This is a genomic window from Allobosea sp. P4_C6 (assembly GCF_056402015.1).
Window position 1 is genome coordinate 1 of record NZ_JBFUIF010000007.1, and the last position, 55621, is coordinate 55621.

56 protein-coding genes and 1 pseudogene (1 of these 57 cut by a window edge) are annotated in these 55621 nt (G+C 65.4%); 18 read left to right on the top strand and 39 right to left on the bottom strand.

All coding sequences use genetic code 11. The features are described 5' to 3' along the window. Positions 1-216 precede the first annotated feature (216 nt). The 3 genes from AC1DVA_RS06695 to AC1DVA_RS06705 form a co-directional block, all read right to left on the bottom strand. Positions 217-1308 (bottom strand): ABC transporter ATP-binding protein, encoded by a 1092-nt coding sequence (locus AC1DVA_RS06695; protein WP_476805447.1) that lies wholly within the window; start codon positions 1306-1308, stop codon positions 217-219. A 2-nt stretch (positions 1309-1310) separates the two neighbouring features. Continuing rightward, positions 1311-3026, bottom strand: coding sequence for an ABC transporter permease (locus tag AC1DVA_RS06700; RefSeq protein ID WP_476805448.1), 1716 nt, complete (start codon positions 3024-3026; stop codon positions 1311-1313). Positions 3027-3186: 160 nt separating this feature from the next. Continuing rightward, positions 3187-4515, bottom strand: coding sequence for an ABC transporter substrate-binding protein (locus AC1DVA_RS06705; protein ID WP_476805449.1), 1329 nt, complete (start codon positions 4513-4515; stop codon positions 3187-3189). A gap of 183 nt (positions 4516-4698) precedes the next feature. Here AC1DVA_RS06705 and AC1DVA_RS06710 point away from each other — a divergent pair. Further along, positions 4699-4959 (top strand): annotated as a pseudogene (locus AC1DVA_RS06710) (ATP-binding cassette domain-containing protein); the annotation flags it as partial. Positions 4960-5086: 127 nt separating this feature from the next. Here the strand turns inward: AC1DVA_RS06710 and AC1DVA_RS06715 are convergent. The 3 genes from AC1DVA_RS06715 to AC1DVA_RS06725 all read right to left on the bottom strand — a co-directional run bounded on the left by AC1DVA_RS06715 (position 5087) and on the right by AC1DVA_RS06725 (position 8717). Then, positions 5087-6469: a mannitol dehydrogenase family protein gene (locus AC1DVA_RS06715; protein WP_476805450.1), complete on the bottom strand. Its 1383-nt coding sequence runs from the start codon at positions 6467-6469 to the stop codon at positions 5087-5089. A 163-nt stretch (positions 6470-6632) separates the two neighbouring features. Then, positions 6633-7619 (bottom strand): carbohydrate kinase family protein, encoded by a 987-nt coding sequence (locus AC1DVA_RS06720; protein ID WP_265050829.1) that lies wholly within the window; start codon positions 7617-7619, stop codon positions 6633-6635. 117 nt (positions 7620-7736) lie between these two features. After that, entirely contained in the window at positions 7737-8717 is a 981-nt protein-coding gene (locus AC1DVA_RS06725) for a sugar-binding transcriptional regulator (protein WP_476805451.1), read from the bottom strand. Between the two features lie 255 nt (positions 8718-8972). On the opposite strand from AC1DVA_RS06725, the gene AC1DVA_RS06730 reads away from it, so the two are divergent. Genes AC1DVA_RS06730 through AC1DVA_RS06745 form a run of 4 tightly spaced genes read left to right on the top strand, consistent with a single transcriptional unit; the run spans position 8973 to position 12784 of the window. Further along, positions 8973-10295, top strand: coding sequence for an ABC transporter substrate-binding protein (locus AC1DVA_RS06730; protein ID WP_476805452.1), 1323 nt, complete (start codon positions 8973-8975; stop codon positions 10293-10295). A gap of 19 nt (positions 10296-10314) precedes the next feature. Then, a complete protein-coding gene (locus tag AC1DVA_RS06735; RefSeq protein WP_476805453.1) occupies positions 10315-11202 on the top strand; it encodes a carbohydrate ABC transporter permease in 888 nt (295 codons plus the stop codon). Continuing rightward, a complete protein-coding gene (locus AC1DVA_RS06740) occupies positions 11199-11993 on the top strand; it encodes a carbohydrate ABC transporter permease (RefSeq protein ID WP_265050828.1) in 795 nt (264 codons plus the stop codon). The genes AC1DVA_RS06735 and AC1DVA_RS06740 overlap by 4 nt, the downstream gene beginning before the upstream one ends. Beyond that, on the top strand, positions 11990-12784 hold the full coding sequence (locus tag AC1DVA_RS06745; protein WP_265050827.1) for an inositol monophosphatase family protein: 795 nt from the start codon (positions 11990-11992) through the stop codon (positions 12782-12784). Before AC1DVA_RS06740 ends, AC1DVA_RS06745 begins: the two co-directional genes overlap by 4 nt. Positions 12785-13389: 605 nt before the next feature. Here AC1DVA_RS06745 and AC1DVA_RS06750 read toward each other — a convergent pair. Beyond that, positions 13390-13617 (bottom strand): DUF6894 family protein, encoded by a 228-nt coding sequence (locus AC1DVA_RS06750; RefSeq protein ID WP_265050825.1) that lies wholly within the window; start codon positions 13615-13617, stop codon positions 13390-13392. 170 nt (positions 13618-13787) lie between these two features. On the opposite strand from AC1DVA_RS06750, the gene AC1DVA_RS06755 reads away from it, so the two are divergent. Then, a complete protein-coding gene (locus AC1DVA_RS06755) occupies positions 13788-14078 on the top strand; it encodes a hypothetical protein (protein WP_476805454.1) in 291 nt (96 codons plus the stop codon). Positions 14079-14267: 189 nt separating this feature from the next. Here AC1DVA_RS06755 and AC1DVA_RS06760 read toward each other — a convergent pair whose 3' ends face one another. From AC1DVA_RS06760 to AC1DVA_RS06810, 11 genes are all read right to left on the bottom strand, one after another. Continuing rightward, positions 14268-14564 (bottom strand): SemiSWEET family sugar transporter, encoded by a 297-nt coding sequence (locus AC1DVA_RS06760; protein WP_265050823.1) that lies wholly within the window; start codon positions 14562-14564, stop codon positions 14268-14270. A gap of 222 nt (positions 14565-14786) precedes the next feature. Continuing rightward, positions 14787-15353, bottom strand: coding sequence for a hypothetical protein (locus AC1DVA_RS06765; RefSeq protein ID WP_265050822.1), 567 nt, complete (start codon positions 15351-15353; stop codon positions 14787-14789). After that, positions 15350-15682: a PepSY domain-containing protein gene (locus AC1DVA_RS06770; protein WP_476805455.1), complete on the bottom strand. Its 333-nt coding sequence runs from the start codon at positions 15680-15682 to the stop codon at positions 15350-15352. Before AC1DVA_RS06770 ends, AC1DVA_RS06765 begins: the two co-directional genes overlap by 4 nt. Before the next feature lie 532 nt (positions 15683-16214). Next, positions 16215-16955 (bottom strand): glycerophosphodiester phosphodiesterase family protein, encoded by a 741-nt coding sequence (locus tag AC1DVA_RS06775; protein WP_476805456.1) that lies wholly within the window; start codon positions 16953-16955, stop codon positions 16215-16217. Positions 16956-16985: 30 nt separating this feature from the next. Then, on the bottom strand, positions 16986-17876 hold the full coding sequence (locus tag AC1DVA_RS06780) for an ABC transporter permease subunit (RefSeq protein ID WP_476805457.1): 891 nt from the start codon (positions 17874-17876) through the stop codon (positions 16986-16988). Positions 17877-17886: 10 nt separating this feature from the next. Further along, the gene (locus AC1DVA_RS06785) at positions 17887-18840 is read right to left on the bottom strand and encodes an ABC transporter permease subunit (protein WP_476805547.1); all 954 of its coding nucleotides are present in this window, start codon (positions 18838-18840) and stop codon (positions 17887-17889) included. 37 nt (positions 18841-18877) lie between these two features. After that, positions 18878-20191 carry an extracellular solute-binding protein gene (locus AC1DVA_RS06790; protein ID WP_476805458.1) on the bottom strand — a complete coding sequence of 438 codons (1314 nt, stop codon included), beginning with the start codon at positions 20189-20191 and terminating at the stop codon, positions 18878-18880. 155 nt (positions 20192-20346) lie between these two features. After that, positions 20347-21294, bottom strand: a complete 948-nt coding sequence (locus AC1DVA_RS06795; protein ID WP_476805459.1) for a sugar-binding transcriptional regulator — start codon at positions 21292-21294, stop codon at positions 20347-20349. Between the two features lie 4 nt (positions 21295-21298). Then, entirely contained in the window at positions 21299-21973 is a 675-nt protein-coding gene (locus AC1DVA_RS06800; RefSeq protein WP_265050816.1) for an HAD-IA family hydrolase, read from the bottom strand. A 77-nt stretch (positions 21974-22050) separates the two neighbouring features. Beyond that, positions 22051-23535 (bottom strand): xylulokinase, encoded by a 1485-nt coding sequence (gene xylB, locus AC1DVA_RS06805; protein WP_476805460.1) that lies wholly within the window; start codon positions 23533-23535, stop codon positions 22051-22053. After that, positions 23535-24572 (bottom strand): zinc-dependent alcohol dehydrogenase, encoded by a 1038-nt coding sequence (locus AC1DVA_RS06810; protein WP_265050814.1) that lies wholly within the window; start codon positions 24570-24572, stop codon positions 23535-23537. Before AC1DVA_RS06810 ends, xylB begins: the two co-directional genes overlap by 1 nt. Positions 24573-25214: 642 nt before the next feature. Here AC1DVA_RS06810 and AC1DVA_RS06815 point away from each other — a divergent pair. From AC1DVA_RS06815 to AC1DVA_RS06835, 5 genes are all read left to right on the top strand, one after another. After that, a complete protein-coding gene (locus AC1DVA_RS06815; RefSeq protein WP_476805461.1) occupies positions 25215-26123 on the top strand; it encodes a metal ABC transporter substrate-binding protein in 909 nt (302 codons plus the stop codon). Then, positions 26120-27037, top strand: a complete 918-nt coding sequence (locus tag AC1DVA_RS06820) for a manganese/iron ABC transporter ATP-binding protein (protein ID WP_320109517.1) — start codon at positions 26120-26122, stop codon at positions 27035-27037. Before AC1DVA_RS06815 ends, AC1DVA_RS06820 begins: the two co-directional genes overlap by 4 nt. Next, a complete protein-coding gene (locus AC1DVA_RS06825) occupies positions 27025-27882 on the top strand; it encodes a metal ABC transporter permease (RefSeq protein ID WP_476805462.1) in 858 nt (285 codons plus the stop codon). Before AC1DVA_RS06820 ends, AC1DVA_RS06825 begins: the two co-directional genes overlap by 13 nt. Next, the gene (locus AC1DVA_RS06830; protein ID WP_265050812.1) at positions 27879-28712 is read left to right on the top strand and encodes a metal ABC transporter permease; all 834 of its coding nucleotides are present in this window, start codon (positions 27879-27881) and stop codon (positions 28710-28712) included. The genes AC1DVA_RS06825 and AC1DVA_RS06830 overlap by 4 nt, the downstream gene beginning before the upstream one ends. 290 nt (positions 28713-29002) lie before the next feature. Continuing rightward, positions 29003-29395, top strand: a complete 393-nt coding sequence (locus AC1DVA_RS06835; RefSeq protein ID WP_265050811.1) for a CopG family transcriptional regulator — start codon at positions 29003-29005, stop codon at positions 29393-29395. Between the two features lie 11 nt (positions 29396-29406). Here the strand turns inward: AC1DVA_RS06835 and AC1DVA_RS06840 are convergent, their stop codons facing one another. After that, positions 29407-29799, bottom strand: coding sequence for a hypothetical protein (locus tag AC1DVA_RS06840; RefSeq protein ID WP_476805551.1), 393 nt, complete (start codon positions 29797-29799; stop codon positions 29407-29409). On the opposite strand from AC1DVA_RS06840, the gene AC1DVA_RS06845 reads away from it, so the two are divergent. Next, positions 29749-30516 carry an extracellular catalytic domain type 1 short-chain-length polyhydroxyalkanoate depolymerase gene (locus AC1DVA_RS06845; RefSeq protein WP_476805548.1) on the top strand — a complete coding sequence of 256 codons (768 nt, stop codon included), beginning with the start codon at positions 29749-29751 and terminating at the stop codon, positions 30514-30516. The two genes, AC1DVA_RS06840 and AC1DVA_RS06845, sit on opposite strands and share 51 nt — an antisense overlap. A gap of 216 nt (positions 30517-30732) precedes the next feature. After that, a complete protein-coding gene (locus tag AC1DVA_RS06850) occupies positions 30733-30939 on the top strand; it encodes a hypothetical protein (RefSeq protein ID WP_265050808.1) in 207 nt (68 codons plus the stop codon). A 44-nt stretch (positions 30940-30983) separates the two neighbouring features. On the opposite strand, the gene AC1DVA_RS06855 is transcribed toward AC1DVA_RS06850, so the two are convergent. From AC1DVA_RS06855 to AC1DVA_RS06940, 18 genes are all read right to left on the bottom strand, one after another. Then, positions 30984-31247, bottom strand: a complete 264-nt coding sequence (locus AC1DVA_RS06855) for a hypothetical protein (RefSeq protein WP_265050807.1) — start codon at positions 31245-31247, stop codon at positions 30984-30986. A 47-nt stretch (positions 31248-31294) separates the two neighbouring features. Continuing rightward, entirely contained in the window at positions 31295-31513 is a 219-nt protein-coding gene (locus AC1DVA_RS06860) for a hypothetical protein (RefSeq protein WP_265050806.1), read from the bottom strand. Between the two features lie 33 nt (positions 31514-31546). Further along, entirely contained in the window at positions 31547-31780 is a 234-nt protein-coding gene (locus AC1DVA_RS06865) for a hypothetical protein (RefSeq protein ID WP_265050805.1), read from the bottom strand. Then, the gene (locus AC1DVA_RS06870; protein ID WP_476805463.1) at positions 31777-33153 is read right to left on the bottom strand and encodes a glycoside hydrolase family 130 protein; all 1377 of its coding nucleotides are present in this window, start codon (positions 33151-33153) and stop codon (positions 31777-31779) included. The genes AC1DVA_RS06865 and AC1DVA_RS06870 overlap by 4 nt, the downstream gene beginning before the upstream one ends. Positions 33154-33191: 38 nt before the next feature. Then, on the bottom strand, positions 33192-35474 hold the full coding sequence (locus tag AC1DVA_RS06875; RefSeq protein WP_265050803.1) for a glycosyltransferase family 4 protein: 2283 nt from the start codon (positions 35472-35474) through the stop codon (positions 33192-33194). Beyond that, positions 35471-36430, bottom strand: coding sequence for a class I mannose-6-phosphate isomerase (locus tag AC1DVA_RS06880; protein ID WP_265050802.1), 960 nt, complete (start codon positions 36428-36430; stop codon positions 35471-35473). The genes AC1DVA_RS06875 and AC1DVA_RS06880 overlap by 4 nt, the downstream gene beginning before the upstream one ends. 321 nt (positions 36431-36751) lie before the next feature. Then, on the bottom strand, positions 36752-37009 hold the full coding sequence (locus AC1DVA_RS06885) for a hypothetical protein (protein ID WP_265050801.1): 258 nt from the start codon (positions 37007-37009) through the stop codon (positions 36752-36754). Position 37010: 1 nt separating this feature from the next. Beyond that, the gene (locus tag AC1DVA_RS06890; RefSeq protein WP_265050800.1) at positions 37011-37148 is read right to left on the bottom strand and encodes a hypothetical protein; all 138 of its coding nucleotides are present in this window, start codon (positions 37146-37148) and stop codon (positions 37011-37013) included. Between the two features lie 124 nt (positions 37149-37272). Next, positions 37273-37626, bottom strand: a complete 354-nt coding sequence (locus AC1DVA_RS06895; RefSeq protein ID WP_265050799.1) for a hypothetical protein — start codon at positions 37624-37626, stop codon at positions 37273-37275. Positions 37627-38121: 495 nt separating this feature from the next. Continuing rightward, a complete protein-coding gene (gene surE / locus AC1DVA_RS06900) occupies positions 38122-38895 on the bottom strand; it encodes a 5'/3'-nucleotidase SurE (RefSeq protein ID WP_265050798.1) in 774 nt (257 codons plus the stop codon). 3 nt (positions 38896-38898) lie between these two features. After that, a complete protein-coding gene (locus AC1DVA_RS06905) occupies positions 38899-40047 on the bottom strand; it encodes an MBL fold metallo-hydrolase (protein ID WP_476805464.1) in 1149 nt (382 codons plus the stop codon). Positions 40048-40057: 10 nt separating this feature from the next. Further along, positions 40058-41149: an ABC transporter ATP-binding protein gene (locus AC1DVA_RS06910; protein WP_476805465.1), complete on the bottom strand. Its 1092-nt coding sequence runs from the start codon at positions 41147-41149 to the stop codon at positions 40058-40060. Beyond that, the gene (locus tag AC1DVA_RS06915; RefSeq protein WP_265050795.1) at positions 41137-42849 is read right to left on the bottom strand and encodes an ABC transporter permease; all 1713 of its coding nucleotides are present in this window, start codon (positions 42847-42849) and stop codon (positions 41137-41139) included. Before AC1DVA_RS06915 ends, AC1DVA_RS06910 begins: the two co-directional genes overlap by 13 nt. A 17-nt stretch (positions 42850-42866) precedes the next feature. Next, positions 42867-43865, bottom strand: a complete 999-nt coding sequence (locus AC1DVA_RS06920) for an ABC transporter substrate-binding protein (protein ID WP_442864846.1) — start codon at positions 43863-43865, stop codon at positions 42867-42869. Positions 43866-43981: 116 nt separating this feature from the next. Then, positions 43982-45211 (bottom strand): dihydrolipoamide acetyltransferase family protein, encoded by a 1230-nt coding sequence (locus AC1DVA_RS06925; RefSeq protein WP_476805466.1) that lies wholly within the window; start codon positions 45209-45211, stop codon positions 43982-43984. Continuing rightward, on the bottom strand, positions 45211-46233 hold the full coding sequence (locus tag AC1DVA_RS06930; RefSeq protein WP_265050792.1) for an alpha-ketoacid dehydrogenase subunit beta: 1023 nt from the start codon (positions 46231-46233) through the stop codon (positions 45211-45213). Before AC1DVA_RS06930 ends, AC1DVA_RS06925 begins: the two co-directional genes overlap by 1 nt. Continuing rightward, positions 46223-47251, bottom strand: coding sequence for a thiamine pyrophosphate-dependent dehydrogenase E1 component subunit alpha (locus AC1DVA_RS06935; protein WP_476805467.1), 1029 nt, complete (start codon positions 47249-47251; stop codon positions 46223-46225). Before AC1DVA_RS06935 ends, AC1DVA_RS06930 begins: the two co-directional genes overlap by 11 nt. Further along, positions 47248-48609, bottom strand: a complete 1362-nt coding sequence (locus AC1DVA_RS06940; RefSeq protein ID WP_265050790.1) for an NAD(P)H-dependent oxidoreductase — start codon at positions 48607-48609, stop codon at positions 47248-47250. Before AC1DVA_RS06940 ends, AC1DVA_RS06935 begins: the two co-directional genes overlap by 4 nt. Positions 48610-48766: 157 nt before the next feature. Between AC1DVA_RS06940 and AC1DVA_RS06945 the strand changes: the two genes are divergently transcribed. Both AC1DVA_RS06945 and AC1DVA_RS06950 read left to right on the top strand, forming a co-directional pair. Next, complete coding sequence (locus AC1DVA_RS06945; protein ID WP_476805468.1) at positions 48767-49774, top strand: sugar-binding transcriptional regulator; 1008 nt, start codon at positions 48767-48769, stop codon at positions 49772-49774. A gap of 12 nt (positions 49775-49786) precedes the next feature. Further along, positions 49787-50143: a hypothetical protein gene (locus tag AC1DVA_RS06950; protein WP_265050788.1), complete on the top strand. Its 357-nt coding sequence runs from the start codon at positions 49787-49789 to the stop codon at positions 50141-50143. 152 nt (positions 50144-50295) lie between these two features. On the opposite strand, the gene AC1DVA_RS06955 is transcribed toward AC1DVA_RS06950, so the two are convergent. Then, positions 50296-51522 carry an MFS transporter gene (locus AC1DVA_RS06955; RefSeq protein WP_476805469.1) on the bottom strand — a complete coding sequence of 409 codons (1227 nt, stop codon included), beginning with the start codon at positions 51520-51522 and terminating at the stop codon, positions 50296-50298. Positions 51523-51643: 121 nt separating this feature from the next. On the opposite strand from AC1DVA_RS06955, the gene AC1DVA_RS06960 reads away from it, so the two are divergent. Then, positions 51644-53101: an MFS transporter gene (locus tag AC1DVA_RS06960; RefSeq protein WP_265050786.1), complete on the top strand. Its 1458-nt coding sequence runs from the start codon at positions 51644-51646 to the stop codon at positions 53099-53101. Positions 53102-53230: 129 nt separating this feature from the next. Next, positions 53231-54589: an amidase gene (locus tag AC1DVA_RS06965; protein WP_265050785.1), complete on the top strand. Its 1359-nt coding sequence runs from the start codon at positions 53231-53233 to the stop codon at positions 54587-54589. A gap of 105 nt (positions 54590-54694) precedes the next feature. On the opposite strand, the gene AC1DVA_RS06970 is transcribed toward AC1DVA_RS06965, so the two are convergent. After that, the gene (locus tag AC1DVA_RS06970) at positions 54695-55111 is read right to left on the bottom strand and encodes an organic hydroperoxide resistance protein (RefSeq protein ID WP_265050784.1); all 417 of its coding nucleotides are present in this window, start codon (positions 55109-55111) and stop codon (positions 54695-54697) included. 317 nt (positions 55112-55428) lie between these two features. Between AC1DVA_RS06970 and AC1DVA_RS06975 the strand changes: the two genes are divergently transcribed. After that, positions 55429-55621, top strand: partial view of an alpha/beta fold hydrolase gene (locus AC1DVA_RS06975; RefSeq protein WP_476805470.1) — the 5' portion only. The gene runs 860 nt beyond the window's last position; the window shows 193 of its 1053 coding nt (coding positions 1-193); the start codon lies at positions 55429-55431; the stop codon falls past the right edge of the window.

Here is a 55621-nt window from a genome sequence, read left to right on the forward strand (position 1 = left end):
GTATGGGCTCTGAAAACAGCGTCGGCGCGTATCAGGGACGCGCCTGACTTCGCCTCTCGCCTGAATTGCGCGGGAGCTACCCGGAGGTTGATGTCGCGGCGAATGCCGTTGCTCCGGCTTTATCGTTCGCGGTGCCATGCCCCGCTGCCCAGAGCCCCGACAGCCCCCCACTCAAAGTAACTGTTTTACGGGATTCCGTTGGCCGGAATCGAACCGCTAATCGGCCAGCCAGAGGAGGGAGTCCTGCGRCAAACTCAGCACGACCTTCGCATCGGTTTCGAAAAGCTCGCGCCCTGATCTGAAGGGCATGTCGACGGCTACTTCCGTTTCGTTGACGCACACGAAATAGCGAACCGTCGAGCCGAGGAATTCGCGGGCGTTGACCACGGACGGCAGCGATACTCCGCTGTCCTGAAGGCCGTGAAGCGACAGTCTTGCGTGCTGCGGACGAAAGACCAGTTTCGCTCCGATGGGAACATGCGCATCGCCGATCGGAATTCCAATCCCGCCATCGAGCACGAATTGCCGCCCTGCGCCGGCCTCGACAACGCGGCCATCTAAAATGTTCGCCGTGCCCAGAAAGTTCGCAACGAAGAGATTCGCCGGCCGCTCGTAGAGCTCCATCGGGGTTCCGACCTGCTGGACGATGCCGTCGTTCATCACCGCGATCCGGTCGCAGATCGTGTTCGCTTCCTCCTGGTCGTGGGTGACGAAGATCGTGGTCAGCCCGAGGCGCTGCTGCATATCGCGCAGTTCGCGCCGAACCTGGACGCGCATCTTGGCGTCGAGGTTGGAGAGAGGCTCGTCGAGCAGCAGGACCTTCGGCTCGACGGCGACCGTACGGGCTACCGCGACGCGCTGCTGCTGGCCGCCGGAAAGCTGCGAAGGGCGCCTCTCGGCAAGGTGGGCCAGGCCGACGAGGCCAAGCGCCGCCTCTACGCGCCGGTCGATCTCGGTGCGCTTGATGCCGCGCTCCTCCAGCCCGAAGGCGACGTTGCGGCGCACCGTCATGTGGGGCCAGAGCGCGTAGGACTGAAAGACCATGCCGACATCGCGCTTCCAGGGCGGCAACCCGGTGATCGCCTTGCCGCCGATCCGGACCTGCCCGGTATCGGCCTGGTTGAAACCCGCTATCAGCCGCAGCAGCGTGGTCTTGCCGCAGCCGGAGGGGCCAAGGAAGGCGAAGAACTCGCCCGGTTCGATGGCGAGATTGATGCCCTTGAGGACGTGATTGGCGCCGTAGGAGAGGTTGACGTCTTCGATGTCGACGGCGACGGCGGGCGTGGTCAGGGGGGCGGTCGCGTTCATGGTCAATGGCCCATTCCCTTGGCCTTCTGGCTGCGTTCGATAATGAAATGGGAGAGAAAGGTGCAGGCGGCGACGAGAATGACGGCGATGACGCCGAGCGCCGCGCCGGGACCGCGCCCTGCGGCCGACTGCATGAAGACGTAGAGCCCGTAGGCGAGGGGCGCATCGGAGTTCGACTGCACCAGCATCAGCGTCGCCGAAAGCTCGACCGCGGCCGTCGAGAACGAGGTGACGAAGCCTGCAAGGATGCCGCCGGCCATCAGCGGCACGACGATGCGGCGCACCGTCCGGGCCTTGGTGGCGCCGAGGTTCTCCGCCGCCTCCTCGAGCGAGACCGAGATCTGCTGGAGCGCCGCATAGCAGGCCCGCAGCGCATAGGGCAGGCGCCGGATCGCCAGCGCCAGCACGATCGTGATCCAGAGCGAGGCCAATGGCGTCCCGTCCGGCAAGCTCACCCCGTAGAAGGTCCTGAGATAGCCGATGCCCAGCACGACTCCGGGAATGGCGAGCGCGGCCGTCGCCATCCAGTCGAGCCATTCACGGCCGATCAGCCTGGTGCGCAGGACGAGATAGGCGATGGCGACGCCGAGCACGATGTCGATGGCGCCGGCGAGACTGGCGTAGATCAGCGTGTTCTTGATGTAGATCGAGCTTTCACCGAAGACGCGGGCGTAATGCGCCAGCGTGAAGGCGTCGGGCAGCGGCGAGAACGACCAGATCGTCGCAAAGGAAAGCAGCAACAGGGCGAGATGCGGCGCCAGCACCAGCGCCAGGATCAGAATGACAACGCCATAGCCGAAGAACGCCTCCCAGGGCGTCATGACCCGCTTGGCGAGGCCGCCGCCGCCGCGTTGCGTGGTGGCATAGTCGCGTCCCTTGAGCGCCGCGGCCGAGAGCCACATCGCCATCACCGAGGCGATGATCAACACGACCGATATGACGTAACCCATTGGGTCGGCGATGCCGATCGAGGTGACGCGCAGATAGGCCTGCGGCGCCAGCATGTCCTTGACGTTGAGCAGCAGCGGCGTGGCGAGGTCGTCGAAAACCTTGACGAAGACGAGCGAGGCGCCGGCGAGATAGCCCGGCATGGCAAGGGGGAAGACGATGCGACGGAACAGGCGAAAGCCCGAGGAGCCGAGGTTCTGCGCAGCTTCCTCCATGGCGCGGTCGATGTTGCGCAGCGCGGCCGAGAGATTGATCAAAATGAACGGGAAATAATGGACCGATTGGACGAAGATGACGCCGTTCAGCCCCTCCATGAAGTCGATCTTGAAGCCGAACCAGTCGTCGAGCAGCAGATTGATCGAGCCGTTGCGACCAAAGAAGAGCTGCATGGCGACCGCGCCGACGAAGGGCGGCATGATCAGTGGCAGGAAGCCGAGCGTCTGGACGACGGCCGCACCGCGAAAGACAAAGCGCGTGGTCAGATAGGCCAACGGCAGGGCGAAGACCGAGGCCCAGACCACCGACATCGCCGAAACATAGAAGGAGTTCCACAGCGAGCGCATGAAGAGTTCGGTGCGGACAAAGTCGTAGAAATTGACCAGCGTGAAGGTCGAGGTACCCTTCTCGGTGAAGGCGACATAGATCACCGTCGCCACCGGCAGCACCAGGAACGCCAGGAGGAAGGCGGCGATCGCCAGCGCCAGCGCGATCTGGCCGGGCGTGCCGGCGATGCGACGGGGGCGGTGAGCCGAGGTCGGGATGGCGGTCATGGGTGTGTGGCCGGGTGTCATCCCGCACGCGCTGCGGCACTCAGGTGCCGCTGCGCAGATGCGGGATCGTCTTCAGGAAAAGGCGCCTACTCGTCGCGCGGTCCCGTGTCCGCGCCGCAGCGTTTCAGGCTGCAGCGCGGACAGGATGACACGCGCGAGCTTACTTCGCCGCCTTGAGGGCCTCTTCCGCCTTGGCCTTCGCCTTGGCGTAATTGTCCCGGGCGAAGCTCGCCCACTGGCTCTCCACCTCGGCCTGGCGGGCGCCTTTTTCCTTGCCGCCGGTGAAGGCGCCGCGCAGCTCCGCGCTCGCGGCCTGCGCTTCCATCACCGGCATGGCGGCGAGCAGCACGCGTGCCTCCTCGGCGAGCGCCTTGGCCTTGTCGTTGGGCTTCTTGGCCAGCGCCGCGTCGACCTCGTGCAGCACCTTGTTGACGCCTTTCAGCGCATCGAGCTGGAAGGAGATCAGCTGGTCGAACAGCGTATCGACCACCGCCGTGCGGGCTTCCGACTTGTCGACGTCGAAGCCGATCATCTTCTGGAAGCGCGGATCGGTGAAGGGGTTGGGATAGTCCGCGCCGGCCTTGGCATAGACCGCCGGATTCACCGGCAGGCGCCGGATGCCGGGCTCGAGCAGCACCTCCTGTCCGGCCGGCGAGAGCAGGAATTCGACGAAGGCCTCGGCCGCTGCCTTGTTCGGCGGATTGGCGACGATGCCGACATTGGCGGGAACCACGGTCGTCACGGTCGGATAGACGAACTTGACCGGGAAGCCCGAAGCCTGCGCGGAGAAGGCGAAGAAATCGATCACGATGCCGACGCCGACCTGGCCCGAATTCACCTGCTCGGGCACGCCGAAGGAGCGTTCGTTGATCGCGCGGAAATTGCCCGCCATCTCCTTGATGGTGCGCCAGCCCTTGTCCCAGCCCTCGCCCTGCAGGATGGTCTCGATCGTCAGATGCGTCGTTCCCGAGCGGGAGGGCGCCGCGATCGCGACATGGTCGTAGAAGACGGGCTTGGCGAGATCCTGCCAATCCTTGGGGTCGGGCAGCTTGTTGGCCTTGGCGTAGCGTTCGTTCCACATGATGCCATAGCCGGACGCCGCGAAACCGAAATAGAAGCCGGCCGGATCGTTGATCGGATAGGAGCCGATCTTGTCGGGAATGCCGGTCGCCTTCGGCTTGTAGGCGGAGAGCAGGTTCTTGCCCTTCAGCACCTCGAAGGCGTCGGGCGCCGAGGCCCAGAACAGGTCGACCTGGTTGTTGGCCTTGGTCTCCTCGAGATATTTGACGCCCGCATTGGTGTTGCGATTCTGGACTTCGAGCGAAACGCCCGGAACGGCCTTTTCGAACGCCTTCTTGATCGGATCGGTGACATCCTTGGAGAAGGAGGTGACGACCGTGACCTTTCCGGACGGCGATTGTGCCGCCGCGCCCGAGGCGGCAACGGCTAGGCCAACTGCGGTCGCAAGCGCGACCCTGCGGGTAAACATCCTGGTCCTCTCCCTGTGATTGAGCTCGGCGCGCACAAGGCGCGCCGACGAGCTGCTGTTTCGCAGCCTTCTGTCATGAAGCTGTCRTAGAACCTCGCCGGCTGTCACCCTCGCAATTGGAAGAAATCGTCCAAGCCGGAACCAGGGGCACGATCCGACGATCGGCAGGCATGCCAGCAGCCGATCGGACTCAGCTTCCGGGCGCTGAAGGAGTTCAGTCTGACCGTCGCCAAGGCGAGAAGTTCGTCGTCTGCGGGCCTTCGGGCTCAGGCAAGTCGACGATGATCCGCTGCATCAACGGGCTGGAGGGCCATGACAGCGGCCACATCACCGTCAACGGCACTTTTGCTCGCGGATGAGCGCAGCGCCATCGCCGTGCGCCGTGAGGTCGGCATGGTGTTCCAGAGCTTGAACCTCTTTCCACATCTGACGGTGGTGAAGAATTCGCCGCCGCCGGCGACCGCCAACTGCATGAACGGGCGCTGGAAAAGCTTGCATAGGTGAGCGGCGTTCGCCGCTGCCCACCCGCTCCGTTTTGCCAGCTCACCGCGGCTATCGGAGGCCCCGAGCGTTAACTCGCGCGGCGCGCCGCTTCGTCGAGCGTCGCCTCGATGCCGTCGCGATAAAGGCTGCCGAGCCAATATCCGACCGCATCGACGAGACGTGGATCATTCCGCAGTTCGCCGAAGAGCGAGTTTATCGACAGCAGCGGTCTCGGATCGGCATCACCCTCCAAGGCCTTCTCGCGCAAAAGCACGGCGAGAGGATGCGTCACCACAAGCGGGGCGCCTCTCTCGTCCACGCCGCGCACGCGCCGCAGCCAGGCTGCCAGCGCGAGCGCGAGAAAAGTGACGTCGCCGCCAGTCTTCAGCCGATCCCGGATAGGGTCGACGAGCACGTTGATGGGCGCGTCGGAGTTGACTCGCTGCACCGTGTCCCGGATCGCCGAATTGGCAAAGCGCTCGATCAGCCGGGCCTTGTATGCGGCGATGTCGACGCCGGGAATCGCAGGGAGCGCCGGCCCGGTCTCCCGGTCCATCAGCGCCCTCATCACCGCCTGAATCCGCGCGTCGGCCATGGATTCGTCGATCGTGACATAGCCCGCGAGCTGGCCGAGGCCGGAAACCGCGAGATGGCTGCCGTTGAGCAGCCGCAGCTTCATGAATTCGTAGGGCGCGACGTCCTCGACGAACTGCGCCCCGACGTCCTCCCAGCTTGGCCGGCCCTGCGGGAAGCGGTCCTCGATGACCCATTGGCTGAAGGTTTCGGAAACGACGGGCCAGCGGTCGATGAGCCCATGGCGCGAGGCCAGCCCATCGATATCGGCTTGCGCCGTCACCGGAGTGATGCGGTCCACCATGGTCGACGGAAAGCTCACGGCGCTTTCGATCCAGGAAGAAAGCGCATCGTTCCTGAGGCTCGCCAAGTCGAGAACGGCCTGGCGCAGCACCTCGCCATTGTGCTGGATGTTGTCGCAGGACAGAACGGTTGGAGGCGGCAGGGCGCGCTCCCGTCGCCGGCGCAGCATCTCGACGATGACGCCGATCGCGCTTCGCGGGCGTTCCGGTGCGGCAAGATCCGCGCGGATCAGGCGATGCTCGGGATCGAGGCGCTTGGTTGCCGCATTGAGGCAGTAGCCGTTCTCCGTGACGGTCAGGCTGACGATCCGGATTGCAGGGTCGTCGAGCGCCGCCAGGAGTGGTTCGCTGGACTCGGTCGCATCCGCCACGCCTGCGAGCGAGCCGATGATCCGGGCGCGCTCCTGTGTGCCCTCGCGCTCGATCAGCGTGTAGAGCCCATCCTGGGGCACGAGGCTTTCGACCATACGCCGGTCGTTGGGCATGAGCACCGCGCCGAGAATGCCCCAGCCTAGCGCCTGGTCATCACGCTCCATCAGTTCATGGCTGTAGCGCGCCATGTGGGCGCGATGAAAGCCGCCGAGGCCTATATGCACGATGCCGGGCCGAACCCGGGACGGATCGAAACCCGGCGCTTCGACCGATGACGGTAGATCCGCAAGGGAGCGGCGATTCAAAACTGTCGGTGCCATCGTGAGCCTGTCAGCCGATCGGTAGGGTGAGGTTTGGGCCGGAATCCGGCGATGAAGAACGACGGGGTCAGGATTGCGCCGTAGCACCCGCGCTGGTTTCCCGGAACGATGAGATCGTTCCCGACGTCATTTCTTCGAGTCTCGGCGGAGCGGAACCTCGCCGTGAGCAGGTGATCGCAGAGGCCGCGACGGCAAATGCGACCACGTCTGCTAGCGTCGCATCGCTCATGCCTGAAACCGCATGCGGGGATAAATGGCCGAGCTGGTCAAGGCGGGCCAGAAGTGCGGCATGAAAGCTGTCGCCGGCTCCGACGGTATCGACGGCATCGATCGTCACACCAGCTACTGCGAGCGGTGACCGGCCGGGGCGTAGCGCCATGGCTCCATTCGCCCCGCGCGTCACCACGCACAGCTTCACGCCCTGCCGGAACCACGCTTCCGCCAGCTCTTGATGAGCTATCCCCGGAAACGCAGCGGCGAGATCCTCCTCGCTCGCCTTGATGATCGTCGCGAAAGGCAGGAACTTCGCAAACTGCTCGCGCCAGAGCGCAAGATCGGGCGTCACGGTGGGTCGCAGATTCGGATCGATCGAGATGAGGCGCTTGCCGGCTTCCCGGCGCGCCAAAGCAAGATGCGAGGACGCGACCGGTTCGACCGCGAGCGTATAGGAGCCGAAGACGATCGCGGCCACGTCCGGGCCGAGCGCTCCCGGCAGGTCCTCGACGCGGATCTGCCGATCGGCCTTGTTCTCACCGTGGAATGCATAGGCCGGATGACCCGCCGCATCGAGCGCGACCACGCTTATGGTGGTCAGCTGATCGGAGCTGACGACATGGTCGAGATCGACATGCTCGGCCGAGAGGCGGGCTCGGATCGCATCGCCAAAGGCATCGGAGGATATCCCGCCGAGGAACGACGCGCGCGCACCCAGCCGCGCCAGACCGATCGCGACATTGAAGGGCGAGCCGCCGAGAACGGCTTCGGTTGCAAGTCCCTCCGGGCCAGTTTGGACGAACAGATCGACGAGGGCCTCGCCGCATACCAAAATCGTCATGTCTCGAGCCTCGTGGGAAATCTGCCGGCAGCGCCACCGATCACGGCGCGGGGTGGCATGGCGCACCCAACCATGCAGGGCGATGCGAGTACAGGTGCTGTGTCGAGGGGCAAAGCGTCACCCCAGCTCCGACAGGACGAATTCCGCCGTCCTGGAATCGGTGACGAGCGTCGTCGCGGCCTTGGCCTTGACGCAGGCGAGGACGGCCTGGGCGCGCGCGCTGCCGCCGACCGCGACCCGGTCCGCGACGGCGCTGAAATCGTCGAAGGGGATCGTGAGGCATCTGTCGGACAGTGATTGGCAAATGCGTCGTCCGCGGGCATCGAAAAGATGCCCCAGGATTTCCGCGATAGCGCCGGCATCCGCCGCCTTGTCGCGGCTCTTCTGATCCAGGCTTTCGAACAGGCCCGAACCGCCTTCCTTCCAGGCGCCGACCGAGAAGAGCACGCGCGTCAGCTTGGGAAACTGGGCGACGCTATCGGCGATGCCGATCTGCTCGCGCAGGGAAGCGACGAGCGCCGCGTCGTCGAGGATGAGTGGTGCGTATATGGGGAAGGTCTGGCCCCGGAAACGCATCGCCATCGCGCGGATCGTCTCTGCGGGATTGTGCTCGAAATACGATGCCCTGCTGACACCGGACAATTGCACGATCGCCTGGGCCGTCAGTTCCTCGATCCGGTCGAGGATCAGGCTGGTCGTTCGACCCGCCACCAGGCCGAGGACATCCTCGGAAACCCCGACCTCGACGAGATAAGACGCGGCTGCATCGGCCAGGAGGCCGAGTTCCGAGGCGGGATCGGCGGAGGGCAGAACGATGGCCCGCTTGAGGCTGGTTTTCTGCATCAGCGCCGACGACAAGGCGAAGTCCACGTCCGCCGGCGGCCGAATGTCGATCCGGACCAGCCCCGAACTCCGCGCCTGTTCGAGAAGGCGTGAGACCGTGAACCGGCTGATCCCGAGGCGCTTGGCGATGACCACCTTCGATTCCGTGTCGATATAGAAGCGGCGGGCGACCTCGAGAAGCTGGATCGTGCGCGCGGCCGACCGGCGGTCCGACTTTTTCCCCGAGCCGAGGTCTTCGCGCGGCGTCCTTGCCATGTCCAACTCCATCACCGCGCCGAGGCGGCGCTGGTGACTAGGTACATCATCGGATGCCGCGGGTTGAGCCTTTCCATCCACTCCTCCGACCCCGCGTCTTCATTCCTTGAGGTCGGTTGCATCGCGGGCATCCGCAGCATGCCGCCATCAACGAAATTGACCGTTATGTATCAGATGTGCATATATGCGCTCAAATGGGCGATCAAGCCCAGTCTAGGGAGTCGAACCATGGTGCTGTCTCGTCGGGAAATTTTGTTGTCGGGATTGGCTGTCGGGGTGGTGAGCCTCGGCTCAGGCCGCGTCGAAGCGGCGCCTTTTGCCGCCTGGGAAGCGGCGCTGAAAGGAAAGCCGGCCCGTGAGATCCGCATTCTCGCGATCTCGCATCCTGCATCGGATGCGATGAAGGCGCTGACGCCGGAATTCGAGGCGGCGACCGGCATCAAGGTGACGTGGGAGGTTGTGGGCAGCGGCGAGATCATGTCGAAGCAGCTGCTCGCGCAGACGGCGCGGGATACCTCATACGACGTCTACATGGTGCGCGGCACCGCGTTGGCCGAATACGAGGCCAAGCGCATGCTGACGGACCTGCGCGACCTCGTCCAGAACGCTGCGGCAACGCCTGATGACTACGACTTCGAGGACATCCACGTTGCCTATCGCCAGGGGATCGGCAGCACGAAGGGCAAGGTGCTCGGCGTTCCCGTTGCCGGCGAAACATTCTTCCTGTCCTATCGCAAGGACCTGTTCGAGAAATACGGCCGGGCCGCCCCCAAGACGATGGACGAGTTGCTGGAGGCCGCGCGCTTCTTCCAGAACAAGGAGCCAGGGCTCTCCGGCATTTCCATGCGGGCCGAGACCGGGCGGACGCTCGCTCTGAGCTGGGAGCTTTTCACGCCGGCCTTCGGCGCCAACATCATCGATCAGAAGACATGGGATGTCGCAGTCGACAGCCCCGAGGCGCTGCAGTCGCTGGAATATCTTCTCGCGCTTCTGTCGAACGCTCCGCCGGATGTCGAAACCTATAGCTGGGATRCTGCGGTCTCCGCCTTCGCTTCCGGCAAGACCGCGATGTGGTTCGACGCGACCTCGCTGCAACCATGGCTGACCGACCCGTCCAAGTCGAAGGTCGTCGGGAAGGTCGGCTACGTCGCGCCTCCCTCAGGCCCGAAGGGGCGCTTCGGTCCGGTCGGTGGCTGGAGCCTCGGCTTGCCCGCCAACAGCCGCAACAAGGAGGCCGGCTGGGCCTTCATCGCCCGGATGACGTCGAAAGCGAAGGCGAAGGACATCATCGCAAGGGGCGGCGTGCCGTCTCGGCTGTCGACGCTCAACGACCCCGATTTCATCGCCAAGGATCCGGACCTCGCCCGTGCGATCAAGGAGAGCCTGGATGCGGCGGGAAATCTGCTGGCGATCGGCCGCAACTGGGTGCCCCAGACTGCCGAGGCCAACAAGATCCAGCAGACCGCCGGCTTCTATGCTGGCCAGGCCTTGCTGAAGAAGATGTCGCCGAAGGAAGCGCTGGCCGCGGCGAAGCCCGAGCTGGAGCAGATTTCCGCGCGCATCAAGAAGAGCAATTGATCGCGGCCTCGATGATCGCATGCCGGCAGCCGACCCGATGAAACGCTTCGTTCCGTGGCTCTGGTTGGGGCCAACGGCCCTGCCGCTGCTGCTCTTGAGCGCGGTGCCGGTCATGCTGCTGGCCTATATCAGCCTGACGTCCTTCGAGATCGGCTACACTTGGTCCGAGCGCGAATTCGTCGGGCTGGACAACTACCGCCGGCTGCTTTCGGGGCGCGAGGTCGAATTCTGGCCGGCCGTGCGCCTCAGCTTGATCGTCACTCTCGTCAGCGTGGTGCTGAAGACCCTGCTGGGCCTCGGCGTCGCGACGCTTCTGAACAAGAGGATCCGTTTCGAATACGTCGCCACGACGCTGATCATCCTGCCGATGGCGGTCAACCCGGCCATCGCCGGACTGATGTGGAAGCTGATGCTGAGCTACGATTTCGGCATCGTCAACGCGGCGGCCGACAAACTCTTCGGCCTCAAGATCGTCTGGCTGGGTCAAAGCTATGCCCTGCTATCGGTCCTGATCGTGCTGGTCTGGATGCATTTCCCACTCTCGGCGCTGATGATCCTGGCAGGCTTCCGGAACATTGCCCCCGAGCCGCTCGAGGCGGCGCGCCTGGACGGGTGCAGCGATCGGCAGGTCTTCTGGCTGATCATCGTTCCGCAATTGCGGCCGGTGATCCTGAGCAGCAGCATTTTCCAGGCCATTCTCGCCTTTCAGGCCTTCGGCCCGATCTTCACGCTGACGGATGGCGGGCCGGGCAACGCCACCACCATCCTGCCGCTCTATGTCTACAAGACGGCCTTCACGCTGGGCTCGATCGGTCTTTCCGCAGCTGCGGCCGTCATACTGGTGCTCATCATCACCGCTCTCTCGGCCCTTATGGTGACGACCGGTCGCAGGGGCCAACCGACATGATGCCGGCTCGCTTGCGAGACTATGTTTGGCTGGCGCTGGCCTGCGTCTTCGCGGCTTTCCCCGTCCTCTACATGCTGGTGACGTCGTTCAAGACGCGGGCGATGCTGTATGAGCCGGCGCGCTTCATCTTCAGCCCGACGCTCGAGAACTACCGGGCCGCGATCATCAATCATGGCCTGTATGGCTACATCGTCGACAGCCTGATCGTGTCGCTCTGCAATGTCGCGGTGTGCCTGACGCTGGGCACGGCGGCAGCCTACGCGATTCACAAGTTCAGCTTCCCGCGCAAGGAAGCCGTCGTTTTCGCCATCCTCTCGTCGCGGATATTCCCTTCGATCGCATTGGTTCTGCCGTTCTACGTCATCGGCCTGACCTTCGAGATGCTCGACACCTACGCGATCCTCATCGTCACCTTCATGGTCTTCAACCTGCCCTTCGTCGTGCTGATGATGCGCAGTTACCTGGCCGCGCTGGCGCCGGAGGTCGAGGAGGCGGCGATGCTCGATGGATGCAGCCGTCTCGGGGTGCTCGTCAGGATCGTGCTGCCACAGGTGCGCATGGGATTGTTCGCCACGGCGATCATGTGTTTCCTCGCCGCCTGGAACGAGTTCACCTACGCCCTGTTCCTGAGCTCCTCCAAGGTCAACATGGTCTCGACCGCGGTCGTCTTCTTCAAGACCGAGCGGGGAATCCTGTGGGGCGAGGTCTCCGCTCTCGGCGTCGTCGCCGTGCTCCCCGTCATCGTCCTCTGTTTCGTCGCCCAGAAATATCTCGTCAAAGGCATGTCGTGACCATCCATCATTCGAGCCGCGCCACCAGTCATCTCGACTTCGTCGAGCGCCTGTTCCGCGAATACGACGACATCACCCTGCCGCTCCATGGCAGGTTGAGTGCGCAGGACAAGAGCGACGGCTCGGCTGTGACCGAAGCGGACCAGGCTGCGTCCACGCATGTTCTCAAGCGTCTGGTGGCCCACACCCCCGACATCGGAGTGATATCGGAAGAGGAGGCGGAGTCGTATCTGCCCGGCGCCAGCCGCCAATGGGCGATCGACCCTCTCGACGGCACGGCGTCGTTCGCTCGGGGCTTGCCGGTCTGGGGGCTCGGCATGGGCTTGATCGACGGCACGGAACCCGTCAGCGGGTATCTGCATTTTCCCATCCCGCGCCAGAGCTTCGTCTTCGAGGGCGGCAAGGCTCTCCTCAACGGCGAGCCGATGCCGGTCCGCCCGGCATCGGTCGCGGCCGATACCCGCAACATCATGATCACCTCGATCCACGACGCGATCGATGTCCGCCGGGTTGAAGGCTACCGCCTGCATAACCTCGGTTCCAATCTCTACCACCTGATGATGCTGGCGGCGGGTCGCTGCGATGCCATCATCACCGGCCCATGCTATCTGTGGGATCTCGCTCCTGCCCTTCCGTTCACCAGGGCGCTCGGCCATGTGGAACGCTATCTCGATGGTTCCGCCCTGGAGCTCTCCGATCTTCTCAAGCCGGATTACGGCTTTCCGACGCGCCAGCCCATGCTGGTGGGCCCAGCCTCAGTCGTTGACGAACTGATATCCCGATTGAGTTGAGGCTGCCCGGTCAACACCTGATCGGAGAGCGAACTGACCTGGCGAGGCTGCTCGGAGCGCATGGTCGAGCCCGACGATGTGGCGTGGAGAGCAGGCAGCTGGTATTTTGCAATTGAGATCGCGGTGGTGGTTCAGGCCCCCGCAACCGCTGAGTGTGAAAGCCCCGTCCGCTTCGCAGGCGGGGCTTTTGCGTAAGACGCCGCCCTCTCGAATGACGCGCGTCGCCGGAACGGCCTGTCAAAAGACACAGCCTCGGGGGAGGAGCCGGCGCATACTGCTGGCGCAGTTGTCTCCACAGCCTATTTGGACATGACCGCTCGCGGCACACATTGATGCCGCCAGGCGGAGACACATCGCCATGAAATTGGGACATGGAATCTTGATTACGCGCGACGGTCGCGAGCTCCCGCTCCGCTACCAGTTCGGCAACGCGTACGACGATACTCGCACCGGGTATTTGCTTTGCGATACGTCAGGGCTCGATCCGGCCGCCTGATGACTTGCGTCAGGATTATCTGCGAAGACGGAACAGCCATTGTGGCTGCGGTCACCCACTCGAGTGACCGCTATCTGGCAGTCACAGGCCGCGTGTCGGAGGCCTCGATCTAGTGCCCATCGAGGGTCAGCTTCGCGATATAGATTTCTGCGCCCTGTGCGTTCAGGACCGTTACCGAAATGGCCATATGGTCGCCATTCGGAAGTTTCTCCGTGGTCATTGCGGATAGTAGCTCTTTGGCCGCATTTGTCGCGGCCTTGTCGTCGGGCAGATCAATACCTTCATCGTCGATGTCTGCTTTCTCGCCATCGCGAGTGTGGAAGAAATAACGAGCCATCACCGCAGAATGCGGTGCGCTCCCAAGTGTTCCGCAGTCCGCAGCATTAAGCCCGGTTTTCTCGCAAATGGAGATAACCCAGTTTCAAATTTCACGCTGTCCCAATTAGGCTATCGCGGGGGATGGGAGCATAACTATCGCGGCTGGCGGGCCAAAAGGGAGGAATGGCCATGCACGCGGTCGTAAGAACCTATTCCGGCAAGGGAGCGAAAGAGCTTTTCGACGTGCTAGAGAAGCGGAAGACGGACGTTGAGAGCCTCATCCGGTCGGTGAAGGGATTTGTGAGTTACTCGCTCATCCACACTGAAGATGGCGGCATTTCCGTCACGATCTGCAGTGACAAGGCCGGCACGGATGAAAGCCTACAGAAAGCGCGAGACTGGATAAAGGAGAACGCGTCCAACATCGGTGTTGGTGCCCCCGCAGTCGCGGAGGGCGCAATCGTGCTTCAATTGAAGTAGCGCCACTAGCCGCTCAGTCCGAGAGGCCGCCTCAGTTGGCGGCCGCATCTTCTGTTGAATAGCTTTGCAGTCGTTCCAACTCCTGCCATCCGCTGTGGCCGCCTCGGGCGTCAGTCGCTTGATGGCGCGGACGGGCGCGATCATTGGCTTTGCGAGTTTGGGGTTGGCTGCTTGGCGCCCGGGACGGAATCACATCTTCGGATCGATCGTGTCCGCTAAGGCGTCTTTTTTCGCCTGCGGAAGCAAGGTCATCAGGAGAATAAACGCGGATAGTCCAAAGCAGACGCTATTCGTGACGATGAGCGGCCACTCGCCCAGGCCAAGGCCATATGCTGTCCAAAGGGCAAAACCTGTCACCGTCAGGCTGTAGGTCACGGGCGAAATGGAAGCTGTGTCGCGGCTGCGGACGATGCGCCAGGCTTGAGGCACAAAGCTGATCATCGAACACAAAGCGGCCAGGGAGCCTATGGCGACTATCCAGTTCATTGGCCCTCGCGATGATTTCGGTCTCTGATGCAGTGACGCCGAGCGGAACAATCCTTGCGATCGAGCCCCGCGCGGAGGCTGAACCTGGACCTCAGGTGTTCCCTAACTGCGCAAGCCGTCCGATCCGCCTAAGTCGTCATCAAGAACGGGCATGGATAAATAACGGAAGGGGCCTCCAGACGATAATCCGGAGGCCCTCTCGCGACGTGTCAGTGGGCGACGTCAGTCGACCGGGAATTGGGCGCGCCCATTAGGGGATGCAGGCCTGTTATAGGGGGCAGCGTTTTCGTCGAAGCTCGTCCAGCCTTCTTCTCGGTAGCTTGCAAGGCGCGTATCGCGATCGATCGGCGTGGCGTTGTCCATGATGGCCTCGACGGTCGCCGCGTGCTCGTCCGGAGCCTTCACGGATACCACGGTTCCGCCGCGGCGGACCGTTTCGGCATGATAGTTCGCTTCGTCCTCGTCGACGCCCGCTGAGGTCAGGGAGCCGACGAGACCCCCGGCAGCCGCGCCGGCGACAGCGCCGGCCGCCGCGGCGGCAAGCCAGCCCGCAGCCACGACCGGACCGATACCGGGGATGGCCAGGATGCCAAGACCGGCTAGCAGGCCGGCCGTACCACCGACGCCTGCACCGATGCCGGCGCCTTCGGCCGCATTGCTTTCCTTGACGCGTTCATCCTTGCCGATGACGCTGATGCTGGAATCCGAGATGCCTGACGCTTCGAGGTTTTCGACCACGGCGGCGGCGATCTCATAGGTGTCGTAAGAACGGGTGATTGTACGGGTCATAAACGTCTCCAGAAAATCCTGAGGGGAGAAATTTGATCAATGGCGGACGATGTTGCCGCGGTAATCGACGGAGACGTCGACTTTCGCGCCGGATTCATGGCGGTGCCTTTCCAGACACCGTTCTCGTCCTTCTTCAGCCCCGTTACGTCCGAATAACCGTTGGCTTCGAGGCGGCTCTTGGCTTGCCCCTCGGTGAAACTGTTCGCCCCTGGCAGCGGGGCATTCGCGTCCACCGGAGAGTTAGGCGTCGGCGCGGTCGTGGACGTCTGGGCCACGGCGCCAAAAGAAATCGCCGAAGCGATCATCGTAACGAACAGCAGCTTTTTCATTTTACTATCCCGATATCTGCATAATATTTTGTGGATTATGAGATAAACTTCCCAGTCGGGATATGGTTCCACAAATAATACTTCATGATTTCGGAGTGGGCGAGCGGTCGGAGCGTCTTGCCAGCGCTGTTCCAGGGTATGTGGCACAGCCGCTGTCCCGGGGGCCTGCTCAAGGCCGGCAATCGCCTGAAACCGAACGATCCCGGCCTGCCCTGCGTGAGCTGCGTCCGCGGCGCGCAGCCATCCCGCACCGCCTCGGGCTTTATCGCTTCGACCGCTCGCCTACGGGACTTGGGCGTACGTCACCGGTCCTATCGGGCGAGATAGCGGTCGCCCGTGGCGATGATCGCCCAGTCCCGTTCGATCAAGCCGTCGAACAGCTCGCCGAGATAGACGGCCTGATGGGGCGGTGGAAACTACCGACGTCGAGATGGACGATTCCGGCCGTCAAATCCCGCGGCTGGTCGCGCGGACGGCGATCGACGTCCCGACCTCGCCCGGCCGGGCACGCGACACTGCGACGGTCACGGCCTCATCTCGCCTTGGCGGCCAGCAATTGCAAAGCGAGATCGGGGCGATCGCTGGTGATCTGCGAGACCGGCTGGCCAAGCCAATGATCGAGTTCGGCCACTGTGTTGGGCACCCAGACGCCGAGCTTGTCGCGCCCGACGATGTCGAGGGCGCGATCGAGAGCGAGGCGCAGCATCGATTGCTCGACCGCGATGATGCAGCCGAGATCGACGAAGCGTCGCAGCGTCGCATCGATCCCGCCGAAAGCCTCGCAGGAGCGGCGGTCGACCGAGGCGAGGCGGCGCATGCCGGGCGCCTTGGCACGGATTTCCTCGATCACCTCCGGCACGAAGCAGGTCAGCACCACGCGCGACGCCAGCTTGCGCGCTTCGACCAGGGCGATGACCTTGTCCAGCAGGCCCGGATAGGGATTGCCGAAGGCATCCATCTTCATCTCGATTTCCAGCTCGATGCCCGTCGGGGCGAAGACATCGAGCACGGCGGCGAGCGTCGGGATCGTCTCGCCCAGCGTGTCGTTGAGCCGGACCTTGCCCAGCGCGGCGCTGGAGAGCTGCCCGACCGGGCCCTTGTGGTCGGTTGTGCGGTCGAGCAGCGGGTCATGGATGACCATGATCTCGCCATCGCTCGACAGGTGCACGTCGAGCTCGACCGCGTCGACCTTCAGGCCGCAGACGTTGCGGAAGCCGCCGAGGCTGTTCTCCGCCCAGATGTTGCGCGCGCCGCGATGTCCGATGATCCGCATGATGGAAGCCCTGTTCGTATGTCTTGGTCGTTATTTGCCGCTGTCGACCAGCCCCTTCACGAACCAACGCTGAAGGAGAAGGATGACGATGGCGGGCGGCAGCATGGTCAGGAGCGAGGCGTTCATCAGCAGATGCCAGGAGGGCAGCCCATCGGCCTGGGGCAGAAGCTTCTTCAGGCCGATCACGGCCGTCGTCATGCCCTGCTCGGTCGTCATCAGCAGCGGCCAGAGATACTGGTTCCAGCCCATCAGGAAGAGAATGATCGCCAGCGCGACGATGTTGGAGCGCGACAGCGGCAGCAGGATCAGGCGGAAGAATTGCCAGGGGCTGGCGCCGTCGATGCGCGCCGCCTCGCAGAGCTCATCGGGCACGGTGAGGAAGAACTGGCGGAAAAGGAATGTCGCCGTCGCGGAGGCGATCAGCGGCAGGATGAGGCCGGGATAGGTGTTGACCAGGTTCCAGTCGAGATCGACCAGCGTCTGCACGCCGAGCCAGGAACCGAGGATATTGAGCGGCAGGGCGACATTTGCTGCCGACTCATAGGTCGGCACGATGCGCACCTCGATCGGCAGCATCAGCGACATGAAGATCAGCCAGAAGGCCGTCATCCGGAAGGGGAAGCGGAAATAGGTCACGGCGAAGGCCGCGATCACGGAGATCGACAGCTTCCCGATCGTGATGCCGCAGGCGACGATGAAGGAGTTGAGCAGCAGCCGGCCGAAATTGGCACTTCTGAGCACGGTCTGCAGGTTCACGAAGAACTGGTCGCCGGGGAGCCAGGACATCGGCACCCGCATGATTTCCTGCTGGGAGAGCGTGCCGGTGACGAAGACGAAATAGATCGGCAGGCAGACGAGCGCGGCGCCCGCCAGCAGGATGAGATGGCAGACGACATCGAGGACGGGGGTGCGCTCGTTCATGCCCGGTCCCTCAGACGCTGTAGTTCACGCGCCGCTCGATGAAGCGGAACTGGGCGAAGGTGAGGAAGAGCGCGAGCGCCATCAGCACCACGGATTGCGCGGCGGAGGAGCCGAGATCGAGCGTGACGAAGCCGTCCTGATAGACCTTGTAGACGAGGATCGAGGTGGCGCCCGCAGGCCCGCCGCGGGTCGTCGCGTCGACGATGGCGAAGGTTTCGAACAGCCCGTAGACGAAGTTGATGACGATGAGGAAGAACAAGGTCGGCGCGATCATCGGCAGCGAGATACGCAGGAAGCGCTGGATCGGCCCGGCCCCGTCCAGATAGGCGGACTCCAGAATGGAGTGCGGAACGGAGAGCAGTGCGGCAACCAGGAAGATGTAGTTGTAGCAGATGTGCTTCCACGATGCGGCCATGACGATCAGCGCCAGCGCGTGCGACGAGTTGCGGTTGGGATCCCAGTCTAAGCCAAGCCCCTGCAGCATATGGGCGACCGGCCCGACGCGCGGGTTGAACAGGAAGGCCAGCATGATGCCGGCGATGGCGGGCGCAATCGCATAGGGCAGCAGCAGCACGGTCCGGTACGCGCCTCGGCCGCGCAGGATGTGGTTCGTGGCGAAGGCGAGCAGCAGCGCCGTCGACAGCGTCAGCACGTTCTGCGCGATGGTGAACAGCACCGTCACCTGCACCGACGACCAGTAGACGCCGCTGCGGAACAGCCGTTCGAAGTTCTGGAAGCCGACCCATTGCGTCGTGGCGCCGAAGGGGTCGGTGAGCTGGAACGCCTGGATCAGCGCCCGGATCGACGGGATGAAGAAGAAGAGCAGCAGGACGAAGAGCTGCGGTGCCAACAGCCAGAACGGCAGGCGCCAGTCCTTGAAATGGGCCCGCTTCAGCCCGCTCTCCGCCCGTCCGTCATCGGCCGGTTTTGCCGAAAGGCGCCGGAACGGCCAGCGCAGGCCCATTCCGCCGCCGCCGGCCACCACGGGGAGTTCCGCCGCGTTACTTCTTGCCCGCATTGAGCTGCTCGTAGCGGCGCAGCGCTTCGTTGCCACGGGAGACCGCGTCATCGAGCGCCTGTTGCGCCGGCTTGCGGCCGAGGAAGGCGGCCGAGACCTCCTCCATGATCGCGACGTTGATCTGGTTGCTGTTGCCGATGCGGAAGCCCAGCGAATTGTCGCTCGGCGTGCCGCGCATCAGCTGCAGCACCGCGATCTCGCGCGTCGGGTTCTTGGCATAGTAGCCCTGCGCCTTGGCGGCCTCATAGGCGGCGGTCGTCACGGGGACGTAGCCGGTCGCCTGATGCCACCAGACCTGTGTGTCGGTCTGTGCGAGGAAATCGTAGAAGGCGGCGATCGCCTTGTACTTCTCCGGCGTATGGCCCTTGAGGGTCCATAGCGCAGCGCCGCCGATGACGCTGTTCTTGGGCGTGACGCCCTGCTCGTAGGGCAGCTCGGCTGCGCTCCAGTCGAACTTCGCGGCGGCGACGACGGCGGCGTGCGAGGCCGTCGAGGCGATGATCGTCGAGCATTCGCCCGAGGTGAAGAGCTGGATCGGGATGATGCCCTGGCCGGCGATCTGCATCACGCCGGAGGTGATCAGCCGCTTCATCCGCTCGACCTGTCCGACGAGCTTGCCCTTGTTGAAGACGAAGCTGGTGTCGAGACCGTCCATCCCGTTGCGCTTGGTGGCGTAGGGGATGTCGTTCACGGCGCTGTAGTTCTCGAGGAAGCTCCACTCGTAGTCGCCGGGGAGCACCATCGCGCATTTCGAGACGCCCTTGGCTTTGATCGCATCGAGCTGGGGCTCGAGCTCCTGCCAGGTCGCGCCGGGCTTGTCGAAGCCGGCGGCTTTGAAATGGTCGCGGTTGTAGAACAGGATCGGCGTCGAGGAGTTGAACGGCATCGCCTGCAGCTTGCCGTCGATGGCGTAGTAGCTGACGACCGGCGCAATGAATTTCGAGGTGTCGACCGGATGGCCCTGCTGCGCCATCAGCTCGCTGGTCGAGACGATCGCGCCGGAATTGACCATGGTCAGGAACGAGCGCTCGTTCGACTGCACGATCTCTGGCTGGCGCTTGGCGCGGTAGGCGGCGATCGTGCCGTTCAGGACCTCGTCATAGGTGCCCTTGCCGATCGCCTTGACCACGTAGTCCTTCTGCGAGTCGTTGAACTTCTTGACCAGCTCGTCGACGCGGTCGCCGAGCGCGCCGCTCATCGCATGCCAGAATTCGATCTCGGTCGCAGCCTGGGCGGAGGACAGCCCCGCCAGGAGCAATGCGCCGGCGCCGGCGAGCGCACCAAATAAAGGTCGCATTCAAAACCTCCCTCGTGAATTTATATGAGCATATGCTCTTGCTTGAAGCATATGCTCGCACACTGGCTTCTTATGTCAACCGTCGGTGACGAACGGATGACAGCCGCCGTGTCGGTGCTTTCGAGAGGAGGCGCGGCTTGCGGGCGCGGAGCGGATCAGTTCGCCAGAAGGGCGCGGGCGGTTTCTTCGTCGGTGATCAGGCCGTTGATGATTCGGCCCTTCAACGCGGCGCGCAGAGGCGCCACCTTCGCGGCGCCCTGGGCGATGCAGATGCGCAGCCGGTCGCTCCCCGGCTCCGGCGGCACGCTGGTTACGCGCCGGTTGGTGCCGCCGTCGATGATCCGGCCTTCGGCATCGAAGACCCAGCCCGTCACCTCGCCGACGCCGCCCAGCCGAACGAGTTCGAGCAGCTCGCTGCGGGTCATGAAGCCGTCGCGGTAGAGCACGGCGTCGTCGCCGATCTGGCTGATGCCCATCAGCCAGAGGTCGGCCTCGCCAGCGATGGCGCGGATGCGCCGTATCGACTCGATCTCGATGAGCTGCGCCCGTTCTTCCGGGCTCGAGACGTAGAGCGGCAGCGGCATCGGAAAATGCTGAGCCTTGGTGATCTCGGCCAGCTTCACCAGGGTGTCGAACGGGCTTGCAGAGCCGTCCGGAGAGATGGTTCCGACGAGGGAGACGAGCCGGTGCAGGGGGCAGGACATCGGCGAGACGCGCTCGATGCTGGCCCGCATCGAGCGGCCCGTGCCGAGCGCCATCACCAGCGATTTGCGCGAGCGCAGCCAGCGTTCGATCAAGACGCCGCCGAGCGCGGCAACGCCGGCGGCCGCCGTTTCCCCCGATCCGTCGGATGGGGCGATGTCGCAATGCTGCAGCTCGAAACGATCGCGCAGGCGCGCGGCAAGCTCCATGCAATCGGCAATCGGATGGTTCATCCGGAAGCTGATGAGCCCTTCGCTGCGGCAGAGCGAGACGAGGCGCTGCGCGGCCGGGCGCGAGATGTTCAGGATCTGGGCGATATCGTCCTGCGTGCGGCCGGCAATGTAATAGAGCCAGCCGGCGCGGGCAGCGTCGTCGAGGCGGGCGTTGTCGCTGTCGGCCATGGGTTCAGCCGGCTGCTGCGGGGATGGCGAGCTCACGCCATGAGCCGAGCAATCTGTCGGCGCCTGCATCGAGCAGCGCGCGTCTTTGATCCAGGACGGCGAAATGGCTGCCCGCCGTTAGCCCGAAAGCGGCCATTCCGGCCGCCTTGGCCGCCAGCACGCCGCTGACGCTGTCCTCGATCACCAGGCAGCGCTCAGGAGCAACGCCGCGTTCTCGCGCCGCGAGCAGGAACAGGTCGGGTGCCGGCTTGCCGTTTGCGACACGCGTGGTGCTGAAGATCCGTCCCTCGAACAGGTCCCATAGCTCGGCCTTGCGCAGGCAGTGCTCGATGCGCTCCTCGTCGCTGGAAGAGGCGACGCAGTAATCGGCGTCGAAGGCCTCCACAGCCTCGCGCACGCCTTCGACAGGTTTCAGCGTAGCGCTGAAGGCGGAGAAGAGGCGCGCGCGCCAGTCCCGCTTGAAGCTCTCCGGGGCCGGGCGGCCGGTCATTCGTTCATAGTCCTCGATGACGGCGCTCGCGGGACGCCCGAGATAGCGCCGCATCACCCCTTCGAGATCATAATCGGGATCCAGCGGAGAGAGAATGTCGACCAGGGTGCGGCAGCTGATCGTCTCGCTGTCGACGAGGACGCCGTCGCAATCGAGAATGATGAGGTCGAAATGGGGAAGCGGATGCATGAGACATAGACAACCGTGAACGGATGCTCAAATCAAGAGCATCCGCTCGATTTCCTGTCAAATGCCGAGGCCGGGACCTACTGCAGTTCGCGGCTGAAGGCGGCGGCCCGCTGCCAGACAGGATAGCGGGCCGCATAGGCTGCCACGAGTGCCGGCTCGGGACGGAAAGTCTCGGGCGTGCCCTCCGGCTTCAGGCAGATCTCGCGCGGGTCTTCGCCGGTGCAGGCGAGGCGCGCGAGGCGCGCCGCGCCGAAGGCTGCGCCCGTCTCGGCGGCTGCATGGCGATGCAGCGGCATGTCCAACACATTGGCGAGAATGGAAAGCCAGAGATCGGAGCGGGAGCCGCCGCCGATGACGATGGCTTCCCCGATCGGCGAGCCGGCACTCTCCAACGCCGCCTTGCCATCGCGGAAGGAAAAGGCGACGCCCTCCATGACGGCCTGGGTCATGGTGTTCCGGTCGGTGTCGTGGCCAAGGCGGGCGAAACCGCCCCGCATCCGGGGATCGTTGTGAGGTGTGCGCTCGCCCGACAGATAAGGCGTGAACAGGGCGGGCGATGGAGCGTCCAGCCGTTCGCCGAGCGGCGCCAGCAGATCGGTCTCCGCGCAGCCCGTCACGCGGGCCCACCAGCTCAGGCTCGCAGCCGCGGAGAGGTGAACGGACATCTGATGCCAGAGGCCCGGCAAGGCATAACAGAAGGCATGAACCGCGCTGTCCGCCCGGGGCTCGAAGCGGCCGGTCGTGCGCCATAATACCCCGGAGGTGCCGAGCGACAGGACGCTCGCTCCCGGCGCGATGGCGCCGAGGCCTACGGCCCCGGCCGCGTTGTCGCCCGCGCCTCCGGCAAAAAGCGGTGGGGTGTCGAAACCGAGTTCCCGACTCAGTTCCGCTTGCATCCTTCCGGCAGGTTGCGAGCCCTCGACGAGACCGGGCATGTGGCTGCGGTCGAGGCCGGTGGCGGCGAGCATGCGATCCGACCAGTCCCGGCCGGCGACATCGAGCCAGAGTGTTCCCGCCGCGTCGGACATCTCCTCGACGGCCTCTCCCGTCAGTGCGAGGCGCAGATAGGCTTTCGGCAGCAGGACTTTTTGAATCCGGCGAAAGATGTCCGGCTCATGCCTGCGGACCCAAAGGAGCTTCGGCGCCGTGAAGCCGGGCATGGCGATGTTGCCGGTGATATCGCGGGACGCCGGCTCGGCTGTCTCGATTTCCGCGCATTCCGCGGCCGAGCGGCCGTCGTTCCAGAGCATGCAGGGGCGTAGCGGCCTGCCGGCCTGATCCAGAAGGACGGCGCCGTGCATCTGCCCGGACAAGCCAATGCCCCGGCAGCCGCGAAAGGCGGCAGGGGCGATCTGCCTGAGTTCCCGCAGCGCTGACAGCGCAGCCTCGATCCAATCGGCGGGGTCCTGTTCCGCCCATAGCGGCTCGGGGCGGTGGACGTGGAGATCGCGCGTCGCCGCGGCCAGCAGGCGTTGACGATCGTCGACCAGGATGGCCTTGAGCGACGAGGTGCCGAGATCGATGCCGATAAAGCTGCCGACACTGCTGGGCAGCGGACTCATCAGCCGCGGCTCACGGAACCGCGCGGATAGATCAGGCTCTTCACCATGCCCCCCTCATTGGCGGCGTGCCGGCGAAAAGCCTCCGGCCCTTCGGCCAATGCGAAGCGATGGCTGACGACGGCGTCGACATCGACCTTGCCACGCGCGACGAGTTCGATGGCCCTGGGGTAGACATGGCCCATCCGCCGGGAGAATTTCAGGCTGAGGCCGCGACGGCGCGCCTCCGCCGCCGGCACCACATAGCTGTCGCCATCCGGGATGCCGACGAGCACGACGCGCCCGCCGATCCGCGCCGCGCGCACGGCGTCGCGAAAGCCCTCCGGCGCGTTGGTGGCCTCGATCACGAGCGGCAGTCCCTCTCCGCGTGTCCATTCCGCAATGTCGGCCACGCTCGCGCCGGCCTTGTCCGCCCCGAGCTGGAGCGCCAGCGCGCGTCGATGCGGCTGCGGATCGCAGACCAGGATCTCGCCGGCGCCGGCCGCCCTGAGCACTTGCAGGATCAGGAGGCCGATCGGCCCGCAGCCGAGCAGAGCGATGCGTTCCAGCAGGCGCGGTTTGGCGAGGTCGACGGCGTGGATCGCCACGCCGAGCGGCTCGAGCATCACGGCGTCGCTGGGCGTGAAATGCTGGGGGACGGCGACGATCTGCGATTTCGGCACCCAGATGCGCTCCGTCATCGCGCCGTCATGCGGTGGCGCACCGATGAAGACGACGTCGGGGCAGAGATTGGGATGGCCCTCGCGACAATGCTCGCAATGGCCACAAGACTGGTTGGGGTCGACTGCGACCAGCTCGCCGCGTGCTAGCCCCAACTCCGGGAGATCCTCGGTCAGCCAGCCGCTGAACTCGTGGCCGGGGACGAAGGGCGCGGCAATCACGGCAGAACCGATGCCGCCGTCCTTGTAGTAGTGCAGATCGCTGCCACACAGTCCGACGGCGGCGACATCGAGGAGCGTTTCCCCGGGCGCGCCCTCGCGCAGATTAAACGGGGCGAAGCGCGCGTCGCCCGCGGCGTGTAGAAAAATGGCGTGGGACATTCCGCATAAAGCTCCGGCTTCGCAAGCCCGCTCAACAAATGTATTTAGATATTTACATTGGTTACAGTCAAGGTTGAAGCCGGCTGACGCATAGCTCGCATGGCGGCGGGCGGGGCGAGGCGATGCGCTCGACCCGGAAAACGAACTCATGATGCCCTAGCGAAGTCTGGCGGCAACGACGACTCGCTCGAGCAATCGCGTGATCTCACCCCGCGATGTGTCCGACGCCCGCCGAGACTGTCGATTCTTCTGCCGGGGAAGCCGCAGGGCGCGCCAACGGCAGCCCTGGGTATTTGCGCGGTATCGGACGTTCTGGATCGATCGTGTCCAGACAAGGGACGGAACTCCAGCAGGCCCGTCGAAAGTGTCGACGTGAAGTTCGACTACTTTCAGTCCCCGCGACGACCTTGAAGCTACCTCGACGCGCCCTGGTACATGCTGCGCGAAAGATCGCTTCGATCAGGAGAGGCCTCCAGGATTGTCGGGGATACGGCACAGCCCGCGCGCGCCAAGCCGAAAGGCGCTGGCCTCCGCCCCCGCACACGCTGTGAGCTTAATTGCAAATAACTCGCACTTGCAAAGTCGTCGGATATCGCGGTAACAGGAAATGCTCTTGCAACCCATTATTAATAAGAGGCGTTCATGCTGGTTAATGCGCGACGATCGGTTCTGGCCGGACTGATGGCGGTCGGCCTGGCGGCCGCGCTGAGCACCATGCCGGCGGCCGCCCAGGAAAAGCTCAAGGCCGTCACGACCTTCACGGTGATCGCCGATATCGCAAGGAACGTGGCAGGCGACGCGGCGGTCGTCGAGTCGATCACCAAGCCCGGCGCCGAGATTCACAACTACCAGCCGACGCCGGGCGACATCCAGCGCGCCCAGGGCGCGCAGCTCATCCTGTGGAACGGTCTCAATCTGGAACTCTGGTTCGAGAAATTCTTCCGGAACCTCAAGAATGTGCCGAGTGTCGTGGTCTCGCGGGGGATCGAGCCGATGGGCATCGCCGAAGGTCCGTACACCGGCAAGCCGAACCCGCATGCCTGGATGTCGCCAACCGCGGCACTGATCTATGTCGACAATATCCGCGAGGCCTTCGCGAAGCATGATCCGAAGAACGCCGAGACCTACAAGGCCAATGCCGAGGCGTACAAGGCGAAGATCAGGGCCATCGTCGACCCGATCAAGGCGGAGCTCGCCAAGGTCCCCAAGCAGAAGCGCTGGCTGGTATCGAGCGAGGGAGCGTTCTCCTATCTCGCCCGCGATTTCGACCTGAAGGAACTCTATCTCTGGCCGATCAATGCCGATCAGCAGGGCACGCCCCAGCAGGTCCGCAAGGTCATCGACGCGGTGCGCAAGAACAAGATCACCGTCGTCTTTTCCGAAAGCACGATCTCTTCGGCGCCCGCCGAGCAGGTGGCGCGCGAGACCGGGGCGAAATATGGCGGCGTGCTCTATGTCGACTCGCTGACCGAGGCGGACGGGGCCGTGCCCACCTATATCGATCTGCTCCGGGTCACGTCGGACACTATCGCCAAGGGGCTCGCGCAGTGAACGCGCCCGTCAGAAATCCGGTCCACCCCGCATCTTCGGATGCGGGGCCGGGCATTGCGGTGAAGGAAGCGACCGTGACCTATCGCAATGGTCATACCGCGCTTCGGGATGCGAGCTTTCAGATCCCCACGGGCACGATCGCGGCCCTCGTCGGGGTCAACGGCTCCGGCAAGTCGACGCTGTTCAAGGCGATCATGGGCTTCGTGCGGCTGGCGAAGGGCGACATCCGCGTGCTCGGCCTTTCGGTCGCGGAAGCGCTGCGCCGGAACCTCGTCGCCTATGTGCCGCAGGCGGAAGAGGTCGACTGGAACTTCCCCGTCCTGGTCGAGGACGTCGTTATGATGGGCCGCTACGGCCATATGGGCATGATGCGCATCCCCCGCGCGGTCGATCGCGCGGCCGTCTCGGTCGCGCTCGCCCGCGTCAATATGGGCGAGTTCCGCAAGCGCCAGATCGGCGAGCTCTCCGGCGGACAGAAGAAGCGCGTCTTTCTCGCCCGCGCTCTCGCGCAGGACGGCCGCGTCATCCTGCTCGACGAACCCTTCACCGGCGTCGACGTCAACACCGAGGATCAGATCATCACGCTGCTGCGCGAACTGCGCGACGAAGGCCGCGTCATGCTGGTCTCGACCCATAATCTCGGCTCCGTGCCGGAGTTCTGCGACCGCACCATCCTGATCAAGGGCACCGTGCTCGCCTACGGACCGACCGTCGAGACCTTCACGCAGGAGAACCTGGAGAAGGCTTTCGGCGGCGTGCTCAGGCATTTCGTCCTCAGCGAGGCGCAGAGCGGCAAGCCGACGCCTGTCCGCGTCTTCACCGATGACGAGCGGCCGCTCGTCCTGCAGGACGGCAGGGCAACGGCGTGTGCGGCGGAACAGGGCATTGAGGGGCCGAACCGATGGCCGGCCTGATCGAGCCCTTCACCTATGACTACATGCTGACCGCCATGTGGGTCTCCGCCCTCGTCGGCGGCGTCTGCGCGTTCCTGTCCTGCTATCTCATGCTCAAGGGCTGGTCGCTGATCGGCGATGCGCTGTCTCACGCGATCGTTCCCGGTGTTGCCGGCGCCTACATGCTGGGCCTGCCCTTCTCGATCGGCGCCTTCTTCTCGGGCGGGCTGGCCGCCGCCGCGATGCTCTTCCTCAATCAGCGCACCAAGCTGAAGGAAGACGCGATCATCGGGCTGATCTTCTCGGGCTTCTTCGGGCTAGGCCTGTTCATGGTCTCGATCTCGCCGACCTCGGTGAACATCCAGACCATCGTTCTCGGCAATATCCTGGCGATCACGCCGGGCGACACGATCCAGCTCGCCATCATCGGCTTCGTCTCGCTCGCGGTCCTCTTGGTCAAATGGAAGGACCTGATGGTGGTCTTCTTCGACGAGAGCCATGCGCGCTCGATCGGCCTCAACCCGACCGCGCTCAAGGTGATGTTCTTCACGCTCCTGTCGGCCTCGACGGTGGCGGCGCTCCAGACGGTCGGCGCCTTCCTCGTCATCTGCATGGTCGTCACGCCCGGGGCGACCGCCTATTTGCTGACGGATCGTTTTCCGCGGCTGCTCGCTATCGCCGTGGCGATCGGCGCGACCAGCAGCTTCACCGGCGCCTATGCGAGCTATTTCCTCGACGGTGCAACCGGCGGCATCATCGTTTGCCTGCAGACGCTGGTCTTCCTGATCGCATTCCTGTTCGCCCCCAAGCACGGAATGCTGGCGGCCCGCCGCCGCGCCGCGCAGGCGCTGGAGGTAGGGCCATGAGCTTCCTCGACACGCTTCTGGCCCCCTTCCAGTTCGAGTTCATGATCAATGCCCTGATCATCTCGGTGCTGGTGGCGATCCCGATGGCCCTGCTCTCCTGCTTCCTCGTCCTCAAGGGCTGGTCGCTGATGGGCGACGCGATCTCGCACGCCGTGTTTCCGGGCGTGGTCATCGCCTATATCGTCGGGTTTCCCTACGCGATCGGCGCCTTCGTCGCCGGCATGTTCTGCGCCATCGCCACCGGCTTCCTGAAGGAGAACAGCCGCATCAAGCAGGACACGGTGATGGGCATCGTGTTCTCCGGCATGTTTGGCTTCGGGCTGGTTCTCTACGTCAAGATCCGGTCCGATGTGCATCTCGACCACATCCTGTTCGGCGACATGCTTGGCGTCTCCTGGGCCGATATCGGCCAGGCCGCGCTGATCGCCGCGCTCACGGCCGCCGTCATCGGCGTCAAATGGAAGGACTTTCTCCTGCATGCCTTCGATCCCGCGCAGGCGCGGGCCGTCGGCCTGCGGGTGAACCTGTTGCACTATGGCCTGCTCAGCCTGATCTCCCTGACCATCGTCGGCGCCCTGCAGGCCGTCGGCATCATCATGGCTATCGCCATGCTGATCGCGCCGGGTGCCATCGCCTTCCTGCTGACCCGGCAATTCAGCACCATGCTGCTCCTGTCCGTGGCCATCGCCGTGGCCGGCTCGTTCCTCGGCGTCTACCTGTCCTTCTTCATCGACAGCGCCCCGGCACCTACCATCGTGCTTCTGCTTTCCATCGCTTTCGTCGTGGCGTTCATCCATGCGAGCCGAAGGACGGCTCGGGTTATGGCGTAAGCTCTGGGACAAGGCTCCGCGGACGCCGATGGAGCCTTCTCTCAAGAGCGATGGCGCGAACACCTCGTAACGCTCGGTTGCCAAGACCGATCGTGGGCACGCTACCTGACCCAAACCGGAGTTTGGTGCGGGGGTTTTTCGCGTGTCCTGAGGCGGCGCGATATCCAATTCCCAGTCAGCCAAGACCGATCTTGGCCGCGCAGCCGGTTTAAGAACCGTCGATCGACCCTCTTGATATGCGGCCTGCGCAATCCATATACCATCCACCCGGATGGTATATGGATGTGATTATGAAAGCGCCCGATAGCGAAAAGCTGACGCTGAATCTCGGCTTCGTGGACCTCGGCCGCATCGACCTGCTGGTCAGGGACGGCTTCTATTCCAACCGGTCGGACTTCATTCGCACCGCAATCCGCAACCAGCTTTCGTCCCATTCGGAGATCGCGGCCAAGGCGACGACACGATTGGCGCTCGAATTGGGACTTCGGACATTCACGCGGCGGGACCTGGAGGCGGTGGTGGCCGCCGGTGAACAACTCGAAATCCGGGTCCTCGGCCTGGCCGTGATCGACAACGACGTCTCGCCGGAACTGGCGAGGACAGCCATCGCATCCCTCACGGTCCTCGGTGCCTTGCACGCATCCCCCGACATCAAGGCCGCCCTGGCCGACCGCCTGACATGACCCAAAGGACATCAGCCATGAACCCGCGCTTTCACGCCGCCATCGGCGAAGCCATGAGCCGCCTGCGAACAGCCGATGTGGCGGGCGCAACGGCTGCGGTCCAGCGCGCTCTTGCCGGACAGCAGCCTCTGCGGGGAGCAGATCCGGATAGCGGCGGCCAGGGCAGAGCCGGCCTCGAAGCGCCTCCGGCGCGGGGTCTCAGGGCGGTCCTGCAGAAGCTTCGCCATGAGCGGCCGAGCTTCGTTCACACCCCCAGCCATGGCCCAGCGGCCGCTGAAGGAGCCGGGGACAGTGAGAACTTTCGCGCGCGCCGCTTCCAATCGGCGGCAGGCTCGGTGGCATACAAGCTCTACATGCCCGCCGATCATGCCGGCCGGGAGCTCGCGCTGGTCCTGATGCTGCATGGCTGCACGCAAGATCCCGACGATTTCGCGCGCGGGACCCGGATGAACGCATTGGCCGACGAATTCGGCCTGATCGTCGCCTATCCCTTGCAGCCGAAATCGGCCAACGCCCAAGGCTGCTGGAACTGGTTCGACACCCGACATCAGCAGCGCGGCGCCGGCGAGCCGGCCGTGCTGGCCGGGCTTGCTCAGGAACTGGCTTCAGAGTTCAAGATCGATCGCAGGCGCATCTTCGTTGCCGGCCTGTCGGCGGGCGGTGCCATGGCCGACATCCTGTCATCGGCCTATCCCGACGTCTTTTCCGCAGCGGGTATCCATTCCGGCCTGCCTCATGGCGCGGCTTGCGATGTCATGTCTGCATTTGCCGCGATGAAAGGGACTGCGAAAGCAGCGGTGAAAGGTGGTTCGCCGATCAGAAAGATCGTTTTCCACGGGGCTGCCGATGCCACGGTCCATCCGTCGAACGGCAAACAGGTGTTCGATCTCACGCGCTCCGCCCATGGCGAACCGGCGGAATTTCAGACCGATGCAGTGATCAATGGCAAAGGCGTGACCCGGACGCTGCTCGGAAACGGCGATGGGCCGGCGATTGCCGAGCATTGGCTCATCAAGGGCGGCGGCCATGCCTGGTCGGGAGGCGACCGTCTGGGAAGCTATGCGGATGCGACGGGCCCCGACGCCTCGCGGGAGATGATCCGCTTTTTCCTCGAGGCCTGAGAAAACGTCGGCGACTTCGGGGCGGGGTCCGCGGATTCGGCGGCGTCCGCCCCGGCAAGGACTGAAGGCCGGTCAACGATCCAGCCTTAACGCGATGCTCGGGAACGGGCATCGACGGGAACAAACGATGCTGCGGGTCGTTTGCCGTTCATGACGAATCCGATCAAATCACAGGACGACCCAATCCGGAGCGCAGCCCCTGCGCCCGTTCATGACATGGACCGGTCTCTTCCCGTCGATTCCCGCAAGAATGTCGTGCGCAAGAACCAGCAGCTGAAGGCGCGCGCCGTTGCGGGGCGGCATATCGACGAAGCACTCTCCGACCTGCCGATCTCCGACGACACCAAGGCTTCACGGAAGGCGAAGCTCATCGATGTGCCCGCAGGTACGCCGGACAAGCGGCGGGGCAAGCGGCCGACATAAGGCTCAGTCTCGATCCTTGGCGGCGACGGAGGCGAGGCGGCTCATCACGATGCCGTTTCCTCGTCACTCTGGGAAGGCTGCGCCCGCCTGCAGGTTCCGCGGGTGAAGCGTTCGATCTCGGCAAGCGCCTCGTCGAGTGTCCGGTAGGGTTCGAGCTTCATGGTCGCCATCGTCTGCATCGCATGACCGGCGGGACGAATCCGAAACACGCCGGAGGTCTCTTCCACTACACGCCCCATCTCCCGGCCGAGCAGGTCGGTCAGCAGCCAGGCTGCCTCGTCCGGTTTTGAAGTCACGTCGATGTCCAAGGCAGATTCCTTCGGTTAGCAGCTCGCAAGCGTCGGCTTTTTTGGGCTCACTTCGAGGTCTTGCCGGCCTTCGCCTCGGGCGGAGCCGCGGCGCGGTCGAGAGCCTCCTTGCACAGCCTTTGTTCCTTCAGCCGGGCGGTATTGGCGTCGCGGGTCTGATTGACGCTTTCGACTTCCGACAGGATGCGATTCCGCGACAAAGATTGGGTTTGCGTCTTGAGGAACGCGGCTTCAGCCTGCGTGCGCGATTTGGAATGTGCGGTCATCTGCTTTCTCCTGATTGGCGGCTCCCCGAGCCGTCACAGTAGCTGCGGCTGCTGCGGGGAGTCGGCCGCCGCCGATTTCGAAACCACGATCTGGTTGTGCTCGATCGCTCGCTCGCGACCGTCGGCGCCGCGGACCCGGTACTGACGCTCGCCGCTTTGCTGCACAGGCATCAAGCGAACGATCTCATATTCGCCCGTTCCGGACCGGTCGGCGAAGCCGAATGAAAGGCGGACGATATCGCCGACCTTGATGGGTTGTTCGGTCATGATTTTTCCCTTTCGAAGATGGGCTCCCCGGCGGGAAGCCGCTCGTCTTGGTCGCGGGCACCCAAGGGTGCATCGGAAATCTCCATCGCGTCCAGCAGCGCGGCGATCCTCACCGTGGCGAAATGGCAGAAGCTGTCCGAGACCGCATAGGGCAGGACGATCATATCGCCGTGGCGCATCGCGCCGCAGGTGTAGACGACGTTGGGAACATAGCCTTCCCGTTCCGAGGGCTCGGGCTGGACGAAAGGCTCGCGCAGGCGAGCCAGCACCTTCGACGGGTCCGCCTTGTCGAGCAGAACGGCGCCGATCGTGTATTTCCGCACCGCTCCGACGCCGTGGGTCAGCAGCAGCCAGCCCTCGTCAAGTTCGATCGGGGAGCCGCAGGTGCCGATTTGAACGAACTCCCACGGAAATCGCGGCGTCAGGATCTCGACCCCGCCGTTCCAGAGGAGGAGATCGTCCGAATAGATCAGGTAGAGGTTCTCATTGTCCTGTCTCGCGATCATGGCGTAACGGCCGTCGAGCTTGCGCGGAAACAGCGCCATGCCCTTGTTCACGGCGGCGGAGCCCCGCAGCGGCGACAGCCGGAACGACAGGAAGTCACGCGTCTCGATCAGCTCCGAGCGGATCGCCCTGCCGTCATAGGCGGTATAGGTGGCGCGGTAGACGGTCTCGCCGTCCTCCTCGCATGCGACGAAGCGCGCATCCTCGATGCCGTTCGACTGGGGCGCGGTCACGGGAAAGATCACGCGTTCGCTGATGTCGATATCGGCCGCGAAGACGACCTCGACATCTTCGCCGTCGAGGCGCGCCATGCGGTTGTGCAGGGTGGCGATCGTCGCCAGGCGCGAGGTCGGGTCGATGCTGATGCCGCCATCGGCCGCGATCGATCCGGAGCGGAAGGTCAGGGACGAGATATGCCCCTCGCCAACGGCACGAACGCTCAGGATGAAGCGGCACCCCCCTGCGGGAGCGCCGGACTGGTCGGGATGCAGCACGATGCTGGGATTGAAGAGTGCTGCCGCCTCGAACGAATACTCATGCAGAAAATAGGCTCCGACCAGCTGGCGCTGAACCCCTGTGAAGGCGCCATGCGTGGCGAAGGCGTCCTCCATTTCGTCGGCCCGCGCCTCGAACCTCTCCAGCAGGTTGCGGTGCCGACCGTTGAAATTCTCGAGCACCTCGGCAAGCAGGCTTGCCGCCGCCGCCGGGTCGAGCGACAGCACCCGCTCGACGATATGGTTCGCCTTGGCCTTCTCGGCGGCGTTGAAATTCCGCGGCTCGGCCGCGGGGCCGAACCGGCGCACGACGACCCTTGAAGGGTCGGGGTGCAGGGAGAGGGCCTGCCTGTTCAGAAAAGTGGGCTGGGACAAGACGTCCGCCGATCTGTTTGTGCAAGTTCGCCGAAGGCTCAGGCGTGCAAGACCCGAAGCGGCGCCAGTTTCGGGCGATCCCCGCTGATGCGGGCAAGCTGGCGAATCTCGGCGAGACTGAGCAGATAGGATACCACGGATTCGCCGCCGCGGTTCTCATTCGGCCGATCGCGATGCAGCCCGTCGCGGCAGGCGCCGGTGTCGAGGTCGACCAACGGTACCGAGAGATCGTTATCGCCCAGGAACCAGGCGAAAGCGCGCGCTGCTTCGGTGCGCCATTGCGGGTCGCCATCGGCACTCCAGGCCGCCAGGCATGCGGAAATCGTCGCCGTCGCTTCCAGCGGCTGCTGGTCGAACGCTTTCGGCGCGCTGCGCCTGTCGCCGAAGCTCTCCGAGCCGACCGGCCTGAACAGGCCCGCCGGCGTGGTCTGGAGATGCGCGAGCCAGCGCAGCGAGCGCAGGCCGGCTTCGACATAGGCTGGAACCTTCATCGATATCCCCGTCGCGATCAGGGCCTGCGGCAGGCGCGCATTGTCATAGGAGAGCCCGTCCTCGAACCAGACCCAGTCCGGCGTCTCGACCGCCGCCATCAGGCCGAGCAGACGGTCGGCGAGCAGCGTGCGCAACGAAGAGACGGCAATGGCCGACCCACCGGCGATGGTGCCGTAAGCATCGAGGCCCAGCAGGGCGAAGGCCCAGGCGCGCGGCGAGCTGAAGCTCTCGACGACAGGCAAGGCTTCGGCGAAGAGGGCGGCGGCCCATCGCCGCCGCGAAACGCTCGCGTCGTCACGCGCGCAGACACCGAGCGCCCAGAGCGTGCGCCCATGGCTGTCTTCCGAGCCGGCATCCTCGAGCCAGCGCCTGTCGAAGCTCATGAAGTTGCGGAAGCGCCGTCGATCGGGATTCCAGGCATGCTGGACGAAGGAGGCGAAGCGCGCCGTGAGCACGTCCGCCAGAGGCGGCTCGCCGGTGCCGTTCAAGACACTGGCGAGGAGCAGCGCACGGGCATTGTCGTCGACGCAATAGCCATGCGCACGATCCGGCACGGAATGGACGGCGTGCTGGAACAGCCCGGTATCGTCGCACATGCTCAGGAGATGGCCGGTCTGCAGCTTGGGCGGTGCCGTCATTGCCGGCACAGGCCTCGGCTCGCCGTCGCCCGCGATGACGCTCAGCATGCGGCCCCGACGGGCCGTCTCGAAGGCGGCGAGATAACGCTTCGCGGTCCGCTCCCAGGTCATCGAGCGGCTGCTCGCATAGGCGCGCAGCCTCATGGCCTGGCGCCGGGGAGCATCGGTCAGCAGGCTGGCGATCTCGTTGCCGATCGCGATGGGATCGCCGAACGGCACGAGGATGCCGCGCCCGTCGGCGAGCAATTCCCTGGCATGCCAGTAGGGCGTCGAAACCACGGCCTTGCCGAGCCCGAAACTGTAGGCCAGCGTGCCCGATGTCATCTGCGCCTCGTTGAGATAGGGCGTGACATAGACATCGCACATCGAGATGAAGCCGAGCAGCGTCGCCTGATCGACGAACTGGTCGAGGAAGACGACATGGTCCTCGACCCCCAGCTCGCGCACGCGCCGCATCAGGCTCTCCCGATAGGCCTCGCCACGCTCGCGGACGAGATTGGGATGCGTCGCACCCAGAACGACATAGATCGCATCGGGACGGCGCCTCAGGATCGAGGGCATCGCGTCGATCATGACCTCGATGCCCTTGTTGGGCGACAGCAGGCCGAAAGTCAGGATGACCGAGTGGCCGCTGAAACCCAGCCGCTTCTTCGCCTCATCGGGCTCGACGAAAGCGAATTCGGGAATGCCGTGTGCGATCACCTCGATCTTGTCGGCCGGCAGCCGATAGACGGTGCGCAACAGATCGCGGCCCTTCTCGGCCATGACGACGACGCGCGCCGAGGCATCGACGACCCGTTCCATCACGTTGCGCTGCAGCGGCGTCGGCTCGGCCAGCACGGTATGGAGCGTGGTGACGACCGGCATCGTCAGGCGCGACAGCAGCGTCATGATATGGCCGCCGGCCTCACCGCCGAAGATGCCGAACTCGTGCTGGAGGGAGACGACGTCGAAACGGCCCTCATTCAGGAAGTCGGCGGCGCGGGCATAGTCCTCGAGCCGGTCGTCGGCGATCTGGCAATGYACGGAGATCGGGTAGTCATAGCCATCACCATGGTCGTTCATGGCGATGATGGAGGTATCGACATCGGAGGACGCGATCGCCTGCTGCAGATCCGTGGTGAAGGTCGCGATCCCGCAGCGGCGGGGCAGCGAATTGCCGATAAAGGCGATGCGTTTGGTCGGACTCATGATCTTACCTCCGTGGACGGAACCGGCGATTGCGCGAATGTCGGAGGCGGTCCGGTCGGCGGGGCGACCGTCTCCCGGAGCGCTGGGATGCCGTGGCCGTCGACACGATGCAGGAGATCGCGGCCGGGCGTTGCGGCGTCGTAGGCGACCAGGCAGGACAGCCCGCCCTCGCCCGGCACGATGCGCACGGTCTGCGCCTCGATGAAGCAGCCTTGGCCGATGCCGATCTGCAAGACGTCGATCGTGGCGTCGCCGGCGATGGCGGCCAGCCAGGTCTCGCGGCGGGCATCGAGATCCCAGATCGATCCGGCAGGCAAGTCGATCCGCTCGAAGACGAAGTAAGGATTTGCGACGAGCACGGTCCGGACATCGCCCAGCCGCCGCACCGGCACGGCAGGCTTCGCAGGCCGGGCATGAGCGACCGCGACGCCCTGCTCGATATGAAGTTCGCGGGCACGGCCATGGTCGAACAGCCGGAACGTTGTATCGCTGCGCTGCTGGATCTCGGCGAGCACGAGGCCCGGGCCGATCGCGTGGATGGTTCCGGCCGGGACGGCGATGACGTCGTCCTTCAGCGGTTGGTGCCATGCGACAAGCTGGCCGATCGAGCCATCGGCAATGGCCGCACGCAGCCGCTCCGGAGTGATGACCGATGTGAGGCCGACACCGACTGTGGCATCAGCCGCCGCGGACAGGATGTACCAGGCTTCCGTCTTGCCGCGCGGCAGCCCCATCCCATGGGCGGTGGCGTCGTCCGGATGCACCTGGATGGACAGCGCCTCCCTGGTGAACAGCAGTTTGAGCAGCAAGGCCGGCTCCGGCGCATGCGGGTCGCAGCGCTGGAACCAGAGCTCGCCGATCGGAACGCTGGGGTGCCCGGTCGTGCTCCAGGGAAGGAGGTCGGTAGACCCCCAGGGTTTAGGCATCATCTCTATGCAGGCTTGTTCGAGCGCCATGTTGGGCTCCTGGTTCGCAGGCCGGCAATCGCTCGACGGATTGTCGCGCGATGTGGCCATGGTCGGCGGCGGCGTGTCGTGACACCGGTGCGGGCTGCCACCCTTCATGGGCGGTGCCGGGCGGCCGGCGCGCGTCGGAAGGGCGCCGCCTGCGCTCCACATGTTGGAGCAGTCTTCCGAGCGATCGTGCTGAGCGAGCCGCTTTCGACGCAGCGGCGACATACGCGATGGCAGGTGAGGGGCGAACTGCCAGTTGCGCGAAACCGCATTCAACGGGTTTCGCAGAGGTTGTCCGCGCGGCGCCGCCTCGCAGACGTCCGTTTAAGCGCCGACGTCGGCCTCCAGCGCGCTCGCCAGCTCGCCGGAGTTCACCGTGAACACCTGGGAACGGCCGGACGAAGACAGCGCCGGGGTGTGCAGCATGGTGGCAATCTGGCGATAGGCGAGGAAGGAGACGGCCGGAATCTCCTCCTCGTCGACCACCACGCGGTAGGTCCCTGCAGGCTGCACGTGGTCGAGCGCGCTCAGCCTGAAAGGGTTGTTGAATGTGACTGTGGTTTCCCGGCTGCGAATGTTCACTTCAGCTCTTTTTCTTGGTTTTGCTCGCAAGTTCGAGCGGTGCCGGCATTCCCCTGACCGCTACGGCCACCGCCACGGCTTCCTTTTTCTTCTTGGGTTTCTTGGCCTCTCGATTCCCGCGTGTCTGTCCCTTGGCCATTGTGATCTCCGAATGTCGGGTTTGCAGGTGCCCAGCATGGCCAATGCTCCGCGCGGATCGCACGGAGCAGCGCATGCCAGCTCGATAGACGTCGCATCCTTCGCGGCGATCGCAGCGATCGGGCTCAGGTCTTGGGCATGCCGAGAGTTTCGGCACAGGCCTTTGCGACCGCCGAGTCCGCCGACGTGCTGCCGACCATCGTGGCCCAGCCGCCCTTGGCGATGAAATCGCCCTGACTCCACGAACTGATCTTCTTCAGTTCAGAGAGTGCGGCATCGGCATTGGGTTGCTTTTGAAAATTGCTCACGCAGATCGGCGACAGGACGGAGACAACGGCGTTCTCGGCTCTCAGTTTCGCCAGGCGTTCACTTGACGAGGCCGTTGACCAGCCGCCCCAGGTGAACCCGACAACGGCAAGGGCAATCGCACCACCAACGGCGCCCCAGATGGCAGGCTTGGTTTGTGTGGGGATTTTCATGGCACAGCCTTCCGTTCTACGGAAGAAAATACCTTCCGAAGAACAAAATAGCACATTGCGGCGCAAAATATTTATAATAATTCACTTTTAAAGCTGAGGCCGAATATTCCGATTTATCTGGTAACTTCCTCATCAATCCAATTGATTAATCAGGTTTTGCGCGAAAACGATCCGTCATCGAGACGCTATTTGCCGCTGAAATCGCTAGAATATTAGAGATTGCGACTGCGGGCTGTGCAACAAGACCGATCGCGAGTGCCAGGCGCGCGGATACTGGTCCAGAGAGCGTCGTGGCCGAATTCGTCATGCCAATCCACTCCGGTGGGCGATTGACGAGATCAGCGCAGAGATCAGTTTGAGGCTGTCTACCGGGCGCCCTGTCGGCTCAACGGCCAACAGGCATGGCATTCCAAAGACAAACGCGGGCGGAGGCCGGAGCGGCCTGAATCGCTCGCGATGCCCGCTCAGGAGCTCGGTGCCATGGAGATCCTCTTCTCAGACCGGTGAAGCGGAGGTCCGAGACAGGGCTGTGTTGAGATCGGCGGCAAGGTCGGCGTCCAGCGGGGCGCCGTCGATCCAGCAATGCCGGACGATGGCGATGCGGCCGGAGTCGATCAGGCTGTTCTCGTCGCCCGGGCGGCTGGTATGCGGACGGCCCCGGCGGATGCGCCAGACGATGCGGTCCCCGTCCTCGGCCTGTACGTCGGCGGCGCCGGCGATCTTGTCGCGGCCGATCGTGGCGAGGCCGATCGTGGCCGGAAGCTCCTTCGGCAGGTTGACGCTGAGATAGGCGCCTTCGCGGCTCCAGGCGGCGCGGCGCTGCCAGAGATTGTCGATCAGGGCCGCCAGCGCGGCGACATCCTGCTCCTCGGATGTCCCGCCTTTGGTGCGGGAGAAGCCGATGGCGGGAACGTCCCAGAAGCTCGCCTCGCGGGCGATCGAGAGCGTCCCGGAATAGGCGGCGTCCTCGGCGGCGTTGCGGCCGTCATTGACGCCGGAAAGCACGAGGTCCGGTTTGCCGCCGTCACGGAACAACACGGTCATCGCGGCAACGACGCAATCGGCCGGCGTCCCGTCGAGCGCATGGACCTGCTTTTCGCGACGCGTCAGCGTCAGATCGCGGTCGAAGGAGAGGTGATGGCTGGCCGCCGTCCATTTCCGCTCGGGCGCGACGACCCAGATGTCGGTGGCGACACGGGAGGCTGCCCGTCGCAGCAACGCGATGCCGGGGGCGTCGATGCCGTCGTCATTGGCGATCAGGATACGCATGGGTCAGATCTCGATGATATCGCCGGGCTTGAGGTCGGCGATGAGGTTTGGAATGTCGGCTGCGAGCGCGCGGGCCGTCGCCGCATCGCAGGAATGGGCGAGGACGCGGCCAGCCCCGCTCGCCGCGGCGATGGCCGCGTTCTCGGCCAGGGTCGGATGGGTCGGGAAGCGCAGCCAGTCCGCCGCTCCGGCAGCACGCATGGCATCGGCGGGGCTGCCTTTGGGGACATGGCCGGTCAGCAGCACCGGGTGCCCGTCGCGGCGTGCCTGGGCAAGCGCGGCCTTGGACGGACCCGAGAGCCCCATGCCGTCGTCGCACAGCAGCGCCGCCGGCGGCAGCTTCTGCCCTTCTTCCCACAGTGACGCCTCGGCGAAGCGCGCCGACAGCAGGTCGACGCTCCCCGGTTTCAGCCAGGCGGAGGCCGCTATCTGTTGAGCCAGTGCGGCGTGCATCGACTGGTGGATGGCGATGGGGCCTTCGATGAGCCCGATCAGCTCGATGGAACGGCCGGATAACGGCGTCGGCAGTACGGCGCCCTGCGGATGCCCCGCGAGCMAGCGCCTGATGGCAGCGCCGCGTTCGGCCGCCGGGATACGGTCCTCGCCATAGGAGGCATCGACCAGCAACAGGTCGCAGGGCGGCAGCGGGTCCATGGCGAAGACCGGGCTCGCCGGCACGACATCGCCGCAATAGCCGACACTGCGGCCATCCGCACTCAGATGGCACCAGACGCCGCCGACGACATGCCCGCTGCGGCCGGTCCGGACCGCGATCGGGCCGATCCTGAAATCCTCGCCAGCGGCGATGATCTCGGGCGTGGCCTGCGCGGCGAGCGCGCGCTCCTGCGGCGTCGCATACGCCGCAAGTGTCGCGTCGGTTTCGGCGGCACTCTCGGCCGTCATCAGGATGCGGCCCGAAAAGCCGTGGGCGACGCACCAGCCGAGGGCCGCGACATGGTCCTCATGCGCATGCGTCACGACGATCGCATCGAGCCGCTTCAGTTCGTCAGGCGTGATCGCGGGATAGTAGCCGGGCCCTCGCGGCGCGCTGGTGTCGACGCCGACATCGAGCAGAAGCCGGGTTCCGCCGTGTTCGATACCGATGCAGGTCCGGCCCTTCTCGCCGATCCCGCCGTGGATCTTCAGTTTCATGCGGCCGGTCTCACGCGGCTTTGTCCATGATTCCGGCTTCGGGGATAACCCAGCCGTCATGGATCGCGATGCGGATCGCGTCGCCGGCCTGGGCCGGCGTGGGTTCGGCGGCATCGAGATGCAGCACGAGGTCGTTGCTGGCGGCGGGGCGGGCTTCGAGCCTGAAGAAACCGCCCTGATAGGACAGGCGCTCCACCGTGCCGGTGAGCCCTTCAGCGCCCGCAGGGGCAATTCCGATGTCGCGCGCCCGCAGGCAGAGCTTCGCCTGATCAGTCACGGCCTGGTCCGGCCGGCAACGCACCACCGCCTCGACGCCGAGCACGCTGACCTTGCAGCGGCCGGCCTGGGGCGCCGACAGCACGGTCGCGGGCAGCACCATGCCGTCGCCGATGAAGCCGGCGACGGTGACGTTGGCGGGCTCGCGATAGAGCATCGAGGGCGTAGCGAGCTGGAGCAAACGGCCCCGATCCATCACGGCGATGCGGTCGGCCAGCGCCATCGCCTCGGCCTGGTCATGGGTGATGTAGACCATGGTGGTGCCGGTGCGCTCATGGAAACGGGAGAATTCCTCCTCCATCGAGGCGCGCAGGTGGACGTCGAGATTGGCGAGCGGCTCGTCGAGCAGCACCAGCGAGGGCTCGGTGACGAGGCAGCGGGCGAGCGCGACGCGCTGGCGCTGGCCGCCGGAAAGCATGCCCGGCCGGCGCTCGGCGAAGCCGTTCAAGCCGACGAGATCGAGGGCCGCCGCGACGCGACGTGCTCGCTCGGGATCGCGCACGCCGGCGACGGTCAGCCCGTAGGCGACGTTCTCCGCCACCGTCATATGCGGCCAGAGCGCATAGGACTGGAAGACGATGCCGAGCTTGCGATGCTCGGGCGGAACATGCTGCTCGGGGGAGGAAACGAGCCGGTCGCCGATGCGGATCGCACCGCCGTCGAGCTTGTCGAAGCCGGCGATCTGGCGCAGCAGCGTGGTCTTGCCGCAGCCGGAAGCGCCGAGCACGGCCAGGAATTCGCCGTCCTCGACATCGATCGAGACGTCGTCCAGGGCGATATAGGAGCCGAAGCGCTTCTGCGCCCGGTCGATGGTCAGTCGCGCCACGGCAGGACTCCCTGGGGCAGTTTTTGGGCGAAGAGGGTCGTCGAAGCCATCAGGGCGACCGTGACGAGCACGGTGATCGTCGCCAGCGCCGAGGCGTAGGTGGAATCGCCGCCCTGCTCGAAGGAGAAGACGACGACGCCGAGCGTCTCGGCCCCGGACGACCAGAGCAGCGCCGAAACCGTCAACTCGTTGAAGGCGGTGAGGAAGATCAAGAGCGCGCCCGCCACGGCCGCCGGCGCGACCAGCGGGAAGATGATGGTGACGAGGCGACGCGGAAGGCCGGCACCGGCGATCTGCGCGGCCTCCTCCAGCGTGCGGTCGATCTGCAGATAGCCGCTGACGATCGGCCGCAGGCCGAGCACGAGGAAGCGGGCGAGATAGGCGAAGACGATGATCCAGACCGTGTTGTAGATCGAGACACCGAGCACCGGCAGCGGCTTCAGGAAGAGCAGGATCGCGGCGATGGCAAGCACCACGCCGGGCATGGCGTAGGGCAGCTCGGCCGCGAGGTTGAGCAGTCGCAGAGCGCGCGACTTCTTCCAGACGATGAAGTAGCCGAGCGGCACGCAGATCAGCACGATCAGGATCGCGGCTCCGGCCGACATCAGGAAGCTGTTGACGAAGGCGCGCTTCGAGGCGGCGTGCTCGAACAGCACATAGGCGTAGTTCGCGAATGTCGCCGTCGCCGCGTTGAGCGGCACGCCGAAGGCCGGGATCAGCGAGGTCGAGAGCAGGCCGAGGAAGGGTAGCGCCAGGACGAGGATGGCGAAGGTCCAGATCAGCGTCTCGACCGGCGCGCGCCAGCGCCCGAGCTCGAAGGGCCGCGCGGCGCTCGAGGTCGTGGTGATGCGGAAATCGCGGCGGCGCATCATGAAATCCTGCAGCAGGATGCCGACCATGGCGATGATGCCGATCAGCAGCGACAGGATCGCGACCTCCGAGAGCACGCCCGGCCCGAGGCCCGCGAGGCGCTGGTAGATCAGTGTCGGCAGGACGAGGAAGTTTCCGGGAATACCGAGGAAGGCGGGAATACCGAAATTGCCGAGGCAGGAGACGAAGCAGAGCGCAATGCCGGCGACGAGCGGTGGCGTCATCAGCGGCAGCACGACGGTGCGCAGCACGGTGAGCGGGCTGGCGCCGGCGGCAAGGCCGGCCTCGATCAATTCCTTGGGCAGGGCGCGCAGGCCGGCGCGCAGCGTCAGGAAGACCAGCGGCGCATATTGCAGCCCGAGCAGCAGGATGATGCCCTCGCGCGAATAGAGCGGGTTGCGGCTGCCGAGCGGCGGCGCCATGCCGATCAGCTTGAGCAGCGTGCTCGACGGGCCGAAGAGCTGGAGCCAGGCGAGCGCCGTGACCTGTGGCGCGATCATCAGCGGCAGCACGAAGCAGAAGGTGAAGGCGTTGCGGGCGCGGATGTCGGTCAGCGTCGCCAGCAGCGCGACCGTGCCGCCGATCAGGACGGCAAGCACGGTGCCGGATATCGCGGTGATCAGGCTGTTGGCGGTCGCCGTCCAGGTCGCCGGGCTGGCGAGGACCTTGCCGAGCGCCGTCGTCGAGAACTGGCCGCCGGGGGCAAGCCCCTCGACGACCAGCCGCCCGATCGGCAGCAGCGAAAGCAGCGCGACGAGACCGACGAGCCCCCAGAGGAGGCCCGTCTCCTCGACGCGCGTGCGCAGCGTCGCGGTATCGGCGAGGGACATGCGCACCCGTCCGGAGCTCAGTTGCCGAACATCGTGGCGAAGCGGGCCTTGTCGGCCTCGGTCGCCTTGACCACCGCCGCGATGTCGGAGGCCATGACGTTGATCTTGGTGCCCTCCGGCAGCCAGGCGGGCGAGCCGACGCTCGGCTTGGCCGGGATGTAGCCCATCGAGAGCGCGAGCTTCTGCCCGTCATCGGAGAGGATGAAGTCGACGAAGGCCTTGGCGGCCGCCTCGTTCTTGGTCGATTTCACGATCGCGACGGGTTCGGTCACGGCCGGAGCGCCTTCCTTCGGGAAGACGAAGTCGATCGGCGAGCCCTGCTTCTTGGCGTTGTAGGCCATGAAGTCGACCAGCACGCCGTAAGCCTTCTCGCCGGTGGCGACCGAGCGCAGCACGGCGCCGTTGCCGCGCACGGCGACAGCTTCATTGGCTTTCAGCCCCTCGAAAAGCTTCCAGCCGAGATCGGGCCGGGCCGTCATGGTCGAGAGCATGATCGCGGCCGCACCCGAATAGAGCGGGCTCGGCATCGAGATCTGGCCCTTGTAGGAGGGCTTGTCGAGATCGGTCCAGGAGGTTGGCTTCTCCTTGGCGGCGGTGTTGTAGGCGATGCCGGTGGTGATCAGCTTCGAGCCGAAATAGGTCTTGTCGGCGTCGAAGGAGCCAGCCTGCAGGCCGTCGGTCTTGGCGCCGGGATAGGCGAGAAGCTGCTTCTGGCCCTTCAGGATCTCCATGCTCGCGGCATCGGCGATCAGCAGCACGTCGGCGCTGGGCTGGCCGGCCGAGATCTCGGCGGCGAGCTTGCCCATCACCTCGGTCGTGCCGGAGCGGAAGATATCGATCTCGACATTCGGGTAGGCCTTCTTGAAGGCCGCCGTCGTCTGTGCCGCATCCTTCTCCGGCTGCGAGGTGTAGAGCACGAGCTTGCCCGAAGGCGCTTGCGCGAAGGCCGGAGCAGCGGCGATCAGCGCGCCGAAGGCCGCCGCCATTATGAATTTGCGTCTCGTCTGGGTCATCATTTCATCTCCTCCGTTGTTCGCCGTCGACCTTTACGCCCGTTGCGATGGTCGATCTTGCACTGCGATGATCTATAGCCGGCAATTCGCGTCCTTGCTCGGCCGCGAACGCCCTTCAATCACAAAAGTACCTCGGGGCTTTCCAGCGCCTCGCGCAGATCGGCCATGAAGCGCGCGGCGGCGACGCCGTCGACGATCCGGTGATCCGAGGACAGCGTGAAATTCGCCATCGGCCTGAGCACGATCTGCCCGTCCCGACCCACCGGCTTGTCGACGGTGCGGCCGACCGCGAGGATCGCGCCCTGCGGCGGGTTGATGATCGCGGTGAAGCTGTCGACGCCGTACATGCCGAGATTGGAGATGGTGAAGGTGCCGCCGCCGAGCTCCGCCGGGGTGAGCGTGCGCTTCGCCATGCCATCGCGCAGCCTCGCGAATTCGCGCGTCATCGCCGGCATGTCCATGCTGCCGGCATCGCGCAGCACGGGGACGACGAGATCGCCGTCACGCTCCATGGCGATGCCGATGTCGACGCGCTCGTGGAAGCGTGTCGCCTCGCCCTCGACGGATGCGTTGATGACCGGGTGGTCGCGCAGGACGCGGGCGGCGATGCGGGCGATCAGTACGGTGATGCTGGGCTTGGGCGCGCCGATGCGCTCATGACGGGCGGCGAGGCGGCGCAGCAGATCGCGCGATGCGCTCATCTCGATCTCGGAGGTGAGATAGAAATGCGGCGCCGTGCGCATACTCTCGGAGAGCCGGTTCGCGACGATGCGGCGGATCGCCGAGAAGGGCTGCAGCCGGCCTTCGGAAGCGCTCGCGGGTGCAGGCGGAGCCGGGCGTGCCTCCTGCGCGGGAGCGCAACGGGGCTTCTGTTCCAGATGGCGCTTCACATCCGCTTCGCCGATGCGTCCGCGGGGGCCGGTTCCGGCCACGATGCTGAGATCGAGGCTGTTCTGACGCGCGATGCGGCGGGCGAGCGGCGTGGCGCGCAGACCGGACGTGGTGGATGCGGTCGGAGCCGGAGCGACCGGTGCCTCCGGCGGTGCGAGTGTGGCAGCCGCTACGGGAGCCGCAGCGGCTGCCGGCTCGGACGGCGTGGTGGCGGCCTCGCCGTCGAGGTAGATCCAGGCGACGGGCGTGCCAACCGTGATCGGCACGCCGGTTTCGAGCTTGAGGCCGCGGATTGCGCCTGTTGCCGGCGCCTCGACCTCCATCACGGCCTTGTTGGTGCCGATCTCGAAGATCGTGTCGCCCTGGCGGACGAGGTCGCCTTCCTTGACATGCCAGGCCTCGATCGTGCCCGTCTCCATGTCCATGTCGACCTTGGGGAGGATGACCTCGACCGGCATCAGGCTTCCCCGCGGCGGACGAGGTTGGTGGCCGCGGCGACGATGTCGTCCTCCTGCGGGACGGCGGCCTTCTCCAGCACCGGATTATAGGGGATCGGTGCATCGGCGCCGCCGAGCCGGATGATGGGCGCGTCGAGGAAATCGAAGACCTCGCTCTCGGCGATCATCGCCGAGATCTCGGCACCGATGCCCATGGTCTTGACGCCCTCGTAGACGACGAGCAGGCGGTGCGTCTTGCGCACGCTCTCGGCGATGGTGGTGAAGTCGATCGGCCGGATCGAGCGCAGGTCGATGACCTCGGCCGAGATGCCATCGGCGGCGAGCCGCTCGGCGGCGGCTTCGGCCTTGCGGGCCATGATCGAGGAGCCGACGATGGTGATGTCCCCGCCCTCGCGGCGGATCGCCGCCTGACCGATCGGCACGCGATAAGCCTCGGCCGGGACGTGGCCCTTGGTCTTGTAGAGCAGCTTGTGCTCGAAGATCAGGACGGGGTTGGGGTCGTCGATGGCGGCGAGCAGCATTCCCTTGGCGTCATGCGGGGTGCTCGGCTGCAGGACCTTCAGCCCCGGCACATGGGCGAACCAAGCTTCCAGGCTCTGGCTGTGCTGGGCAGCGGCGCCGGTGCCGGAGCCGCCGGGCAGGCGCACCACCATCGGAACGCTCGCCTTGCCGCCGAACATGAAGCGGATCTTGGCCGCCTGGTTGACGAGCTGTTCCATGGCCAGCGTGACGAAATCCGAGAACTGAATCTCCAGCACAGGGCGCATGCCGGTGATCGCGGCGCCGACCGCGGCGCCGGCAATGCCGAGCTCGCTGATCGGCGTATCGATCACGCGGTCCTTGCCGAAGCGGTGGACGAGGTCACCGGAGACGCCGAAGGCGCCGCCATAGACGCCGACATCCTCGCCGAAGAGGAAGACGCGCTCATCGGCCTCCATCGCCTGGCCGAGCGCCTCGCGCACCGCCTCGGCATAAGACAGCTCGCGGATCTCGTTTGCGGCTTCGAGCGTGTCAGAGGGCATAGACGTCACGGGTCAGGTCTTTCGGATCGGGGTCCGGGCAGGTGCGGGCGAATTCGACGGCGGCGTCGATGTCGCGCTGGGCGTCCTCTTCCAGCTTCATCAGCGCCGTGGCGTCGAAGCGGTCATGCGCCTTGAGCTCGTCCTCCAGCCGCCGGATCGGGTCCTGGTTGCGCCACTCCTCGATCTCTTCCTTGGTGCGGTAGAGATTGCGGTCGCTCTTGGAATGGCCGCGCCAGCGATAGGTCTTGCACTCGATCAGGGAAGGGCCATCGCCGGAGCGGGCCCGCGCGATCGCTTCCTTCGCCACCGCCGCGACGCCGGCGAGGTCGTTGCCGTCGAGGCAATGGCCGGGCATGCCATAGGCGCTCGCGCGGTCCGCGACGTTCGCCACGGCCATGGCGCGGTTGATGTCCATCGACATGCCGTATTTGTTGTTCTCGCAGACGAAGACCACCGGCAGCTTCCAGATCGAGGCCATGTTCAGCGCCTCGTGGAAGGCACCTTCATTCGAGGCACCGTCGCCGAAGAAGACCATGCAGACCCGGCCGTTCTTCTGGGCCTTGATGCTCATGCCGACGCCGACCGCGATCGGCAGCCCGCCGCCGACGATGCCGTTGGCGCCGAGGTTGCCGCCCTCGACATCGGCAATGTGCATCGAGCCGCCGCGGCCCTTGCAGTAGCCGGTCTCCTTGCCGAAGAATTCGGCGAACATCAGCTTCGGCTCGGCGCCGCGCGCGATGCAGTGGCCATGGCCGCGATGGGTCGAGAGGATGTAGTCGTGCGCTTCGAGCGGCAGCGTCGTGCCGACCGCGCTCGCTTCCTGCCCGATCGAGAGATGCATCGTGCCGTGGATCAGCCCGCGCATATAGCTCGCCTCGGCGGCTTCCTCGAACTTGCGGATGAGGTGCATGCGCATCAGCGCGCGCGCGATCGTCTCGTCGTCGAGCGCGGCGAGCTCCGGCCGCTGGTTCGGCTTGAGCCCGGCGCTCGCCATCTCGTCTGTCTTGCGTGCGCTCATGCCTGGGCTCCGGAGGTCAGCGCGGCGATCATCGCGTCCTGGGCGCGGCGCACCTCGACGATCTTGAGCCGCTCGTCGGGGGTGGCGTCGGCCAGCGTGATCAGCGCGCCCTTGCGGACGGGCCGCGTCATCGTCGCGCCCTGGGCGAGGCCGATCGGCAGGACCTTGCGCGCCTGCGCATCGGCTCGCGACAAGGCGAAGCCGCGATAGCCGTATTCGCCGATGGCATCGAGCGTCTCGCCGGCGGCAAGGTCGCGCTTGGCGACGCAGCCGACTTCCGAGGTCGGTATCGGCAGTGGGCGCATATGGCTCTGGTTGAAGATCGTGGCTGCGGCGGCCGAGAGCGGCACTTCCAAGCTGGTCAAGTGATAGGGCCGGAAGAAGGAGTAGTAGGGGCCGGGGCCGAGATGCAGGTCGCTCATCCGCTCGCGGACGCGGGGATGGCGCATCTCGGCGATGGCGAAGACGCCTGGTGCGACGCCCTTGGCCACCGAGAAATCGACCACCCCCTTGTGCGAGAGCAGGCCGCCTTCCTCCTTCGGGCAGAAATAGTTCTGCAATTCGTCCTTCGGCGCGGCCGGGCCGTGCATGCCGGGGATATCGGGGGTGAAGCCGCAGGCATTGGCGATGGCGACCATCTCGACCATCGTCTTCGAGCCGTCGACGAACTCGACGAGCATGCGCGGGTTCATGTTCCGGCGCTTGGCTTCCTCGACATAATCGGCAGGGACGGCGTCGATGCGGAAGGGATTGTTCTTGCCCTTGCCGGCAGCGACGACCGGGTAGCCCATGGCGCGGATGAAGTTGATCAGCTCCATCGCGGCGGCGGGCTCGTCGCCGGCGCCCAGCGTGTAGACGACGCCGGCCTTGGCCGCCTCGACCGCGAGATAGGAGCCGATGGTGATGTCGGCCTCGACATTCATCATCACGATGTGCTTGCGCGCGGCGATCGCGGTCAGCGCGACGCGCGAGCCGGCCTCGGGATTGCCCGTGGCGTCGATGATGACGTCGACCGAGGGCGAGCGGCAGATCAGGTCGAGCGAAGTCGTCGCGGCGATGCGACCCTTGCGGCGGGCGGCTTCGAGCCCGGCTTCGTCGGAGATCGAATCGACCTCGCCCTTGCGGCCGGCGAGCGCGGCGGCCTCGGTGACGCGGTCAGGTGCGATGTCGGCCACCGCCGCGATCTCGATGCCGGTCATCTGCGAGATCTGCACGACGATGTCGGTGCCCATCTGGCCGGCGCCGATCAGACCGACGCGCACAGGCTTGCCGGCCTTGTCGCGCAGGTCCAGCGCCTCGGCCAGGGACAGGCCGGCGGCGGGCGCGCCGAGAGGCGGCTGCGTCAGGATCGCGGCCATGTCGTGACATCTCCCTAGGACATATGTTCTTTGATTGGCACAAAAGAACATAGCTTTGGTGCTGTCAAGCGCACAGATGTTCAAACAGGTTGCCTTCGGGGGCGTGATGCTGTGATGCTGCAGGGAGACAGCCGGAGGCGAGGCTGCGGGAGCAACGGTGGAAGACGCATTCGGAGCGGGACAGATTCACGGCGATGTGCCGGTCGCGGACGCCAAGGTCCGCGCCGCCTGGCTCTACTATGTCGAAGGGCTGACCCAGGAGCATATCGCCGAGGCTCTGGGCCTGAGCCGGATCAAGGTGATCCGCATGCTGGCGGCGGCCCGCAACGAAGGCCTCGTCAAGATCAGGATCGATGCGCGTTCGGCGCGGCAGGCCGGGCTGGAGCGCGGCCTCGTCACGGTCTTCGGCCTGGATGAGGCTGTCGTGGTGCCGGCGGCACGGGATCCGGCCAATGTTTCGTCGCTCGTCGGCTACGCGGCCGGCCTGTGGCTCTCCGACAAGTTGACGGACAACATGTCGCTCGCTGTCGGCTGGGGCCAGACGCTCAATCAGGCCCTGCGCGGCATCCAGCCGCGCCAGATCGAGGCGATGTCGGTGGTCTCGCTGCTCGGCGGGCTCACCCATTCGCGCAGCATCAACCCGTCCGCCGTGGCGCGCCGCGTCGCCGACATGTTCGGGGCGGATTGCTTCCAGCTCACGGCGCCGGTCTTCGTCTCGAATGCCGAGCTGCGAGAGGCGCTCTGGCGCGAGCCGACGCTGCGCGAGTTGCGCGAACGCGCCAGGGCGGCGGATATCGCCCTGGTCAGCGTCGGTGACCTCGTTCCGGGTTCGACCCTGTTTCGCGAAGGCCTGTTGCCGCAATCGGATTTGGCGTCTCTTAGAAAGGCCGGAGCCGTCGGCGACCTGGTCTGTCATTTCATCGATGCAGAGGGACAGCTGGTCGACCACCCGGTCAACCGGCGGGTCATGGCTGTAAGCCCCGCCGATCTGAAGGGGATCGGGCTCGTCGCGATCGCGGCCGGCGGTGCCGACAAGGAGGCGTCGATCCGCGCGGCTTTGCGGGCAAGCGACGCGAAGGTGCTGATAACGGACGAACGTGCCGCCGAGGCGCTTCTGAAAACCAGCGCCTCGCAGATTCAAAAAGAAGCGCGAATCAGCGCATAGGGAGCAGGTATCATGGCGAACAACTTCGAGCAGTTTGCTCGTAACTCGTTGCAATTTCGGCCGTCGGATATCCGCCTTGTCCTGGAACGGGTGCATTCGCACGTTGTGAAGCCGCGGATGTCGCCGGAAGAGCTGCTCGACGTCGTTCGGGGCCTCGGCTTTGAAACGGTCGAAGCCTTCGGCGATCAGATCGGGCTGGAACGGCGGACGGCAGAAAGCTGGGCCCGGTACGGGCTTTCGCGGGACGCCGCGCAGCTGCTGCTGGCCTTGCTGAGCTATCGGCAGCGGCTTGTCGACGCGATGGATGATTTCGAGAAGACGACGCAGATTCCGTTGGACGGCTTCTTCGAGAACCAGCACCTGCCGTGACGGCTGGGTCAAGCCTCGAGACACGGCTAAGTCCGGATCGCGAAACGCTCTGCGACTGCTGACACTCTATGTTCCAGGGTATCCATGGTCGGGGACAGCGTCGAGCCCCAGGCGCCGCTATGTGTCGCGACGCCTGACCTTGCCTGGGCGGGTCAATGCCCGGCCCGCGCGCCGGCCGGGTTGGTGCTCAATCGCGGCAGGAACCAGGCCAGCAATCCGATCAGCGGAATGAACGAGCAGATCTTGTAGACCGCCTCGATGCCGATGATGTCGGCGAACTCGCCGAGCAGCGCTGCGGCCAGGCCGCCGAGGCCGAAGGACAGGCCGTAGAAGAAGCCGCCCACCAACCCGACGCGGCCGGGCAGCAGTTCCAGCGCGTAGATCAGGATCGCCGCGAAGGCGCTCGACATGATCAGGTTGATCAGGATCGTCAGCACGCCTGTCCAGAACAGATCGGCATAGGGCAGGATCAGCGTGAACGGCAGCGCGCCCAGGATCGAGAACCAGATGATCTTGTTGCGGCCGATCCGGTCTCCCAGCATGCCGCCACCGAGCGCTCCCGCCGCCGAGGAGGCCAGGAAGAGGAACAGCATCACCTGCGAGTTCTGCACGGAAATGCCGAACTTTCCGATCAGGTAGAAGGTGTAGAACGAGGTGAAGCTCGCCGTATACGCGTTCTTCGAGAACAGCAGCACGATCAGGATCGTGATCGCGAAGGCGACCGAACGCCGACCGGGCCTGGCCGGCGCGGCGCCAGCCGGGGCCGCAGTCTTGGCGGGACGCGCCTTGTCGAGCCGGGCATAGCTCGCGGCGGTCCAGACCATCAGGACCATGGCGATCAGAGCCGCGACCGAAAACCAGGCGAGGCTGCCTTGCCCGCGTGGCACGATGATGAAAGCCGCCAGCAGCGGCCCGAGCGCTCCGCCCGTCTGCCCGCCGACCTGGAAGATGCCTTGCGCCAGCCCATGCTGCCCGCCCGAAGCATTGCGCGCCATGCGCGTCGCCTCCGGGTGGAAGATCGAGGAGCCGACGCCGACGCATGCGGCCGAAGCCAGCAGCAGCCCGTAGCTGCCGGCATAGGACAGGCCCACGAGGCCCGCGAGCGTGAACCCCATGCCCACGACCATCGAATAGGGCATCGGATGTTTGTCGGTGTAGAGACCGACCGCGGGCTGCAGCAGCGAGGCCGAGACCTGGAAGGTCAGCGTGATCAGGCCGATCTGCCCAAAATCCAGCCGGTAGCTTTCCTTGATGATCGGGTAGATCGCCGGGATCAGCGACTGGATCATGTCGTTGAGCAGATGCGTCAGGCTGAGCGCGATCAGCACGGGCATCATGGCGCTTTGGGTCGGGGAGGCGGTCGGTGCGCTGGCGGTCATCTCGGAAACTTCCGGCAGGTCTCCGGCAGGAAAGCTTTCCGGTAGACAGCAAGACGGGCTCTAGACGATCCCGAGGGCGCAGACAATTCGTTAGCCGGTCTGAAAGCAACGCGCGTGCTGCATGACGCAGTCGAAGGGGCTCGTCGGCTCCCGGCGGCGAGCAGCGGGCGCGAACAGCGCGCAAACGTTCCGATCGGCCGCCCTCCGGTGCCACATGCATCTGGTGCAGGTCGGCCCGCTCTCAACCGGTCTCGACCGCGCCTCTGCATTGCAAGAAGACCCGTCCAAGGCTGCCATCCGCCGAATCCGCGTTGCGGACGTTCGCGGACGCACCGTCGTGGGCATGCGGCTTGGAGGAGCGGGATTGAAGCTGCCATTGTGGGTGAGCGCCCTGAGCGCGACTCTCGTTGTGCAAGTCGTCAGTTCGTTCGCTGCCGCCGCGATCCCGCTTCTGGGGCCGATCCTGACCCGGCGCTGGGGCCTGGCGCCTCAGGATATCGGGTATGTCTCGGCCGTGGTCTCGACCGGCATTTGCTGGTTTCTGGCATGTGGCGGCCCGATGCTGGATCGCTACGGACCCATCCGCACCTTGCAGTTCGGCCTCGTCTTCGTTGCCGCGGGCCTGGCGTGTCTGGCGCAGCCGATGGCCTCGGTCGGCTTCATCGGTGCGCTGCTGGTCGGGCTGGGGTTGGCGCCAAACACGCCTGCCGGCAGTCAGATCCTGATGCGCGCCGCGCCGCCGGACCATCGCACCCTCATTTTCTCGATCAAGCAAGCGGGAGTGCCGCTCGGGGGAGCCATTGCCGGCATCGCCGTCGCCCCGCTGGTCCTTGCATTCGGCTTCGTCGGTGCCGTTTCGGCGCTCGTCGCCATCGTGCTCCTCTGCACGTTGTCGGTTCAAGCTTTTCGGCACAGTCTCGATACGGAAAAAGGGCCGCAAAACAAGGCTTGGGCTCGCCTGTTCCTGTCGCCCTCGTCGCTGACGAGATCGGCCCGGGTTCTCAACTCGCACCCGGTCTTGCCGATGCTCACCGCCATGGGCGTGTCGTTCTCGATCACCCAGGCATGCATTACGGCGTTCACGGCGACCTATATGGTCACGCAGCACGGAAAGAGCCTGGCGGAAGCGGGCTTCTACATGTCGGCGCTGCTGGCGGCGAGCACCGTCGCCCGCATCTTCTTCGGATGGCTGGCGGACCGCCTGGGCGCTGGCCTCTTGCTCCTGTCGGTTCTCGCGCTGGGGGCAGGCGGTTCGATCCTGTTGCTGGTGTGGTCCGCCGCCGCCAGCCCCTGGCTGATATATGGCTGCATGGCGCTGGTCGGCGCAACCTCGATGGGGTGGAACGGCGTGCACATGGCCGAATTGGCCCGGGCCTCACCTCCTGCGCTGATCGGGGAGATCACGTCCGGTGCCAGCCTGTTCGGCTTCGTCGGCTCGATCTGTGGGCCGCTGGCCTTCGCCATCGTCGCCAGTAAAACCGGAGGCTTCACATGGCCATTCGTGCTTGTTGCCGGTCAGCTGATCGTTTTCGGCGCGTTCGCCCTTTGCCGCAGGCCAAGTGCTGCGCCGACCGGATAGTCCGGCCGAGTGGAACGGCCTTCCCGCTGCGCAGCTATGCGGTGCGCCCACCGCGTGCCAAATAGGGACCGCTCACCTCCGAGAGCAGTTGTCAGCTCCTCGAAATCCACGACGTCGATCCGGTCTGATATGCCCATGGCCCGCACACTCTCCGCTCTTGCCGACGATCTCGCCTCGGGACGGACGAGCTCGCTTGCCCTCGTGCGCGAGGCGCTCGCGCGGATCGACGCGCCCGACGGGGAGGGCAGGCTCGCCTTCATCAAGGTCCATCGCGAGGCTGCGCTGATCGCGGCCGAGGCGATGGACAGGCTGCGCGCCGCGGGGCTCGCGCCATCACCCTTCGCCGGCATCCCGATCTCGGTGAAGGACCTGTTCGACCTTGCGGGCGAGCCGACGACGGCAGGCTCCACCGTGCTCGCCGATGCGGCGCCGGCCGAGCGCGATGCGCCGGCGATCGCGCGGCTGCGGCGTGCGGGCTTCATCGTCATGGGCCGCACCAACATGACCGAATTCGCCTTCTCGGGCCTCGGTCTCAACCCGCATTACGGCACGCCGGCCTCGCCCTATGACCGCGCGACGCGCCGCATTCCGGGCGGCTCCTCATCGGGGGCTGCCGTCTCGGTGGCCGATGGAATGGCCTTCGCCGGGATCGGGTCGGACACCGGCGGCTCCTGCCGCATCCCGGCGGCGTTCTGCGGGATCGTCGGCTACAAGCCGACCGCGTCGAGCGTGCCGCGCGAGGGCGCCTTTCCGCTGTCGCAGACGCTCGATTCGATCGGGCCGCTCGCCAACAGCGTCGCATGCTGCCGCGTCCTGCATGAGATCATGAGCGGGGCGGAATTGACCCAGGAGGGGCCGACCGGCCTCAAGGGCTTGCGCATCGCCGTGCCGCAGACCGTCGCGCTCGACGGGCTCGACGCGCATGTCGCTGCGAGCTTCGCGCGGGCGCTGGATACGCTGTCCAGGGCCGGCGCCATCGTCACCGAGGAGCCCTTTGCCGGTTTCGCCGAGGTTGCGCGCCTGAACGCCAAAGGCGGCTTCGCGGCTTCCGAGGCCTATGCCCATCACCGCGCGCTGATCGAGGAAAAGGGCGACGGCTACGATCCGCGGGTGCGGATGCGCGTGCTGCGCGGCCGCAACCAGGATTGCGCCGACTATATCCAGCTCACGCACGCCCACGCCGCCTTCGTCGCGGCGATGCGCGAGGAGGCCTCGGCCTTCGACGTGCTGGCCATGCCGACCGTGCCGACGATCGCACCGACGATCGCCGAACTGGCGGAGGACGACGAGGCGTTCACCCGCATCAACCTGCTGATGCTGCGCAACCCGAGCTTGATCAACATGATGGATGGCTGCGCGATCTCGCTGCCGATGCATCCTGCGGGCGAGGCGCCGGCCGGGCTGATGCTGGCCAGGGCCGGGGGAGGCGATGCCGCATTGTTCTCGATCGCCGCGGCCGCGGAAGCCGCGCTGGCGAGTGGTCGCTGACGGCTGGACGATCCCCAGGCGAAAACGCTGGCATCGGCAAAGCAGCGGCTCGATGGAAAGCCGATGCGAGGCCAGTCATCGACCGGCCTCGGCTCTCCTCGACGCCTAGACGAGCTTCAGCTCGACATCGATATTGCCTCGCGTCGCCTTGGAATAGGGGCAGGTCCGATGCGCCTCGTCCACGAGTTCCCGCGCCAGCTCCGGATCGAGGCCGGGCAGGCTGACAGTGAGGCGGGCCTGCAGAAAGTAGGCCCCGTCGGTCATGCCCAGGTCGACCTCGGCATCAACAGCGAGATCGGCCGGGAGAGCCACCTTGCGCTTGCCGGCGGCGAGGCCGATCGCTCCGATGAAGCAGGCCGACCAGCCGGCGGCGAAAAGCTGCTCGGGGTTGGTGCCCGCCCCCGAACCACCCGGAGGCGACAGCTTGATGTCGAGCCGGCCGTCGGAGCTGCGCGAGGCGCCGTCGCGCCCACCCGTCGTATGGGTCTTGCCGGTATAGAGAACCTTGTCGATTCTGCTCATGGAACACTCCATCTCCGTCGCCGCTCCTGTCGGCGGCTGGCGATGGGGTGTTTCCCAAGCCGAGATGTCCGGTTTGTTTGCGGATCGGGCCGATCTGCAAGGAAGCGTCTGCTTTTCCCGCTGCGATACAGTGCGATACGATGTCTTGTGGCGTTTCGCGGGCGCCGAGGGCGCGGAAGCCGGCCGGCGGATTGTATCCGTTCGTATCCGGAGCACCCGATCCTACGCAGGCTTGCAGTTCCGGTCCGGGAGGACACAACGCGGATACAGCGGACGGGCTCTCTTCGCTTGCAGTCCACGCAATCGGGAACAGAACCATGTCGGAACAGATCGATCAGCCGCGCCGCAGCTTCCTGAGCACCCTGGCGCTCGGAGCAGCCTTCGCCCCGTTCGGCGCGATGAGCGGGGCCGGAGCCCAGACGCTCTCGCCCTCTCCCACCTCGCCTGCCGCCGCCGGGCGGGACGGCCACACCACCTTCGCCACGCTGAAGCAGGTCGCGGCGGGCGTGC

What these genes read in the sequence shown, in the direction of transcription:
- AC1DVA_RS06765 (WP_265050822.1), bottom strand. Translation starts at nt 15,353, where the DNA reads ATGACCCGTACAATCACCCGTTCTTACGACACCTATGAGATCGCCGCC.
- AC1DVA_RS06865 (WP_265050805.1), bottom strand. Translation starts at nt 31,780, where the DNA reads ATGACCGAACAACCCATCAAGGTCGGCGATATCGTCCGCCTTTCATTC.
- AC1DVA_RS06965 (WP_265050785.1), top strand. Translation starts at nt 53,231, where the DNA reads ATGCCCATGGCCCGCACACTCTCCGCTCTTGCCGACGATCTCGCCTCG.
- AC1DVA_RS06895 (WP_265050799.1), bottom strand. Translation starts at nt 37,626, where the DNA reads ATGAAAATCCCCACACAAACCAAGCCTGCCATCTGGGGCGCCGTTGGT.
- AC1DVA_RS06780 (WP_476805457.1), bottom strand. Translation starts at nt 17,876, where the DNA reads ATGAACGAGCGCACCCCCGTCCTCGATGTCGTCTGCCATCTCATCCTG.
- AC1DVA_RS06860 (WP_265050806.1), bottom strand. Translation starts at nt 31,513, where the DNA reads ATGACCGCACATTCCAAATCGCGCACGCAGGCTGAAGCCGCGTTCCTC.
- AC1DVA_RS06925 (WP_476805466.1), bottom strand. Translation starts at nt 45,211, where the DNA reads ATGCCGGTCGAGGTCATCCTCCCCAAGGTCGACATGGACATGGAGACG.
- AC1DVA_RS06930 (WP_265050792.1), bottom strand. Translation starts at nt 46,233, where the DNA reads ATGCCCTCTGACACGCTCGAAGCCGCAAACGAGATCCGCGAGCTGTCT.
- AC1DVA_RS06720 (WP_265050829.1), bottom strand. Translation starts at nt 7,619, where the DNA reads ATGACGATTTTGGTATGCGGCGAGGCCCTCGTCGATCTGTTCGTCCAA.
- AC1DVA_RS06880 (WP_265050802.1), bottom strand. Translation starts at nt 36,430, where the DNA reads ATGGCGCTCGAACAAGCCTGCATAGAGATGATGCCTAAACCCTGGGGG.
- surE (WP_265050798.1), bottom strand. Translation starts at nt 38,895, where the DNA reads ATGCGTATCCTGATCGCCAATGACGACGGCATCGACGCCCCCGGCATC.
- AC1DVA_RS06775 (WP_476805456.1), bottom strand. Translation starts at nt 16,955, where the DNA reads ATGCGGATCATCGGACATCGCGGCGCGCGCAACATCTGGGCGGAGAAC.
- AC1DVA_RS06725 (WP_476805451.1), bottom strand. Translation starts at nt 8,717, where the DNA reads ATGGCAAGGACGCCGCGCGAAGACCTCGGCTCGGGGAAAAAGTCGGAC.
- AC1DVA_RS06950 (WP_265050788.1), top strand. Translation starts at nt 49,787, where the DNA reads ATGGCGAACAACTTCGAGCAGTTTGCTCGTAACTCGTTGCAATTTCGG.
- AC1DVA_RS06735 (WP_476805453.1), top strand. Translation starts at nt 10,315, where the DNA reads ATGCCGGCAGCCGACCCGATGAAACGCTTCGTTCCGTGGCTCTGGTTG.
- AC1DVA_RS06700 (WP_476805448.1), bottom strand. Translation starts at nt 3,026, where the DNA reads ATGACCGCCATCCCGACCTCGGCTCACCGCCCCCGTCGCATCGCCGGC.
- AC1DVA_RS06940 (WP_265050790.1), bottom strand. Translation starts at nt 48,609, where the DNA reads ATGGCCGCGATCCTGACGCAGCCGCCTCTCGGCGCGCCCGCCGCCGGC.
- AC1DVA_RS06920 (WP_442864846.1), bottom strand. Translation starts at nt 43,865, where the DNA reads ATGATGACCCAGACGAGACGCAAATTCATAATGGCGGCGGCCTTCGGC.
- xylB (WP_476805460.1), bottom strand. Translation starts at nt 23,535, where the DNA reads ATGAGTCCGCTGCCCAGCAGTGTCGGCAGCTTTATCGGCATCGATCTC.
- AC1DVA_RS06770 (WP_476805455.1), bottom strand. Translation starts at nt 15,682, where the DNA reads ATGAAAAAGCTGCTGTTCGTTACGATGATCGCTTCGGCGATTTCTTTT.
- AC1DVA_RS06890 (WP_265050800.1), bottom strand. Translation starts at nt 37,148, where the DNA reads ATGGCCAAGGGACAGACACGCGGGAATCGAGAGGCCAAGAAACCCAAG.
- AC1DVA_RS06790 (WP_476805458.1), bottom strand. Translation starts at nt 20,191, where the DNA reads ATGCGACCTTTATTTGGTGCGCTCGCCGGCGCCGGCGCATTGCTCCTG.
- AC1DVA_RS06760 (WP_265050823.1), bottom strand. Translation starts at nt 14,564, where the DNA reads ATGAACTGGATAGTCGCCATAGGCTCCCTGGCCGCTTTGTGTTCGATG.
- AC1DVA_RS06785 (WP_476805547.1), bottom strand. Translation starts at nt 18,840, where the DNA reads ATGGGCCTGCGCTGGCCGTTCCGGCGCCTTTCGGCAAAACCGGCCGAT.
- AC1DVA_RS06795 (WP_476805459.1), bottom strand. Translation starts at nt 21,294, where the DNA reads ATGGCCGACAGCGACAACGCCCGCCTCGACGACGCTGCCCGCGCCGGC.
- AC1DVA_RS06915 (WP_265050795.1), bottom strand. Translation starts at nt 42,849, where the DNA reads ATGTCCCTCGCCGATACCGCGACGCTGCGCACGCGCGTCGAGGAGACG.
- AC1DVA_RS06815 (WP_476805461.1), top strand. Translation starts at nt 25,215, where the DNA reads ATGCTGGTTAATGCGCGACGATCGGTTCTGGCCGGACTGATGGCGGTC.
- AC1DVA_RS06840 (WP_476805551.1), bottom strand. Translation starts at nt 29,799, where the DNA reads ATGCAGCATCAGGACCAGCGCGAGCTCCCGGCCGGCATGATCGGCGGG.
- AC1DVA_RS06705 (WP_476805449.1), bottom strand. Translation starts at nt 4,515, where the DNA reads ATGTTTACCCGCAGGGTCGCGCTTGCGACCGCAGTTGGCCTAGCCGTT.
- AC1DVA_RS06960 (WP_265050786.1), top strand. Translation starts at nt 51,644, where the DNA reads ATGACGCAGTCGAAGGGGCTCGTCGGCTCCCGGCGGCGAGCAGCGGGC.
- AC1DVA_RS06955 (WP_476805469.1), bottom strand. Translation starts at nt 51,522, where the DNA reads ATGACCGCCAGCGCACCGACCGCCTCCCCGACCCAAAGCGCCATGATG.
- AC1DVA_RS06825 (WP_476805462.1), top strand. Translation starts at nt 27,025, where the DNA reads ATGGCCGGCCTGATCGAGCCCTTCACCTATGACTACATGCTGACCGCC.
- AC1DVA_RS06845 (WP_476805548.1), top strand. Translation starts at nt 29,749, where the DNA reads ATGCCCGCCGATCATGCCGGCCGGGAGCTCGCGCTGGTCCTGATGCTG.
- AC1DVA_RS06800 (WP_265050816.1), bottom strand. Translation starts at nt 21,973, where the DNA reads ATGCATCCGCTTCCCCATTTCGACCTCATCATTCTCGATTGCGACGGC.
- AC1DVA_RS06850 (WP_265050808.1), top strand. Translation starts at nt 30,733, where the DNA reads ATGGACCGGTCTCTTCCCGTCGATTCCCGCAAGAATGTCGTGCGCAAG.
- AC1DVA_RS06835 (WP_265050811.1), top strand. Translation starts at nt 29,003, where the DNA reads ATGAAAGCGCCCGATAGCGAAAAGCTGACGCTGAATCTCGGCTTCGTG.
- AC1DVA_RS06830 (WP_265050812.1), top strand. Translation starts at nt 27,879, where the DNA reads ATGAGCTTCCTCGACACGCTTCTGGCCCCCTTCCAGTTCGAGTTCATG.
- AC1DVA_RS06750 (WP_265050825.1), bottom strand. Translation starts at nt 13,617, where the DNA reads ATGGCTCGTTATTTCTTCCACACTCGCGATGGCGAGAAAGCAGACATC.
- AC1DVA_RS06755 (WP_476805454.1), top strand. Translation starts at nt 13,788, where the DNA reads ATGCACGCGGTCGTAAGAACCTATTCCGGCAAGGGAGCGAAAGAGCTT.
- AC1DVA_RS06935 (WP_476805467.1), bottom strand. Translation starts at nt 47,251, where the DNA reads ATGAGCGCACGCAAGACAGACGAGATGGCGAGCGCCGGGCTCAAGCCG.
- AC1DVA_RS06740 (WP_265050828.1), top strand. Translation starts at nt 11,199, where the DNA reads ATGATGCCGGCTCGCTTGCGAGACTATGTTTGGCTGGCGCTGGCCTGC.
- AC1DVA_RS06970 (WP_265050784.1), bottom strand. Translation starts at nt 55,111, where the DNA reads ATGAGCAGAATCGACAAGGTTCTCTATACCGGCAAGACCCATACGACG.
- AC1DVA_RS06810 (WP_265050814.1), bottom strand. Translation starts at nt 24,572, where the DNA reads ATGTCCCACGCCATTTTTCTACACGCCGCGGGCGACGCGCGCTTCGCC.